This is a genomic window from Paenibacillus sp. J22FR83 (genome assembly GCF_059691955.1).
Genome location: NZ_JCAUAM010000003.1, coordinates 519,041 through 575,269, shown reverse-complemented (window position 1 = coordinate 575,269; position 56,229 = coordinate 519,041). Strand labels below are relative to the sequence as shown.

Annotated in this window: 71 protein-coding genes (1 of these 71 running past the window's edge); 12 read left to right on the top strand and 59 right to left on the bottom strand. The window is 44.9% G+C overall.

Annotated features, from left to right (window positions below):
- Positions 1–439, top strand: a 439-nt coding sequence (locus AC58PV_RS08395; RefSeq protein WP_497431799.1) for a transposase, incomplete at its 5' end; no start/stop codon positions are given.
- 378 nt (positions 440–817) lie between these two features.
- Here the strand turns inward: AC58PV_RS08395 and AC58PV_RS08390 are convergent.
- From AC58PV_RS08390 to AC58PV_RS08380, 3 genes are read right to left on the bottom strand one after another with little or no spacing between them, the layout of a single operon-like run.
- Complete coding sequence (locus tag AC58PV_RS08390) at positions 818–2,461, bottom strand: spore germination protein (RefSeq protein ID WP_497431798.1); 1,644 nt, start codon at positions 2,459–2,461, stop codon at positions 818–820.
- Positions 2,462–2,485: 24 nt separating this feature from the next.
- Positions 2,486–2,908, bottom strand: coding sequence for a stage V sporulation protein AB (locus tag AC58PV_RS08385; RefSeq protein ID WP_497431797.1), 423 nt, complete (start codon positions 2,906–2,908; stop codon positions 2,486–2,488).
- A complete protein-coding gene (locus AC58PV_RS08380; protein WP_497431796.1) occupies positions 2,905–3,537 on the bottom strand; it encodes a stage V sporulation protein AA in 633 nt (210 codons plus the stop codon). The genes AC58PV_RS08385 and AC58PV_RS08380 overlap by 4 nt, the downstream gene beginning before the upstream one ends.
- A 191-nt stretch (positions 3,538–3,728) precedes the next feature.
- Here AC58PV_RS08380 and AC58PV_RS08375 point away from each other — a divergent pair, with 191 nt between their 5' ends.
- Positions 3,729–3,938 (top strand): DUF378 domain-containing protein, encoded by a 210-nt coding sequence (locus AC58PV_RS08375; protein ID WP_497431795.1) that lies wholly within the window; start codon positions 3,729–3,731, stop codon positions 3,936–3,938.
- Between the two features lie 140 nt (positions 3,939–4,078).
- Here AC58PV_RS08375 and sigF read toward each other — a convergent pair whose 3' ends face one another.
- From sigF to AC58PV_RS08290, 17 genes are all read right to left on the bottom strand, one after another.
- A complete protein-coding gene (gene sigF, locus AC58PV_RS08370) occupies positions 4,079–4,834 on the bottom strand; it encodes an RNA polymerase sporulation sigma factor SigF (protein ID WP_028554229.1) in 756 nt (251 codons plus the stop codon).
- An 11-nt stretch (positions 4,835–4,845) separates the two neighbouring features.
- Positions 4,846–5,292: an anti-sigma F factor gene (spoIIAB, locus tag AC58PV_RS08365; RefSeq protein ID WP_068661952.1), complete on the bottom strand. Its 447-nt coding sequence runs from the start codon at positions 5,290–5,292 to the stop codon at positions 4,846–4,848.
- Positions 5,289–5,642 carry an anti-sigma F factor antagonist gene (gene spoIIAA / locus AC58PV_RS08360; protein ID WP_068661953.1) on the bottom strand — a complete coding sequence of 118 codons (354 nt, stop codon included), beginning with the start codon at positions 5,640–5,642 and terminating at the stop codon, positions 5,289–5,291. Before spoIIAA ends, spoIIAB begins: the two co-directional genes overlap by 4 nt.
- 139 nt (positions 5,643–5,781) lie before the next feature.
- Positions 5,782–6,957 carry a D-alanyl-D-alanine carboxypeptidase family protein gene (locus tag AC58PV_RS08355; protein ID WP_497431794.1) on the bottom strand — a complete coding sequence of 392 codons (1,176 nt, stop codon included), beginning with the start codon at positions 6,955–6,957 and terminating at the stop codon, positions 5,782–5,784.
- A gap of 185 nt (positions 6,958–7,142) precedes the next feature.
- The gene (locus tag AC58PV_RS08350; protein WP_497431793.1) at positions 7,143–8,444 is read right to left on the bottom strand and encodes a pyrimidine-nucleoside phosphorylase; all 1,302 of its coding nucleotides are present in this window, start codon (positions 8,442–8,444) and stop codon (positions 7,143–7,145) included.
- 132 nt (positions 8,445–8,576) lie between these two features.
- Complete coding sequence (locus AC58PV_RS08345; RefSeq protein ID WP_497431792.1) at positions 8,577–8,960, bottom strand: cupredoxin domain-containing protein; 384 nt, start codon at positions 8,958–8,960, stop codon at positions 8,577–8,579.
- Positions 8,961–9,107: 147 nt separating this feature from the next.
- Positions 9,108–9,560, bottom strand: coding sequence for a flagellar protein (locus tag AC58PV_RS08340; RefSeq protein ID WP_497431791.1), 453 nt, complete (start codon positions 9,558–9,560; stop codon positions 9,108–9,110).
- Positions 9,561–9,717: 157 nt separating this feature from the next.
- Complete coding sequence (locus AC58PV_RS08335) at positions 9,718–10,572, bottom strand: purine-nucleoside phosphorylase (protein ID WP_497431790.1); 855 nt, start codon at positions 10,570–10,572, stop codon at positions 9,718–9,720.
- A gap of 18 nt (positions 10,573–10,590) precedes the next feature.
- A complete protein-coding gene (locus tag AC58PV_RS08330; protein WP_497431789.1) occupies positions 10,591–11,418 on the bottom strand; it encodes a purine-nucleoside phosphorylase in 828 nt (275 codons plus the stop codon).
- A gap of 35 nt (positions 11,419–11,453) precedes the next feature.
- Positions 11,454–12,629, bottom strand: coding sequence for a phosphopentomutase (deoB, locus tag AC58PV_RS08325; RefSeq protein WP_497431788.1), 1,176 nt, complete (start codon positions 12,627–12,629; stop codon positions 11,454–11,456).
- A 123-nt stretch (positions 12,630–12,752) separates the two neighbouring features.
- On the bottom strand, positions 12,753–13,649 hold the full coding sequence (gene xerD, locus AC58PV_RS08320) for a site-specific tyrosine recombinase XerD (protein ID WP_497431787.1): 897 nt from the start codon (positions 13,647–13,649) through the stop codon (positions 12,753–12,755).
- 86 nt (positions 13,650–13,735) lie between these two features.
- On the bottom strand, positions 13,736–13,972 hold the full coding sequence (locus AC58PV_RS08315) for a DUF4227 family protein (RefSeq protein WP_497431786.1): 237 nt from the start codon (positions 13,970–13,972) through the stop codon (positions 13,736–13,738).
- A 57-nt stretch (positions 13,973–14,029) separates the two neighbouring features.
- Positions 14,030–15,160: an alanine dehydrogenase gene (gene ald / locus AC58PV_RS08310; protein ID WP_497431785.1), complete on the bottom strand. Its 1,131-nt coding sequence runs from the start codon at positions 15,158–15,160 to the stop codon at positions 14,030–14,032.
- A gap of 182 nt (positions 15,161–15,342) precedes the next feature.
- Positions 15,343–15,813 (bottom strand): ferric iron uptake transcriptional regulator, encoded by a 471-nt coding sequence (gene fur / locus AC58PV_RS08305; protein ID WP_497431784.1) that lies wholly within the window; start codon positions 15,811–15,813, stop codon positions 15,343–15,345.
- Positions 15,814–15,907: 94 nt separating this feature from the next.
- The gene (gene spoIIM, locus AC58PV_RS08300) at positions 15,908–16,549 is read right to left on the bottom strand and encodes a stage II sporulation protein M (protein WP_497431783.1); all 642 of its coding nucleotides are present in this window, start codon (positions 16,547–16,549) and stop codon (positions 15,908–15,910) included.
- A gap of 221 nt (positions 16,550–16,770) precedes the next feature.
- The gene (locus AC58PV_RS08295) at positions 16,771–17,970 is read right to left on the bottom strand and encodes an endonuclease Q family protein (RefSeq protein ID WP_497431782.1); all 1,200 of its coding nucleotides are present in this window, start codon (positions 17,968–17,970) and stop codon (positions 16,771–16,773) included.
- Complete coding sequence (locus tag AC58PV_RS08290; RefSeq protein ID WP_497431781.1) at positions 17,971–18,525, bottom strand: NUDIX hydrolase; 555 nt, start codon at positions 18,523–18,525, stop codon at positions 17,971–17,973. It lies immediately after the preceding gene.
- Positions 18,526–18,619: 94 nt separating this feature from the next.
- On the opposite strand from AC58PV_RS08290, the gene mciZ reads away from it, so the two are divergent.
- Positions 18,620–18,811: a Z-ring formation inhibitor MciZ gene (mciZ, locus tag AC58PV_RS08285; protein WP_497431780.1), complete on the top strand. Its 192-nt coding sequence runs from the start codon at positions 18,620–18,622 to the stop codon at positions 18,809–18,811.
- Between the two features lie 66 nt (positions 18,812–18,877).
- On the opposite strand, the gene AC58PV_RS08280 is transcribed toward mciZ, so the two are convergent.
- Positions 18,878–20,008, bottom strand: a complete 1,131-nt coding sequence (locus AC58PV_RS08280) for a M20/M25/M40 family metallo-hydrolase (protein ID WP_497431779.1) — start codon at positions 20,006–20,008, stop codon at positions 18,878–18,880.
- A 72-nt stretch (positions 20,009–20,080) separates the two neighbouring features.
- Here AC58PV_RS08280 and prli42 point away from each other — a divergent pair, with 72 nt between their 5' ends.
- On the top strand, positions 20,081–20,185 hold the full coding sequence (gene prli42 / locus AC58PV_RS08275) for a stressosome-associated protein Prli42 (RefSeq protein ID WP_157256922.1): 105 nt from the start codon (positions 20,081–20,083) through the stop codon (positions 20,183–20,185).
- Positions 20,186–20,189: 4 nt separating this feature from the next.
- Here the strand turns inward: prli42 and AC58PV_RS08270 are convergent, their stop codons facing one another.
- From AC58PV_RS08270 to lpdA, 4 genes are all read right to left on the bottom strand, one after another.
- Entirely contained in the window at positions 20,190–21,518 is a 1,329-nt protein-coding gene (locus tag AC58PV_RS08270; protein WP_497431778.1) for a dihydrolipoamide acetyltransferase family protein, read from the bottom strand.
- A 52-nt stretch (positions 21,519–21,570) separates the two neighbouring features.
- Positions 21,571–22,551, bottom strand: a complete 981-nt coding sequence (locus AC58PV_RS08265; RefSeq protein WP_068661969.1) for an alpha-ketoacid dehydrogenase subunit beta — start codon at positions 22,549–22,551, stop codon at positions 21,571–21,573.
- A gap of 2 nt (positions 22,552–22,553) precedes the next feature.
- Positions 22,554–23,564 (bottom strand): thiamine pyrophosphate-dependent dehydrogenase E1 component subunit alpha, encoded by a 1,011-nt coding sequence (locus AC58PV_RS08260; protein WP_497431777.1) that lies wholly within the window; start codon positions 23,562–23,564, stop codon positions 22,554–22,556.
- Between the two features lie 109 nt (positions 23,565–23,673).
- The gene (gene lpdA / locus AC58PV_RS08255) at positions 23,674–25,098 is read right to left on the bottom strand and encodes a dihydrolipoyl dehydrogenase (protein WP_497431776.1); all 1,425 of its coding nucleotides are present in this window, start codon (positions 25,096–25,098) and stop codon (positions 23,674–23,676) included.
- Positions 25,099–25,273: 175 nt separating this feature from the next.
- Between lpdA and AC58PV_RS08250 the strand changes: the two genes are divergently transcribed.
- A complete protein-coding gene (locus tag AC58PV_RS08250) occupies positions 25,274–25,537 on the top strand; it encodes a DUF2627 domain-containing protein (RefSeq protein ID WP_068661972.1) in 264 nt (87 codons plus the stop codon).
- A 38-nt stretch (positions 25,538–25,575) separates the two neighbouring features.
- Here the strand turns inward: AC58PV_RS08250 and steA are convergent, their stop codons facing one another.
- Positions 25,576–26,733 (bottom strand): putative cytokinetic ring protein SteA, encoded by a 1,158-nt coding sequence (gene steA, locus AC58PV_RS08245; protein WP_497431775.1) that lies wholly within the window; start codon positions 26,731–26,733, stop codon positions 25,576–25,578.
- A gap of 134 nt (positions 26,734–26,867) precedes the next feature.
- Between steA and AC58PV_RS08240 the strand changes: the two genes are divergently transcribed.
- Entirely contained in the window at positions 26,868–27,053 is a 186-nt protein-coding gene (locus AC58PV_RS08240) for a hypothetical protein (RefSeq protein ID WP_497431774.1), read from the top strand.
- A gap of 60 nt (positions 27,054–27,113) precedes the next feature.
- On the opposite strand, the gene AC58PV_RS08235 is transcribed toward AC58PV_RS08240, so the two are convergent.
- Entirely contained in the window at positions 27,114–27,293 is a 180-nt protein-coding gene (locus AC58PV_RS08235; RefSeq protein ID WP_497431773.1) for a hypothetical protein, read from the bottom strand.
- A 105-nt stretch (positions 27,294–27,398) separates the two neighbouring features.
- On the opposite strand from AC58PV_RS08235, the gene brfA reads away from it, so the two are divergent.
- Positions 27,399–27,656: a ribosome rescue factor BrfA gene (gene brfA / locus AC58PV_RS08230; protein ID WP_497431772.1), complete on the top strand. Its 258-nt coding sequence runs from the start codon at positions 27,399–27,401 to the stop codon at positions 27,654–27,656.
- Here the strand turns inward: brfA and AC58PV_RS08225 are convergent.
- Positions 27,605–27,862, bottom strand: a complete 258-nt coding sequence (locus tag AC58PV_RS08225) for a hypothetical protein (RefSeq protein WP_497431771.1) — start codon at positions 27,860–27,862, stop codon at positions 27,605–27,607. The genes brfA and AC58PV_RS08225 overlap by 52 nt on opposite strands.
- Positions 27,863–28,006: 144 nt before the next feature.
- On the opposite strand from AC58PV_RS08225, the gene AC58PV_RS08220 reads away from it, so the two are divergent.
- Entirely contained in the window at positions 28,007–28,273 is a 267-nt protein-coding gene (locus tag AC58PV_RS08220) for a hypothetical protein (protein ID WP_068661976.1), read from the top strand.
- Positions 28,274–28,329: 56 nt separating this feature from the next.
- Here the strand turns inward: AC58PV_RS08220 and AC58PV_RS08215 are convergent, their stop codons facing one another.
- From AC58PV_RS08215 to AC58PV_RS08205, 3 genes are all read right to left on the bottom strand, one after another.
- Positions 28,330–28,560 carry a hypothetical protein gene (locus AC58PV_RS08215; protein WP_497431770.1) on the bottom strand — a complete coding sequence of 77 codons (231 nt, stop codon included), beginning with the start codon at positions 28,558–28,560 and terminating at the stop codon, positions 28,330–28,332.
- A gap of 41 nt (positions 28,561–28,601) precedes the next feature.
- Positions 28,602–29,027 (bottom strand): hypothetical protein, encoded by a 426-nt coding sequence (locus tag AC58PV_RS08210; RefSeq protein WP_497431769.1) that lies wholly within the window; start codon positions 29,025–29,027, stop codon positions 28,602–28,604.
- A gap of 90 nt (positions 29,028–29,117) precedes the next feature.
- Complete coding sequence (locus tag AC58PV_RS08205) at positions 29,118–30,218, bottom strand: MBL fold metallo-hydrolase (RefSeq protein WP_497431768.1); 1,101 nt, start codon at positions 30,216–30,218, stop codon at positions 29,118–29,120.
- Between the two features lie 245 nt (positions 30,219–30,463).
- Here AC58PV_RS08205 and AC58PV_RS08200 point away from each other — a divergent pair, with 245 nt between their 5' ends.
- Positions 30,464–30,556, top strand: a complete 93-nt coding sequence (locus AC58PV_RS08200; RefSeq protein WP_082595420.1) for a YjcZ family sporulation protein — start codon at positions 30,464–30,466, stop codon at positions 30,554–30,556.
- Positions 30,557–30,707: 151 nt separating this feature from the next.
- On the opposite strand, the gene spo0A is transcribed toward AC58PV_RS08200, so the two are convergent.
- The 26 genes from spo0A to AC58PV_RS08070 all read right to left on the bottom strand — a co-directional run bounded on the left by spo0A (position 30,708) and on the right by AC58PV_RS08070 (position 52,300).
- Positions 30,708–31,505, bottom strand: a complete 798-nt coding sequence (spo0A, locus tag AC58PV_RS08195; RefSeq protein ID WP_497431767.1) for a sporulation transcription factor Spo0A — start codon at positions 31,503–31,505, stop codon at positions 30,708–30,710.
- 234 nt (positions 31,506–31,739) lie between these two features.
- Positions 31,740–33,080, bottom strand: a complete 1,341-nt coding sequence (gene spoIVB / locus AC58PV_RS08190; protein WP_497431766.1) for a SpoIVB peptidase — start codon at positions 33,078–33,080, stop codon at positions 31,740–31,742.
- A gap of 118 nt (positions 33,081–33,198) precedes the next feature.
- Positions 33,199–34,926 carry a DNA repair protein RecN gene (recN, locus tag AC58PV_RS08185; RefSeq protein WP_497431765.1) on the bottom strand — a complete coding sequence of 576 codons (1,728 nt, stop codon included), beginning with the start codon at positions 34,924–34,926 and terminating at the stop codon, positions 33,199–33,201.
- 15 nt (positions 34,927–34,941) lie between these two features.
- Complete coding sequence (gene ahrC, locus AC58PV_RS08180; RefSeq protein WP_057312193.1) at positions 34,942–35,391, bottom strand: transcriptional regulator AhrC/ArgR; 450 nt, start codon at positions 35,389–35,391, stop codon at positions 34,942–34,944.
- Between the two features lie 2 nt (positions 35,392–35,393).
- Entirely contained in the window at positions 35,394–35,846 is a 453-nt protein-coding gene (locus tag AC58PV_RS08175; protein ID WP_497431764.1) for a hypothetical protein, read from the bottom strand.
- A 103-nt stretch (positions 35,847–35,949) separates the two neighbouring features.
- Positions 35,950–36,780, bottom strand: coding sequence for a TlyA family RNA methyltransferase (locus tag AC58PV_RS08170; protein WP_497431763.1), 831 nt, complete (start codon positions 36,778–36,780; stop codon positions 35,950–35,952).
- A 33-nt stretch (positions 36,781–36,813) separates the two neighbouring features.
- On the bottom strand, positions 36,814–38,706 hold the full coding sequence (gene dxs, locus AC58PV_RS08165; protein WP_497431762.1) for a 1-deoxy-D-xylulose-5-phosphate synthase: 1,893 nt from the start codon (positions 38,704–38,706) through the stop codon (positions 36,814–36,816).
- 114 nt (positions 38,707–38,820) lie between these two features.
- Positions 38,821–39,735, bottom strand: coding sequence for a polyprenyl synthetase family protein (locus tag AC58PV_RS08160; RefSeq protein WP_497431822.1), 915 nt, complete (start codon positions 39,733–39,735; stop codon positions 38,821–38,823).
- On the bottom strand, positions 39,731–39,982 hold the full coding sequence (xseB, locus tag AC58PV_RS08155) for an exodeoxyribonuclease VII small subunit (RefSeq protein WP_068661987.1): 252 nt from the start codon (positions 39,980–39,982) through the stop codon (positions 39,731–39,733). Before xseB ends, AC58PV_RS08160 begins: the two co-directional genes overlap by 5 nt.
- Complete coding sequence (gene xseA, locus AC58PV_RS08150) at positions 39,969–41,339, bottom strand: exodeoxyribonuclease VII large subunit (RefSeq protein ID WP_497431761.1); 1,371 nt, start codon at positions 41,337–41,339, stop codon at positions 39,969–39,971. The genes xseB and xseA overlap by 14 nt, the downstream gene beginning before the upstream one ends.
- Positions 41,340–41,346: 7 nt before the next feature.
- Positions 41,347–42,213, bottom strand: a complete 867-nt coding sequence (folD, locus tag AC58PV_RS08145) for a bifunctional methylenetetrahydrofolate dehydrogenase/methenyltetrahydrofolate cyclohydrolase FolD (protein ID WP_497431760.1) — start codon at positions 42,211–42,213, stop codon at positions 41,347–41,349.
- Between the two features lie 68 nt (positions 42,214–42,281).
- Entirely contained in the window at positions 42,282–42,743 is a 462-nt protein-coding gene (gene nusB, locus AC58PV_RS08140; RefSeq protein WP_497431759.1) for a transcription antitermination factor NusB, read from the bottom strand.
- Positions 42,744–42,862: 119 nt separating this feature from the next.
- On the bottom strand, positions 42,863–43,090 hold the full coding sequence (locus AC58PV_RS08135; protein ID WP_497431758.1) for a DUF2273 domain-containing protein: 228 nt from the start codon (positions 43,088–43,090) through the stop codon (positions 42,863–42,865).
- A gap of 14 nt (positions 43,091–43,104) precedes the next feature.
- Positions 43,105–43,665, bottom strand: coding sequence for an alkaline shock response membrane anchor protein AmaP (gene amaP / locus AC58PV_RS08130; protein ID WP_497431757.1), 561 nt, complete (start codon positions 43,663–43,665; stop codon positions 43,105–43,107).
- Between the two features lie 85 nt (positions 43,666–43,750).
- Complete coding sequence (locus tag AC58PV_RS08125; RefSeq protein WP_497431756.1) at positions 43,751–44,164, bottom strand: Asp23/Gls24 family envelope stress response protein; 414 nt, start codon at positions 44,162–44,164, stop codon at positions 43,751–43,753.
- Between the two features lie 152 nt (positions 44,165–44,316).
- Positions 44,317–45,675, bottom strand: a complete 1,359-nt coding sequence (accC, locus tag AC58PV_RS08120) for an acetyl-CoA carboxylase biotin carboxylase subunit (RefSeq protein WP_497431755.1) — start codon at positions 45,673–45,675, stop codon at positions 44,317–44,319.
- A gap of 66 nt (positions 45,676–45,741) precedes the next feature.
- Entirely contained in the window at positions 45,742–46,236 is a 495-nt protein-coding gene (accB, locus tag AC58PV_RS08115) for an acetyl-CoA carboxylase biotin carboxyl carrier protein (RefSeq protein ID WP_497431754.1), read from the bottom strand.
- 157 nt (positions 46,237–46,393) lie between these two features.
- Entirely contained in the window at positions 46,394–47,131 is a 738-nt protein-coding gene (locus AC58PV_RS08110; RefSeq protein ID WP_497431753.1) for a SpoIIIAH-like family protein, read from the bottom strand.
- Positions 47,132–47,170: 39 nt separating this feature from the next.
- Positions 47,171–47,812, bottom strand: coding sequence for a stage III sporulation protein AG (gene spoIIIAG, locus AC58PV_RS08105; protein WP_497431752.1), 642 nt, complete (start codon positions 47,810–47,812; stop codon positions 47,171–47,173).
- A 4-nt stretch (positions 47,813–47,816) separates the two neighbouring features.
- Entirely contained in the window at positions 47,817–48,557 is a 741-nt protein-coding gene (gene spoIIIAF, locus AC58PV_RS08100; RefSeq protein ID WP_497431751.1) for a stage III sporulation protein AF, read from the bottom strand.
- 13 nt (positions 48,558–48,570) lie between these two features.
- Positions 48,571–49,770, bottom strand: coding sequence for a stage III sporulation protein AE (spoIIIAE, locus tag AC58PV_RS08095; protein WP_497431750.1), 1,200 nt, complete (start codon positions 49,768–49,770; stop codon positions 48,571–48,573).
- 25 nt (positions 49,771–49,795) lie between these two features.
- Entirely contained in the window at positions 49,796–50,185 is a 390-nt protein-coding gene (gene spoIIIAD, locus AC58PV_RS08090; protein ID WP_057312229.1) for a stage III sporulation protein AD, read from the bottom strand.
- A 9-nt stretch (positions 50,186–50,194) separates the two neighbouring features.
- Positions 50,195–50,398 (bottom strand): stage III sporulation protein AC, encoded by a 204-nt coding sequence (spoIIIAC, locus tag AC58PV_RS08085; protein ID WP_056614718.1) that lies wholly within the window; start codon positions 50,396–50,398, stop codon positions 50,195–50,197.
- 57 nt (positions 50,399–50,455) lie between these two features.
- Positions 50,456–50,974 (bottom strand): stage III sporulation protein SpoIIIAB, encoded by a 519-nt coding sequence (gene spoIIIAB, locus AC58PV_RS08080; RefSeq protein WP_497431749.1) that lies wholly within the window; start codon positions 50,972–50,974, stop codon positions 50,456–50,458.
- Positions 50,975–50,995: 21 nt separating this feature from the next.
- Positions 50,996–51,964, bottom strand: a complete 969-nt coding sequence (gene spoIIIAA / locus AC58PV_RS08075) for a stage III sporulation protein AA (RefSeq protein ID WP_497431748.1) — start codon at positions 51,962–51,964, stop codon at positions 50,996–50,998.
- A 72-nt stretch (positions 51,965–52,036) separates the two neighbouring features.
- On the bottom strand, positions 52,037–52,300 hold the full coding sequence (locus AC58PV_RS08070; protein WP_420848521.1) for a YqhV family protein: 264 nt from the start codon (positions 52,298–52,300) through the stop codon (positions 52,037–52,039).
- Between the two features lie 204 nt (positions 52,301–52,504).
- Here AC58PV_RS08070 and comA point away from each other — a divergent pair, with 204 nt between their 5' ends.
- From comA to AC58PV_RS08055, 3 genes are all read left to right on the top strand, one after another.
- Positions 52,505–53,302 (top strand): phosphosulfolactate synthase, encoded by a 798-nt coding sequence (comA, locus tag AC58PV_RS08065; protein ID WP_497431747.1) that lies wholly within the window; start codon positions 52,505–52,507, stop codon positions 53,300–53,302.
- A 103-nt stretch (positions 53,303–53,405) separates the two neighbouring features.
- Positions 53,406–54,125 (top strand): 2-phosphosulfolactate phosphatase, encoded by a 720-nt coding sequence (locus AC58PV_RS08060; protein WP_497431746.1) that lies wholly within the window; start codon positions 53,406–53,408, stop codon positions 54,123–54,125.
- A 78-nt stretch (positions 54,126–54,203) separates the two neighbouring features.
- Positions 54,204–54,668, top strand: a complete 465-nt coding sequence (locus AC58PV_RS08055; RefSeq protein ID WP_497431745.1) for a DUF441 domain-containing protein — start codon at positions 54,204–54,206, stop codon at positions 54,666–54,668.
- An 11-nt stretch (positions 54,669–54,679) separates the two neighbouring features.
- Here the strand turns inward: AC58PV_RS08055 and AC58PV_RS08050 are convergent, their stop codons facing one another.
- Complete coding sequence (locus AC58PV_RS08050) at positions 54,680–55,936, bottom strand: aspartate kinase (RefSeq protein WP_497431744.1); 1,257 nt, start codon at positions 55,934–55,936, stop codon at positions 54,680–54,682.
- Between the two features lie 125 nt (positions 55,937–56,061).
- Positions 56,062–56,229, bottom strand: partial view of an elongation factor P gene (gene efp / locus AC58PV_RS08045; RefSeq protein WP_068662005.1) — the end only. Its footprint extends 396 nt past the window's final position; only the last 168 of its 564 coding nucleotides appear in the window; the start codon falls outside the window, past its right edge — the gene reads right to left on this strand; it ends in the stop codon at positions 56,062–56,064.

Sequence of the window (56,229 nt, the reverse complement as noted above, 5' to 3'; positions counted from 1 at the left end):
CAACTCATTTGATAAAGAAGTTCATCTGACACTCACAAAAAAACAAACCAAAGAGGTAAAGGCGCATCCCGAAATTTACAAGTTCGTCCCTTCCACGTCCACCTTTGATTTTTTGGATTTGCAGGAGAACTTGTTTTACCCGATTTCTTTTCGGGTTGTTCGATTCATACTGCCTAATGGCACGTATGAAACTGTCATTACGAATCTTCCTGCCGACAATTTTCCACCCGATGAACTTAAATCCATATATAACATGCGATGGGGGATTGAAACCTCGTTCAGGGCATTAAAATACACCGTCGGTCTGACGAATTTTCACGCAAAAAGACGAGAGTCCGTCATACAAGAGATTTTCGCAAGAATGATCATGTACAACTTCGCTGAAATGATGACCTCGCACGTCGTCATTTCCCAAATGCATAAACGGCACCAATACTAAGTCAACTTTACGGTTGCCGTTCACGTTTGTAGACATTTCCTGCGCTCAAGTGACAATGAACCCCCGTCCGATGTTGAAGCATTGATTCGCAGAAACGTTTTGCCGATTCGTCCCATTCGCCCAGGGCAGCAGAATACGCGCAAAACCCGCTATAAATCATCGGTTAGCTTCGTCTACAGAGTAGCATAATTCGGCTCATATGAACATTTTTTTAGCGGATTGTCCATCCGCTTGTTTGCTATGCACTTTTTTTATGCTTGCATAAAAAAACAAACGGCACAGGTGTTTTTCCCATGCCGTTTCGATTTCATAATTGTTCTTGGTCTTGTCATTGAATTTATCTTAATGACATTGGGAAAGATTCCTGTCCTTTTCACACTAGGTTTTGGGCTGACGGGTACCATCAATCGGCTTCGTAATACTAAGCCTAGTTTTACTTGCGAGTACAGGACGACGAAGCAATATGGCGAAGAAGCTTTTGGCATTGAACGGGATAAACGGCCACATATAGGGGGCATCGTAGGATTTTTTTGAAGCCAACATGATGAGCCACAACGTTGAACCTATCACGAATCCAGGAACGCCAAATATAGATACTGTGATTAATAACGCTAACCTCACGATGCGATTCGCCAAACCTAATTCGTAGCTTGGCGTAGCGAACATCCCGATCGACGCTAGCGCAAGATAAAGGATGACTTCGTTAATGAAGAGGCCAGTCTTAACGGCTATATCTCCGACCAAGATCGCGGCCACCAACCCCATCGCAGTAGCAAGAGGTGAAGGGGTATGTACCGCTGCCATCCGCATCAGGTCGATCCCTATATCCGCTATCAGGAATTGAATAAGGAGCGGTAACGTCCCCTCTTTCTGCGGACCAAGGAATTCAAGCCCTGCTGGCTTTAAGGAAGGCTCCATCACCATGAGATACCAAAGCGGCAGCAAGAATATCGACATCATAATACCTGCGAAACGTACCCATCTCAAATAGGTTCCGATAAAAGGTGTATTCCGATATTCCTCCGCATGCTGTACATGGTGGAAAAAGGTCGTCGGCAAAATCATAACACTTGGAGATGTATCCACAAACACGCAGACATGCCCTTCGAGTAGATGTGCTGAGACTACGTCTGGACGCTCTGAATAACGCACCATGGGATATGGATTCCAACCCTTATTTACAATCATTTCCTCTAATTGTTTCTCACCTAGGGGCAACCCATCGATCTCTACTGATTTCATTTTATCTTTCACATCTTGGATAAGTGAAGCATCGGCAATATCGTTAATATATCCGATACATACATCAGTCTTCGTACGCTTACCAATTTGCATAATTTCTAATTTAAACCGCTCATCACGAATGCGGCGTCTAACGAGCGTAACGTTCGTTAACAGCGTTTCTACGAAACCATCACGTGAACCCCTGACCACACGCTCTAGATCTGGTTCAGCAATTGAGCGAATAGGAAAGGTTTTGGCATCTACCGCGATAGCTGTCGTAACTCCCTCAATAAAGAAGGCAGTACCGCCCATTAACACTTGTCCAACAATCTCAGACATTTTCGTATAATGCTTCACTTGAATATGTGGAATTAGTTTCTCTATAAACGTCTCCAACGTATGGTGAGCAACTTCTTCACTGTCTGCATAAGTCAATCGTGTAATGATATCCGTCAGTACGGTATCTTTCGCGAAGCCGTTGCAATAGAAGATGCCTACCCGCTTGTCCCCAAACACCATCTCACGCATCACAAGGTCAAAACTTCGATTCAATCCAACCCGTTCTTCCAATACACGCTGTACGTCTCGCAGGCTTTTCGGAATATCCTCTTGAATCTTAAGTGCCTTCTCTTGAGGTGTCATATTCGTAATGGGATTATAGGGTGATAAATTCCCTTCCTCATCGATAGCCAGCTTCTCTTCATGTTTATGGTCATTATTCCCTTGATTCTCATCTGCGTGCAATTCTTGCAAATTTTCTTTTTCATCTTGTTGATCATTTCTAACTAAAAATTTCATGGGTGCGCCACCTTCCTCCGCCCTTTAATAAAATATCCATTCAAACAAGGAACCGATAACTTTTCCGAAAATCATAGCCATTAAGAGCACAATCCGATAGGAATCCATCCCTACTCTTTTAGCCAAAATGGGCAGTACGTTGACGATTTCAGTCAGCGCTGCAGCTAGTAAACCAACGAAGCAACCTGCAAATAAGCCAAAAAGTGCCGCACCCATCGGGAATAAGTGCAGATGCAAATCACTGAAATCAACCCAAGTAAACAGGAGTGAACCTAATACAACCGCTGCTTCATATGCGTGAATTTTGGAAAATGAACGTGTGATTTGCGCTAACCTAGGGATGATATCTAGAACGACTAGGAAGGCGACCATACCACTCCCGACTGCAATACCCCCAGCTAATCCGATGAACGCGGCTAGGAAAGATTCCCCGAACAGCGTAATCACTTCGCATCCTCTTCTTCGTTAATTTTGGAGTATTCTTCTGTAATCACATAATGATTAATGTTTTCTTGATACATGAACATCTCAACTTCCAATGGACTCGGTTCTTCATTGAATTTCTTTTTAAACAGATGGTTGAAGAAGAGGACCATGCCTGCTCCGATGCCAATCGAATAAGGGATTTGCAAGATGAGTGGATGATCCACCTTTTTACCTGTCATCAATTCATATATTCGCTGATGTACGGCTAGCATGGACACGTCTGCGTGGAAATTCATAATCGCCAGCCCTGAGCCAATAAATAAAAGCAGCCAAACGACCCCAATGAGAAGCGGATTAGCCTTCTTATTATCGGTATATATCTCCAACAGCACATGTGGTTCACCAAAATGTTCAACTTGCAGTTCAGGGAACTGCTTCTTTACTTTACGAATGATTAATAGCATGTCGATGAGTACGCGATTCCCATCCTCTTGCTGAGGTTGATGAATAATCATTTCGTTCAGTGCTTGTTCATATTCAGGATCGACAAATAGCTGTGCAATATGGTGCAGTCTTACGATCTGACCCTTGCGAACGCGCGCTTTGCGGCGCAGACGTATGTATAAATATTTATTCACGATCTGGACCATGGTTCACCCCTCTCAGAGCTTAACACTGTCAATTCTGCCTGCAGTCATCCATGTCTAGAAATAGTATGCAAATTCCTACCTTTGTGTAATCCATTCACGATCTGGTAAATTCTCCATGCATAAAGTCGGTTATAGCAAGGCATGTTAAATAGGGAATACGAATACTTATTCCATATAAAGAAGGTGATAACATGGCAAAATTCGCGTTGACACTTGTCATCATTGGTGCGCTGAATTGGCTTCTAGTTGGGCTTTTCGAATGGGATTTAGTTTCTGCTCTGCTCGGGGGAGATTCACACCGTGAATCCTCAGGGATAAGTCGTATCGTATACACCCTCGTAGGTTTATGCGGGATATATTGCGTCAGATTTTATGCTGTAGACCGTTATTCCGCAAGGTAAAAAGAGTTCGGTGTATATCATACAAGCCGCTTATCATCCCTGATAACTATCATCATGGGAAATTAGCGGCTATATGTATATACACAGAAAAACCGTACTCCCATAGGGAGCACGGTTTATTCACTACATAGACCGAACCATTATTGAGCAATCTGATCTTTGATCGATTGCAGAATCTTCTTTTCCAAACGCGATACCTGCACTTGCGATATGCCTAGCCGGCTAGCCACTTCCGATTGCGTCTGATCTCGGAAATAACGGAGATAGACAATAAGCCTTTCACGCTCTGAGAGCGTCCCAATTGCCTCATTCAAGGCTAACTTCTCGAACCATTTCTCTCCTGATTCGTCTGAAATTTGGTCCATGAGCGTGATGGGATCTCCATCATTCTCAAATACCGTCTCATGAATCGATGAGAGAGGTTTATTCGCCTCTTGCGCGAACACGACCTCCTCCGGTGTAATCATCAGCTCTTCGGCAACCTCTTTGATCGTTGGGAGCCTTCCCAAGCGTTTCGAAAGCTCATCCTTCGTCTTGCGAATTTTATTCGCAAGCTCCTTCAGAGAGCGACTTACCTTTAAGGTGCCGTCATCCCGCAGAAACCGCTGTATTTCCCCGATAATCATCGGTACGGCATAGGTCGAGAATTTGACATCATACGATAGATCGAATTTGTCCACGGACTTCAATAGTCCAATGCACCCGATCTGGAACAAGTCTTCGGCTTCGTAACCACGGTTCAAAAAGCGCTGAACCACGGACCACACCAAACGGATATTGCAGCTGACAAGTGTTTCTCTAGCGAGTCCATCTCCGGATTGGCTGAGGGCGATTAACCGTTTGACTTCCGAATCGTCTAAATAACTATGAGAAGCATGCTTCAGATCAACATCCATAGATCCTACCCCTAATTGTATAAAGCTTTTTTAGATTCAATTCGCTTCAACATGTTTATTTTCGTTCCGATTCCGACGGCCGTCACAACTTCCACTTCGTCCATGAAATTTTCCATAATTGTAAAACCCATTCCAGAGCGCTCAAGCTCTGGTTTCGACGTGTACAAGGGCTCTTTCGCTTGCTCTAAATCAGCAATACCTTCACCCTTGTCCTCAATTGTTAAACGAATCGTGTCATCATCAATTTCAGCTGAAATGGTAATGACACCATCCGTATTATTGTTATAACCATGTATAATCGAATTCGTTACGGCTTCAGATACAACCGTTTTGATATCCGTCAATTCATCTAATGTTGGATCTAACTGCGAAACGAATGCAGCGACTGCTACACGCGCAAATGCTTCATTCTCAGATCGGCTGGCAAATTGCAGGGTCATAAAGTTACGTTCACTCATAAGGCAACCTCCAAACTGGACATTGCATTACGCTCATTATCTTGAATCGTCACAATTTTAAACATCCCTGAAAGCTCGAACAATCGATAAACGGCCGGTGACACGTCACAGACGACCATTTTGCCGCCTTTGCTCGTGATTTGCTTGTAACGACCAAGAATAACACCAAGCCCTGAGCTATCCATGAAGGAGAGATCTTTCAAACTAAGAATCAAGTGGTGCGTCTGCTCTTTCGCAATCGCATCCTCCATCCTCGCCTTCACACTATCTGCCGCATGATGATCCAGCTCGCCTTTCAATCTAACAATCAGCGCTCTTCTGCCTTGCTCAAACTCAATTTGCAGGCCCAATATGTTCACTCCCTTCGGTCATGAACAGTAGTTTCTACACCTGAGCGGGCAATTCCTGCCCCCCGACAAAACTAGAAGAAAACCGCTAAAAGTAGGCAAATTACTCGATCACATCATCTTCGATTCGCCGTTTTCCGCATTAATCCGTGGTAAACAATTGCGATGTTGTGCGCTTGAACAGTTTCCACCAAGAGGCTTTGTCAACAGCTTGTGGAGATGCCAAAGGGTACTCAGCTAAGACATTATCCCCATTGTAGACCATGATTTTACCAATCGGTTGACCTTCTGTTACGGGCGCTCTCAAGCTTGGATCAAGTTGCAATTCATGTCGGATATTTGCCGTGTCCGTTCCTTTTTTCATTAAAATGCTATAATTTTGACGCGCAACTAAAGGTACCGTTGATACTTGGCCTTTATTGATCGTGAAGCTTCCTAAGCTATCTCCCGTTTTGAACAATGGATAATTCGTATATTGCGCGAAAGCATAATCAAACAACTTCGTTACTTCCGCATTTCGTGTTTTGGTATTAGGCTCACCTAGTACCACAGCAACAACACGTAAATTATCTCTTTTCGCTGTGGCTGACAAACAGAATTTGGCTTCACTGGTGTAGCCTGTTTTCAATCCATCGGCTCCGCTATAGAAACGTACTAATTTATTCGTATTTACAAGCCAGAACGGCTTAGGTGAGTCTTTGCGTAAATAATCTTGGTAGGCACCTGTAAAATTCGTAATCCCTTCATGCTTCAGAAGCTCACGTGACATAATCGCAATATCATTCGCGGTTGTGTAGTGATTCGCCACAGGAAGTCCATTACAGTTAGAGAAATGGGTGTTCTTCATCCCGAGTTGCCCTGCTCGCTCATTCATCATGGCAACAAAATTTTCTTCCGATCCGGCAATTTTCTCTGCCATAGCAACAGAGGCATCATTTCCTGAAGCCATTGCAATGCCCTTCAGCATTTCTTGAACAGACATTTGTTCACCTGGCTCTAAGAAAATCTGTGAGCCCCCCATGGAAGCCGCATATTCACTAACGCTGACTTTCTCATCCATTTTGAGGGTGCCTTTGTCAACGGCTTCCATAATCAATAACATCGTCATGATTTTGGTAATACTCGCTGGCGGAAGTTTGGCATCCTTATTCTTCTCCGCAATTACCGTGCCCGTATCCGCATCCATGAGAACAGCAGACAGCGCATTCGGTGTAAGATCCACTGGCTCTACTTTCGTTTCGGCCGCATAAGCCGCTGGCAGGGCCAGCATCATACTTAGCCCCAAACAAATTAAACTGATTAGCCCTTTTTTTCGCATAGCAATTGTACCCCTCCTGTGATGTATGAAGTGAAAGTTTTGGCATTTTGCAGCATGAATGACTGCTAATCAGTGTTGACGAATTTCCTGTAAATTATTCCATGCCCGTGAAAATAAGCCACAACGAGAAAAAGCACCTTCCGTTAGAAAAGTGCTTTCTCCGTGCGACTTACTCGTAACTATTATTATTCGATGACATCATAAATTAATTGTTTCGGTGCTGGCTGCGTTGACGTAATTTTATAGGCATCACGAATCATGCCTTCAACCTCAGCCACATCTTGGCGATTCGCATGGATGGTACATATGGATTCCCCTACTTGTACCGCATCCCCTATCTTTTTATTTAACGTCAGTCCTACCGCATAATCAATAGCGTCTTCCTTCTTCGCTCGCCCCGCACCAAGGACCATAGCTGCAATTCCGATATGTTCTGCTTGAATCTCATTAATGAAACCAGCTTGCTGGGCCAGAACCTCGCTATGATATGCGGCCGTTGGCAATAACTCAGGTTGATCAACAACGCGCGAGTCGCCACCTTGGTTGGCTATAAAACGTTTAAACGTATCCAAAGCCTTTCCATTGATAATGATGTCACGAACAGCTTCCTGCGCCTCCTCAAAGGAGGTAAACACCTTACCTAGGACTGCCATATAAGCGGCAACTGAAATCGCAACTTCCGTTAGCTCTCTGTCTCCTGTTCCGCGCAGCACCTCGATAGATTCTCGAATTTCATTCGCGTTGCCGATCTCTCTGCCAAGTGGCTGATCCATATCGGTTATCATCGCGATCGTTTTCCGATTCAGGCGCGTTCCGATATCGACCATTGTACGTGCGAGCACTCTGGCATCCTCGACCGTTTTCATAAAAGCACCGGAACCAATTTTCACATCCAAGACAATCGCTTCCGCGCCAGACGCAATCTTCTTACTCATGATAGAACTTGCGATCAATGGGATTGAATCCACCGTAGCCGTCACATCACGCAAAGCATAGATTTTCTTATCCGCAGGAGCCAAATTACCACTTTGTCCAACAATAGCAATTTTGTTCGTGTTCACTGCTTCAATAAAGGCTTCTTTCGACAACTCAATCTGAAATCCTGGAATGGATTCTAACTTATCTATCGTTCCGCCTGTGTGCCCCAAGCCTCTTCCTGACATCTTCGCAACAGGTATACCAAGGGAAGCAACCACAGGCCCAACAATAAGGCTTACTTTATCCCCCACGCCACCCGTGGAATGTTTATCTACTTTCACCCCGGCAATTGCAGATAAATCAATCATTTCACCTGATCCCGCCATCGCTAACGTAAGAAACGAGGTTTCTTCATCCGTCATGCCATTTAAGAAAGTCGCCATCAAGAAGGCGGACATTTGATAATCAGGTATTGTCCCCGCGGTATATTCATTAATGATAAACGTAATTTCCTGTTCATTTAGTGCTTCACTAACACGTTTCTTATGTATTAAATCAACCATTCTCATGATATTGCCTCCTTAACGTTTTCGCCAGAAAACTGACATCGTAAGCATCCGCTTTACATCCATCTTACATCACAATCAGAATAATAGAAAAAAGGGAGCTAGTAGCCCCCTCTCATCTGTCATCTATGAAGATTATTGTACAATTAATTTAGACTTCATTTTGGCATGTCCTTCGCCGCAAGGAAGAACACAATCAATTTCATATGTACCTGGTTTGTCAAACGTAATTTCTTTCGAAGGGTTTTCTTTATCAAGCTTAATATCCAACCCAACAATTTCAATCGCGTGTACGCCTTCTTTTAAAGATAAAGATACTTTCGTAGGCTCACCTTTTTTGATTGTGTACTCTGGCGTATCGAACTGCCAGTTTGAAGCAACTAGTTTCAGCTGTTGCATTTTACCAGCGGCAGCCTCGGCTTCCTGTGCCTCTTGGCGATCAGAAATATCTTGAAAGAGGACTCCCAGCCCCAATGCGCCCGCAAGTATAAATAGTACAAAGAAAATCCACTTTTGCATGCATATCCCCCTCATCGTGTGTTCACTTCATCTATTCTACCTAACATCAGAGAATAATCCCATATCTAGTCCGTGGCAAAACTTTGACTATTTCGTGACAGAATTGTGAACTGAACTCTATCTTACTATTGCCCATTCCAGAACAAATTACACGCGATTCCAACGATCACTGATTTTGAAGCCTCCTGGATTACTCTGAGGTTTCCAGTCAGATTGCTTTATTGGCTGCGACGCCGCTGCGCTTCCACTCTCTGAGAGCTTTCTAATATCACGAGTGAGACGCGTGCTGCAACTTACACACAGCTTATGCACACGAATTGGTTCTGCACATGAAGCACATTGGTAACTTAAATTAGGATAATCAGAAAGCTGTAACTTGCCTTCTTTCATCCACACTTGTAATTGAATATTGGAAACGCCTGTAGCAGCACAAACCTGCTCATTGGATGAACGGTAATTTCTACGGAGATAATTCACACAATCCATTAATTGGTCGTTGATGCTGGTGCTGCAATCCATGCATTGGTTGCGTAGATTTCTTTGAAATACTTTCCCGCAGCGCGGGCAATTGGCCACCATGAGTTGCCCAGGAACTGCCATGCTCCAACACATCCTTCTATGGAATAGGTAATCTCTCTCTGAGAAATTATCATCGAATATAGTTCTAATTAACTACATTCTATCATGAGTCCCATACGAAGGATAGGTCTTAAGGAGCTAATATCCACAATAAATCATGATTATTTCCCAATCCCTTTTATCCCAATTGAACTTCGCGCACGAAAGCTTTCACCAACGCAATAAATTTGGGCTTCGTTCGATTGGCCACAGCTACAACCTGCTCATGTGTCAAAGGTTCAAGCTCTTCACCAATAGCCATATCTGTAATACAAGATATGCCTAGAACTTTAAGACCGGCGTGTCGAGCTGCAATTACTTCGCCTACAGTAGACATACCGATTGCATCACCACCGATACGCGCAAGCATCGTCAACTCTGCAGGCGTGCAGTAGGTAGGACCTGTAATGCCCGCATATACACCTTCTTGCAGCTGGAGTGGGCAACCATCCTCTCCGATCACAGTTGTTGCCAACTTACGAGCAAGATGGCGATAGTCACGATTATAGGCTTCAGACATATCAGGAAAACGAACGCCAAGTTCAGCATGATTCGGCCCAATCAGCGGGTTAGCACCTGTCATATTGAGGTGATCACTAATCAACATCAAATCACCAGCTTGGAAGGAGCGATTCATGCCTCCCGCGGCGTTCGTCATAACAACGGTCTGCACCCCGATCGCTTTCATCACATAAACAGGGAATACCACTTTTTGCATATCGTAGCCTTCATAATAATGAAAACGTCCTTGCATCACGATAACTTGTTTGCCTTCCAACGTACCTATCACAAAACGGCCTTCATGCCCCTCTACCGTCGATACTGGGAAATGAGGAACCTCACTATAGTCAATTGCGATTGGCTGCTCAACCTGATTGGCCATATCACCAAGACCTGAACCTAGAACGAGTCCAATGGATGGTGACACACCACCTAAACGCGATTGGATGAAGCTAGCAGCCTCTTTGATTTGTTGCAAGTAAGTCAATGTCATGTTGTTCTCCTTTTCTGCTTATAGCGCTTCAATAATCCCGAGGACCAGCTTCAAGAACTTAGGTTTAACCTTCTCCGTCGTTTCCATAACTTCTGCATGCGATAGCGGTTGATCTAATATACCCGATGCCATATTGGAAATACAAGAAAAGCCTAATACTTCAATGCCCGCATGGCGAGCGACGATAACCTCAGGAACAGTAGACATTCCAACCGAGTCTCCACCCAATGTACGGAACATGCGAATTTCAGCCGGTGTTTCATAGTTAGGACCGAGCAATCCCACGTATACACCTTCTTGTAGTTTAAAATCCTGGGTTGCCGCAACATCATGCGCTAACTTGCGCAGACGTTTACTGTATGCTTCCGACATATCTGGGAAACGAACGCCTAGAGCGGAATCGTTCGGTCCAATTAACGGATTGCGGAACGTCATATTCAGATGGTCGCTGATCACCATAAGATCGCCAACTTGATAGGACTCATTGATCCCGCCTGCAGCGTTGGTAACAATTAAAGTTTGTACACCGAGTTCTTTCATTACACGGACAGGAAAAGATACCGTCTCAGCGCCATACCCTTCATAAGCATGGAAGCGCCCTTTCATTATGAGAACTTGTTTACCCTTGATGGAGCCCACAACAAGCTCTCCAGCATGTCCTTCCACAGTTGAGACAGGGAAGTGCGGAATACGTGAATAGTCGATAACGATGGGTTGTTCAATCAAATCTGCTAGAACACCTAGACCTGAACCGAGAATAAGACCAATTTGTGGCGTGATATTTGTTTCGCTTTTAATAAATGCTGCTGCTTCTTTAATTTCTTGCATCATGGATGTTCCTGACATGTTTGCATGCCTCCTCAAATTTATGTATTCCGGCTTTATTTCAAGAGATGTAGAAAACTCTCACCATACTTAGTTGGTTCTACGCCAAAGTTGTCAGCGATTGTCGCACCTAAATCTGCGAAGGTACTCCGAATTCCCAAGGAAACGGGTGATTGGAAACAAGGGCTATATAGCAAAACCGGTACATACTCGCGTGTATGATCAGTCCCTGCATGAACAGGATCGTTCCCATGGTCCGCAGTTAAGATAAGCAGATCATTTGGCCCAAGGCCCGCTTTCAATTGTGGTACATAGGCATCAAACTCTTCTAATGCCCTACCGTATCCCTCAGGATCACGTCGATGGCCATATAAGGAATCGAAATCAACCAAATTGGTAAAAGCTAGACCTTTAAATGACGTTCCAAGCACATCAATCGTTTTTTGAATGCCATCCAAATTGCTCCTCGTCGAGGTCGCTTTCGTGACCCCTTCACCGTCAAAGATATCATTAATTTTGCCAATAGCGATAACATCCCAACCAGCATCCTTCAGTTTATTCATGACAGTAGGCTCTGGTGGTTTGACTGCGTAATCATGACGGTTAGGTGTTCGTTTAAACGCTCCTGGCGTACCTAGATAAGGCCTTGCAATAACACGCCCCACGGCAAAATCATCTTGCATCGTTAGTCTGCGAGCAATCTCGCAAGCGCGGTACAGCTCATCTAAAGGAATGATGTCTTCATGGGCCGCCAATTGAAAAACACTATCAGCAGACGTGTAGACAATCCAAGCGCCTGTTTTCATTTGTTCTTCACCGAGCTCATCCAGAATCTCAGTCCCCGAAGCTGGTTTATTGCCAATCACCTTCCGCCCTGTCTCTTGCTCAAACTGTGAGATTAAGGCCTCAGGAAAACCGTCTGGGAATACTTTGAATGGTGTAGAGATACGAAGCCCCATTAATTCCCAGTGACCTGTCATCGTATCTTTGCCAACGGACACTTCTGCCATTTTGCCATAATAACTTTCTGGAGACGATACAGGTGGAATCCCCTGAATATGTGCAATATTGCCTAGTCCCATTTGCTGCAAGTGTGGCAGCGCAAAGCCGCTTACTTTCTCTGCTATATGACCAAGTGTGTGTGCTCCTAAATCACCAAACTGATCAGCATCCGGCAATTCTCCGATGCCTACGCTATCTAATACGATCAAACTAATTCGTTCAAAGCGCACCGATGTCCCTCCAAATCAATTCCTAATTGTAATGATATCCACCCTTCATTATCCCACTTCCAACCCACGAATGCAAAACAGCAGCAATTCCGGTTGGAAGTGCCGCTGTCGATCTTTATACCATCATAAATGGGCTCTCGGGTGTGCGCGATTATAAACATCCTTCATTTTGATCTTCGTAACCTGCACATACAACTGAGTCGAGGAAATGTCGGAATGTCCAAGCATTTCTTGTACAGAACGCAAATCCGCACCATTCTCAATTAAATGAGCAGCGAAGGAATGTCGAAGCGTATGAGGCGTAATTTCGTTCGTAATTTTCGTTTCTAACGCATACCGCTTCATTATTTTCCAGAAACCCTGCCGCGTCATCCGAGTACCTAAGTGTCCGATAAAGAGCGCTTCCTCGTCTACCGATCTTTTGAGCAGTTTGATACGATGGACATGAATATAGCTATCGATCATACGAATGGCAATGCCACTAATCGGAATGATCCGTTCTTTCTCTGCTTTGCCAATACATCGAATGAAGCCCATCTCTAAATTCACATCGGTCATATTAAGTGCGACGAGTTCAGAAACACGAATGCCTGTAGCGTAAAGTAATTCAAGCATAGCTTTATCTCGTGCACCGTTGACCTGCTGGGTTTGAGGCGCCTCTAACAACTTTTCAACCTCATGAATGCTGAGAACCTTAGGTATCCTCTTCTCCAACTTAGGAACCTCGATGAATACAGAAGGATCAGAATCAAGGAGTCGTTCTTTCACCATATATTGAAAAAAAGAGCGTAATGAAACGCGTATTCGTGATAACGTTGCTGAAGCTCGTCCGAGCGTTTTCAACTGTAATAGATAACTCCCAATATGCACTTTACCTGTTTCCCGCCAGCTTGTAATACCTTGCATCTCAAGATAGGTAACTAGTTGAAAGAGATCTCTTTCGTAGGATTCAAGAGTACTCCGTGAAAGTCCCCGTTCAGTCTTCAGAAATTGGATGAAGGATTGCAGTTCACTCGTCATTATGTCAGTCTCTCCCTCGCTTACCTGCTATTCATTCCTTATAATAGCATTCCACGATGAGGGCAGATATTCCTTTATTTTGCGACTTACTCACCATACCAATAAAACAAACGCAATCGCTCGCTCATTGAGCTCGAATCAAAGGAAACATGCTCGCTTTGACCGAACACCTTAACGGATTTCCCCGTCGGGGCTTTGTATTTGTTCACAGGCTGAATCCAGCTGGATACAGCTAACAGCACTTGATACAAGACGACCGTCAGCGCTACAAACACCAGAATATACTGCAAGCGAACAATTAATTTTCGATAGGAAAATATCATAGCTCGGCCTCATTTCCATTCCATTCTTAGGAACAGAATATGAGGCTCGGCCCACGATTATGACAGATCATTCAACTTGGTGTAGGGCATCCCAAGCGCTTCAGCTACCGCTGGGTGGGTAACACTCCCTTTGTACGTATTAACACCTAGCTGAAGTGTGTAGTTCTCTGCTAGGGCTTGTGTGAACCCTTTGTTCGCCAACTCCAATGCGTAAGGCAAGGTGACATTCGTCAATGCAAGCGTTGATGTACGCGGAACGGCCCCTGGCATGTTCGCAACCGCGTAATGCAGGACGCCGAACTTCTCATAGGTTGGATCACTATGAGTCGTTACACGATCAATCGTTTCGATCGAACCCCCTTGATCGACAGCGACATCCACAATGACAGCTCCAGGCTTCATGCTTTGAACCATAGCCGCTGTCACTAATCGGGGAGCTCTAGCTCCGGGGATCAGAACTGCGCCTATGAGCAGATCTGCCTTTTGGACTGCGCTTGCAATATTATATGGATTGGACATCAAGGTACGAAGATGTCCTCCGAAAATGTCATCCAATGCTCGCATCCGATCTGCACTTCGTTCAATAATAACGACATTAGCACCAAGTCCTAATGCCATCTTAGCTGCATTCGTGCCAACAATCCCACCACCTAGAATAATTACGTCCGCAGGTGGAACACCAGGAACTCCGCCAAGCAGAATGCCGCGGCCGCCATAAAATTTCTCGAGATAATGAGCTCCTATTTGTACAGACATCCGTCCTGCTACTTCGCTCATCGGGGTTAACAAGGGCAGAGAGCCATTCGGAAGTTGAATCGTCTCGTAGGCGATACCTATTACTTTCTTCTCTAACAACTGAGTTGCGAGATCATTAGCTGCTGCTAAGTGCAAGTACGTAAATAAAATCTGACCTTCTTTGAAGTAGCCATATTCCGTAGGCAATGGCTCTTTCACTTTCATAATCATATCGCTTTGCGCCCACACATCAACGGCATGGGCTATTATTGCGGCGCCTTCTTGCTTGTAATCCTCATCCGAGAATCCACTGCCAATACCTGCTCCCGCCTCGACCAACACACGATGACCAGACATTTGCAGCATTCCTGCGCCACCCGGGGTCAGTGCAACCCGATTTTCATTATTCTTAATTTCTTTAGGAACGCCAACGACTAGGCTTGGTTTCGACATACTCGCCACCTTCTTCCTTCGGTTGATTCGTCTATAATGTACCCCGACTCCCTTACCAATTATGTGACAGTAAGCTAACTCTCAGCTACTAATTAGCATATGATGCAAACACAAAAATGCCTGTATGCATTTGACTGCAGACAGGCATTTTCATAAATTGAACAGCAGCCTTACGGCAACTGTTAGTGGGATTTCTCCAATGAGTCCGGTTTCCCTCGTTCATTACAACGGTAGCAAATGCCTTGGAAATCAAGACGATGATCTAAGACTTGAAAATGAAATTCAGCTTCTAACCGTTCTTCGAAAGGTCCGAGCCAGTCTTCCATAATTTCGTCTACGGCTCCGCATTGCACACAAATTAAGTGATGATGATGATGTCGCGAATTATCGTCACGCAGATCATAACGTGCAACACCGTCGCCAAAATTCATTTTCTCCAAGACATGCAGTTCACTCAGAAGTTCTAACGTACGGTACACGGTTGCAAGTCCGATCTCTGGCGCTTTATCTTTCACAAGCATGAACACATCTTCTGCACTTAGATGATCTTGTTCATTCTCCAGCAGAACGCGAACGGTAGCTTCCCGTTGAGGCGTAAGCTTGTACCCCTGGGATTGTAATTGTTGTTTGATTTTCTCGATCCTTGCTTCCATATGCCTCCCCCTCAGAAAGGTGGGCATCCTAGCCCATTTTTAGCCACTCTTTTCATTATAGGGGGAGCGAACTTACAAAGTCAAACACAATTCATTACCCATAAACCCCCACCAGCATTGGGGTTACCCATTTCATCATGTATTGGGAGAAGTATCCTTCTAATAAAGCGGCTGCTAAAAGGAACCCTCCCATCACTAACGTGATGGTTGTATATCTCATGAAGGGCTGGTAAATGTTACCACTCCGACTCATAAACCTATGTTTTATAATATAGATCGAGAACGACATCGCGGCCACACTGCAGAAAAGAATCGCTGGTATGACTATTAAATTTTGTGGAACAACAGCCACAAGCGCGAAAAGCATTCCTTTCCACGACATTTGACCCACAAGGTATCCGACTGTGAAACCAATCAGCACACCTTTTAGAAAATCCAACACTAAGATCAGCGGCAAACCAATAATCGATAAGCCAAACAACCAGATTAATAAGATCCACTTCATATGCATACCGAATGCTTGACTAAAAGATTGCCTGCTGTCAATTTCGATGCCTTCATTAATTTCATGGAAAAAACTGCCCAAATGGCGGGTCATTTCGGTCCTTTGTTCCAAGGAAAGCGCATTAACCATGACAGCCCCGAAAACAACGCCAATCACAAAGAGCACAGAGACGAATATAAATAACGGCAAATTATCCTTCATATATTGTTTCATCGTAATGTTCCTATTCACACTCGCCACTCCCTCCTTGTACAACCTCTACAAAGACAAGCTTATGAGCGAAAAGATGAAACTATGAATGATTTTTCTCCACATAAGAATTTATAAGTTTCCGATATACGGAAGATCAAATTCTTATTGGCGATAAAAACAACATCTCTCGGGGTCCCCACAAAGTAATCGGAATTAACTACGAAGCTTGTCATCACTTTGTGGGGTGGAATAGCGGTCGCTTATCCTCGAATGACTTCGATAAAAGTTTTTTTCACTTTGCCGTACTTTCCTCCACCACCAACTTCCAGATGTAAGGTTCCTTCCCGGGCCTTCACAATATAAGCAGCAATCTCGTCCCCAACAATGTCACCTAACTCCTCCGGAGTCGCATGGTGCAGAACCTGCATTTCCGTTCCAAAATAGCTAAGCAATTGTTCTAACTTCTTCGGGCCTAATCCCGGAATGTATTCTAAGGGGACTTGAAAATGGTAAGGCGGACGATGTGCAGGAAGATAAGACATCTCCCGATCCGCAATCGCCATGATGCGATCCATGACGCCGCGCACAATCTTGGTACTGCCACAATCCAAGCAGCGTTCCACAATGGTTTCGCCATCGATCAGCACAGCATCACAAACACTGCAATAGGTTCGATGATACTTTCCTAATCGTGAATTCAAGCCATAATTGGCTGTGACGCCTCTTCCATCCTGACGCTGAAGAGCCTTAACTAACTCCTCAAAGGTTGGTGCAGCCAGTTTCATTTGATTATATTCTCGGCCTATTTTGGCTAAGGAATGCGCGTCCGAATTCGTTAGAAATGTAAAATCATCCAACTCTGAAATGTAACCTGCCATGTCCGAATCGGCACTTAGCCCAAGTTCAACGGCTGGAATTTGCTTCACATCCAGCAAATCGTTCATGCATTTCGTAGCGCTGCCATACACGCTTTTGTGGGGCGTGAAGATGTGCGCAGGGACCAGAATGCCTCCTCTACCCAACACCTCTTCCTGAAGCACACGAGCAGGCACATAGATGCGTTGTGAACTGAGCTCCGCATTTTTCATATGCCGGCTCATCCATTTCGTAAACTCCTGCATTACTTGAAGATTGGGTAGGTAGGCTAGCACATGGGCTGGCCCCATCCCAGGGTCTCTCACTTCAATTTCACTTCCAAGGATGATGGACGTGTTCCGATACCCAATCCCCCCTCCATCGAGCTCCACCATATCTCCTTTATCCAAATACATCATGATCTCATCTTGAACGGTCGGAGAATGCGTGTCGATAATGGAGATCATCTCCATCCCCTTACGGTTCGCGGCTTCATGGGCAATATTGAAAAAGGTTAGATTATTTGCTGCACTAATTTTGACAGCTTGACCTTTCTCTGTCCGGCCAATATGGATATGCAGATCCACATAATAATCCTTCAACATTTAAATCTGTCCCGTTAACTTGTACAGCTGCCAAGCGTAAACTGCCATAATCGTTTTGGCGTCACTGATACGCCCCTCACGCATATACTGCTGTGCTTGTTCCAAGGAAATTGCTTCACAATCAAGGAACTCGTCCTCGTCTGGATTCGCTGTCCCTTTAACTAAATCTTCCGCTATGAATAAATGGATAATCTCATCCGCAAACCCAGGTGACGTCGAAAATGAACTTACCAAACGAATGTTATCTGTCCGATACCCTGTCTCTTCCTCAAGCTCCCGCAAGGCCGCTCTCAGAGGCTCCTCACCGCTATCTAGCTTCCCTGCAGGGATTTCTACCTGGCTCTTCTCTAGCGGCTTACGGTACTGTTCTACGACGATCATTTTATCTCCCAGAAGCGGGATTACGGCTACTGCACCTGGATGCTTGACAATCTCACGGGAAGCTGTTCCACCATTGGGCAACTTCACCTGGTCTACTTGCAGTGAAATAATCTTACCTTTGAAAATCAATTCACTGCTTATCGTTACTTCTTCAAATTTCTTATGGTCTGTCATTTTAGCACCTCATCTTGGTTATTTGGTCTAACTTGTCCACTTCCTGCATATCGTTCATTATAACAAATATTTTCCTGAAAAGAGGGTCAATGATATGAAGAGCTATGTGGATGCCAAGCAAATTCGACTTGTAGGTAAAGCCTGGGAAATTAAATACCAATTGCAACAGATGCTTCAACAAGGAGATCCGAACAAACCACTGGTTGAATATTTAGCCCACTTGTACATATCACAGAAGACTTCTTCATATACCCATATCCCTCAACTTCGTATCGTTTCCTCCTAAAATAAAACGAAAACCGATTAGCCGCGCCAGTTGGCGGACGAATCGGTTTTTATTTTGCAAGGAATCCTAAACCTTAGCCGCTTCTTTCACGAGTGCCACGACGAGCTCAGCTGTTTTGACAAGGTCACGGATCGCAATGCGCTCTTTGACCGTATGGATGTCTAAATAACCAACGGCCAAATTTACAGTGGGAATTCCCATCCCGTTGAAAACATTCGCATCACTACCGCCACCTGAGTGGAAGGTACTCGCAGTTAAACCAATCGTGTTCATCGCACGAGAGGTTAATTGTACAATCGGTGCCGAATCGTCATGCATATAGGAGGCATACACGATATCCGCATGAAATTCACAGGTCGTGCCCGCTTCCGCCGCAGCGGCTTCGCACGCCTGTTTCATGGCAGCGATTTGTGCTTCCAATTTGTGCTGCACAATACTGCGTGCTTCAGCTTCCATCTTCACTTTATCGCATACCACGTTCAATGGGCCTACGCCCGAAAAGCTGCCAATGTTCGCAGTTGTTTCATTATCGATCCTACCCAATGACATGCGGGAGACTGCTTTACTTGCCACTTGAATGGCTGAGATGCCATCTTCGGGATTCACGCCTGCATGTGCGGTTTTGCCATGGAAAATGATTTCAATTTCTGCACGTCCCGGTGCAGCAGTCGCAATCGCACCAAGGTTCCCGTTGGAATCTAGTGCGAAGCCATACTGAGCTTCCATGGAGCTGCGCTCCATGGCGCGAGCACCTTTCAAGCCGCTCTCTTCGCCAGCTGTAATAACGAACTGGATACGACCATGCGGTATGTTCTGTTCTTTCAGAACTTGAATACCTTCGAGCATAGCGGCAATTCCAGCTTTATCATCACTGCCAAGAATCGTAGTTCCATCAGAACGAATATAGCCATCTTCGCCAATTTGTGGTTTAATCCCATTCCCTGGGGCAACTGTGTCCATATGCGAGGTGAAGAAAATGGTAGGAATCGCCGGATTGCTGTCTGTTGCTTCCAATGTACAGATCAAGTTGCCAGCACCGTGTCCGCTCTTAGACATCGATGCATCCTCGACGACATGCAAGCCATACTTCCCGAATTTCTCTTTGAGCACTACGCAGATTTCTTGCTCAAATCTAGTTTCACTATCCACTTGAATGAGGGAAATGAATTCTTGAACTAAGCGATCTTGCTTAATCATATACTTTCCTCCGATACACACTTTGAGTTACAATAAAACGGTACAAGCTTGGACGAAAAGGAGTGAATCCCGTTGCTACAGAATAAGAAATGGTTTAAAGTCGTTATTTACATTATGCTCTTCGTTATGCTGTTATCCAGTTTATTGTTTACAGCCGGATTATTTTTCACATCATAATCCATTAGTAAATTTTGGTATCCGCGTTGTAGCTTTCAAGATTTTCTTTCACTCGTTGTAGGAACCTGCCACAGATCACACCATCTAGAATCCTGTGATCGAGCGACAAACAAAGGTTAACCATGGAACGCACCGCTATCATATCTTGAATCACGACAGGCTTCTTCACGATCGATTCGAATGTCACAATCGCCGCTTGCGGGTAGTTAATGATTGGATACGACAGAATCGAACCGAAGGAGCCTGTATTATTAACGGTAAATGTACCGCCAACCATATCCGTGAGTGCTAGTTTCCCCGCACGCGTTTTCTTCGTCAACTCATCAATTTCCCTAGCGAGGCCTGCAATATTCTTCTGATCTGCTTTCTTGATCACTGGCGTCATAACGGAATCTTCTGTACCCACGGACAAGGAAATATTAATATCGCGTTTCACGATAATTTTATCTACAGCCCACACGGAATTAATAATCGGATAATCTTTGATCGCGTTGACAACGGCTTTCAGCATAAATGCAAGATACGTTAAGTTGATGCCCTCGCGGCGCATGAACTCATCCTTTACTTTGTTACGCAAGACGACTAAGTTCGTTACATCCACTTCAATCATAGTCCAAGCGTGTGGAATTTCAGTAACGCTCTGACGCATCTTCGTAGCAATCGCATTACGCATTGGCGTTACATCAATGAAATGCTCATTCCGAGCATCCTGATTATGACCTTCAGCTTCGATCAGCGGCGTTTGTGGACTTGCTGATAAATGAATCCCAGAGCTGCGAACAGGCTGACTTGCTGGTTCTTCTGGAGCAACAGGTGCAAGAGTTGCTGCTGGCACAGCCTGAACAGCCACAGGTGCCGTACTAGCCCCGCCTGAAGCAATGTAGGTCTCTACATCCTTACGTGTTATACGTCCGCCAAGGCCGGTCCCTGCAACTCGTGACAAATCGACACGGTTATCTTGGGCAAGTCTGTGGACGGCTGGCGAGAAGCGGCCACGCATGCTTTGATCCGCGTCTTCGGAAGCAACAGCTGTGTCTGTGACAGCGTTAGGCGCTGCCGAAGACGTCGCTGAGGAGCCAGCAGGCTCCTCAATGACACAGATCGCTTCGCCAACTGCCGCCGTTTCACCATCACCGACAATAATTTTAATGAGTTTGCCTTCAATGGGACTAGGCATTTCTGTATTTACTTTCTCCGTGAATAGCTCACAAAGAACGTCATATTGTTCAATATAATCGCCTGGCTTCTTAAGCCATTTGCCGATTGTAGCCGAAACGAGACTTTCCGCCAAATGCGGAACAGTTACCTCGGTGAGGCGGCCGGTTTGGTTCATACGAGTACCTCCTAATTTCGGAAAAGATCAACGAATAAGAACAGGGTCCTATCTAGAATAAAGCAAGCTGACGCATAGCATCCTTCAACTTATCCGCATTGAGAAGGAAAAACTTCTCCATCGGAGGATTACTAGCAACGGCTGGTACATCAGGACCGCATAATCTTGCGATTGGCGCGTCTAGCTCAAATAGCAGTTCTTCCGCGATAATCGCAGATACCTCTGCGCCGACACCACCTGTTTTGTTATCCTCATGAGTGATGAGCACTTTACCTGTTTTTCTAGCGGCTTCTAGGATGGCATTGCGATCGAGTGGCTGCAAGGTACGTAAGTCTAGGACATGAGCCGAGATTCCCTCCTTAGCCAGCTCCTCAGCAGCTTGAAGCACATAATTAACAACCATACCATAGGCGATGACCGTAATATCCGTACCTTGTCGCTTCACATCAGCTTGGCCAATCGGTACGATATAGTCTTCTTCTGGGACGTCGGCTGATAAGGCTAAGTAACATTTCTTATGTTCAAAATACAGCACAGGATCGCCATCGCGGATCGCTGCTTTAAGCAGGCCCTTCGCATCATAAGGATTCGATGGTGCGACGATTTTGAGTCCTGGCGTGCCGAAGAACACCGATTCTGGACATTGTGAATGGTACAGGGCACCCGCGCCAGTTGCACCATAAGGAGCGCGAATAACGATTGGGCAGCTCCAGTCATTGTTCGAACGATAGCGAATTTTCGCCGCTTCGCTTAAGATTTGATTCGTTGCCGGGAAAATAAAATCGGCAAATTGAATTTCAGCGATCGGCTTCATCCCGTACATCGCTGCGCCGATGGCCACACCAACGATCGCCGATTCTGCAAGTGGCGTATCCATGACGCGTTCTTCGCCAAAGAGATCGCGAAGTCCTTTGGTCGTGTTAAGAACGCCGCCTTTCCCTACGTCCTCACCTAGGACGAATACGTTATCGTCCTGTTGCATTTCCTCCTGCATCGCAGAACGGATTGCTTCCAAATATGTTATAACAGCCATCTCTATTTGCCATCTCCTTCCGCGTAAACATGAAGAAGCGTATCTTCCGGCTTCGGATAAGGGGCAAGATCAGCATACTTCGTTGCTTCATTGACTTCTTGCTTTTGGCGTTCTTGAAGCGCAAGGTCTTGCTCTTCGCTCCACAGTTCACAAGCAATGAGATACTCCTTGAATTTCAAAATGCCATCCTTCTTGCGATTCTCTTCAACTTCTTCCTTCGTACGGTACAACATATCGTCATCGGACGTGGAGTGCGGCATAATGCGATAGCACATCATTTCGATCAAAGTTGGACCTTCCCCACGAAGAGCTCTTTCTCTTGCTTCTTTCGTTACGCGATACATTTCCAAGACATCGGTGCCATCAACTTGAACACCAGGGAAACCATAGCCTATGGCACGATCTGCGATTTTGCCTGCCACCTGCTTATGAATAGGGACCGAAATCGCATACTGATTATTTTCACAAACAAAGATAACCGGAAGTTTATGTACACCCGCAAAATTGCAACCCTCATGGAAGTCGCCTTGGTTACTGGAGCCTTCACCGAAGGAAACGAAGGTAACGAAATCTTGTTTCTTCATCTTAGCCGCCAAAGCAATCCCCGCTGCGTGCGGAACTTGCGTTGTAACCGGGGAGGATGCCGTTACGATATGATTTTTACGATCACCGAAGTGACCTGCCATCTGTCTGCCTCCGCTATTCACATCTTCCGCTTTACAGAAAATAGCGAGCATGAGATCCTTCACTGTCATTCCAACTGATAATACGAAAGCATAATCACGGTAATATGGCAAGAAATAGTCCTTCTGACTCTGCATCGCGAACGCCATACCAACTTGTCCGGCATATTGTCCCATGCCTGATACGTGAAACGGAATTTTACCTGCGCGTTGCAGCATGAATGCTCTCTCATCGAATTTCGTTGCAAGGCTCATAACCGTATACATACGTACGGCATCATCATCGGATAATCCTAAACTTCTGTGCTTATATAGCTGACCAATGGACATGGAGTTTGCCTCCTTAGTGAGATGTAATGGCTACTAAAAACTTAATACCTGGTCCTAGTACTTGACTCTATAAGCATATTATAAACGCAAACGTTTATGATTACAATTTTTATCCGCTAATTGCAATGCCATCCACAGCAAGCATCGCTTCCCCCAAGGCTTCCGAAAGAGTTGGATGAGGATGAATGGTTTGTCCTACTTCCCAAGGGGTTGCATTCAACACCTGGGCTAGCGCGGCTTCAGTAATGCTGTTAGTTACTTGAGGGCCAATCATGTGAACCCCGAGAATGTCATTCGTCGCTTTATCTGCAATGACTTTCACAAAGCCATCCGAATCTCCATAAACTAGAGCTTTCCCTATTCCCTTGAAACTAAATTTGCCAACTTTCACTTGTCGACCTTGGTCAATCGCCTGCTGCTGGGTCCAACCAACACTCGCAATCTCAGGTCTTGTGTAGGTACATTTGGAAACGAGGTGTGTCTGAAGTTCATCGGGCTGATGTCCGGCAATATGTTCCGCTGCCAGAATTCCCTCATGGCCTGCCATATGCGCCAGCATCAGTCCGCCGATGACATCACCAACTGCATAGATATGAGATTCTGTTGTCTGCATATAGCGATTCACACGTATGACGCCTTTATCAATTTTGACATCGGTATTCTCTAAACCCATCGCTTCGACATTCGCCACGCGACCAACCGAGACTAACACGCGTTCAGCAGAAAGTTCATGCAGCTCCCCCTGCTTGTCCACTTGCATTGTCACCTTGCCATCTGCCACTTTCACTGAATCCTTAATCAACTTCGTGCCCGTTTCTAATTTAATCCCACGTTTCTTGAATAAACGCTCTAACTCTTTCGACACATCTTCGTCTTCTAGGTTAACTAATCGTTTATCGACTTCTACAATCGTTACCTCTACACCAAAATCATTTAACATCGAAGCCCATTCAACCCCGATGACACCGCCGCCAACGATGATGATCGATTTCGGCAAGTTCTCCATCCGTAAAGCATCTTCGCTCGTGATAATGTGGGTTCCGTCAATCTCCAAACCTGGCAAACTGCGTGGTCTAGAGCCCGTTGCAATAATTAAATTACTCGATAGAAGCGTTTCAATATCGCCATCCTCCTTCTCAACCGAAACAGCACCGCTGCGTGGTGAGAAAATGGAAGGTCCAATAATCCGGCCATTTCCGTGGTGAATGGTAATTTTATTCTTTTTCATCAGAAATTGAAGTCCTTGATGCAGTTGATCGACAATTCGTTGCTTGCGACCTAGAACTCCATCAAAATTCAACGAGACCTCTTGCGCCGTGATGCCATAATCCTCACTATGCTTCATCGCGGCATACACTTCCGCACTCCTAAGCAAGGCTTTACTCGGGATACACCCCTGATGCAAGCAGGTCCCCCCCATTTTGTCACGTTCAACAATTGCCACTGTCTTCCCAAGTTGAGCAGCTCGAATTGCAGCTGTATAACCGCCAATTCCTCCACCTAAAACTACTACATCATATCTATGTTCACTCATGTATGATTAGCCTCCTATGAAACATTTCCTTGTTATATGTATATGTGCGTCTCTCTTATATTACCCTTTTTTGGGATCGAAGTCATAGTCTTATTTCTGAATTAGACACGCTAGCGGTTTCGGGTTATGATGGTAGAAAACATGTTTCATGTCTTATGAGGAGTTACTAATTACTATGAAAGCACCCTTTTATCGTTTTGTTGCTATTCTCCTTCTCGTTATTCCTGGTGTAACTGCAACTTATGGTTTTCTAGCCATGAAAGATGCCTTCTTTGCTCAGTTTGATACAGTTGCGAATAGCGGTATGTTATGGGGAAAATTCTTTTTGGGCTTAGTCCTATTCCTGATCGGGGTCGCTTTTATTGGCGGATGGACGTTCTTTCGGGATCGCAAACGGAATTATTTGGCCCCACGATTCAAACCCAAACGCAACAAATAGACCGGACAATGTGTCCGGTCTTTTATTTTGAACACCTTTCATTCAACACCAACAAGCTTCCATACAACATGACTCGCTCGTTTAAGGATCCAGTGCAGCTGGAACAGACTTAACCCAATAAAAACACAGGATAGACCGATCGTGGAGAGCGCTTCTCTTCGCCAATTCGCCGGTTGCTGAGTTAGCGCTTGTAAGCATTTGATATCAACGAGGCGAGCACCGATTTTCATTCGAACTAGCAAAGCACTGCCCATATTAGCTAACCCTTTGGTCACAAAATCACTCATATACGATCGTACACCCACCGTAACCAGCCATTCGCCCCCCTTTTCATAGGCTAACAATAACGCGGCATCCTCACTGTTTCCAATACAAGGTAAGTAATGATGAGGGCTGCTAAAGCTAGCAGACGACTCCTTGTCACCAACTCCCAGTGGATCGGGGTAGGTGTGGACAATAATTTCGGCACCACTGTTCCACATGCGATTCGAAATTTGAGCTGCATCACTCACAATAACATCCGGATGATAACCGCCTAACAACAGTGCATCTGCACCTGCACCTACCCCAAGTAATACCGGCTTAAACGCCGTGATAAAACCACTAGCAGCTTGCAAATCCTTCTTATACCCTTTTCCATCAGAGACGATTAAGATATGTCGACCCGTGAATAGCGTACGCAGCGGCAAGTTAGGCAAAGACTCTCGAACTGCTTGCTTCTCGCGCATAGCAAATGCCAACGTACCTTCAATAAAAGGCTCCCACCGCTCATTGGCATGGTCATTCGCCATCCGTTGGGCAAGCAGCCAATCTTCTCGCGTAAACGGTTTGAACGGGATAGATTGACCGCCTACATGAATCCTATCTTGATAAATCAGTATTTCGGATTCGTTCAGAAAGATATCAGCATGAGCTGCATCCACTTCCATAATAGGGATATGTTGCTGTAGAAGTAATAATGGACCTTCCGTCGGAAACCTGCCGCTCATGACTTGCCCACAATGTACGATCGCTTTCACTCTGCGATTCAACAGATCTTGCGCTTGTTCTTCCTCGATATCACTCTGCGACAACACGAGAATTCGAGCACTCGAAAGCTTCTCATTTATTTCAACGGAAGGAGCTATTTTAGCTATTTTCCCTTTGCACACTAGATTAGGTTTCGCAGTAAATAAAGATAAAGATGACCAATTCATGGTTAGACACCTAGCTTTCCTAACGTAAGTCTCATGGCCTATCTAATTTACCCGAACCCACAAAATTCTATGTATATTTTAAGCTTGGGATGGCAAGCATTGGTTTATATTCGTAGGGAAGGAGAGGGACATCTATGGAGCTAAACATGAGCGCAGACGAAGTGTTAGGCCAAATTGTACAGCTTCACAGCACAGGAGAATCGCTAGCCAAAAAAAACGTGAAGAAGCTGCATCCTGATCTTATGAAAAACGCCTTGTATTACTACCCAAGCTGGGAACATGCATTACAGAAGACTGGAGTAGACACCATTGTTCACTAATCATACATAGGTTGTATTCTGATGCTCCGTGAGGTTGATCCTTACGGAGCCGTTTTATACTTACTCCTCAAGAACTTCCCATTCCACTTGAACCATCCGATCAACCCATGTTCGGATTTTCACTTCAATTGCTTGCTCGATCTCATCGTCCGTCATTTCACCAAGCTTATGCTCAGCAATTTCGAGAACGTCGGTTTTCTTCGTTTCACCATCTATCGCTAACTGAATTTGAATACGCATCTTGTTCACCCTTTTTCATTATCAACTAAACTTTCCATTGCCTCTTCTGCATCATCTGTTACAATAGAACTATGAACATACTTCATCTAGAAAAGGGGAATTGCCATGTCTCGATCCCATGCGCAGAAATTGCGTCAACGCCAAATACGTGAAGGAAAGCTGGACCCTGTGATGCAGCGGTTGCACTGGCACGGTACGAACCCCGTAACCAGAACCACACCAACACGAGCAGAGCTTCAAAACAAACAACAGAATAAACACAAATCAAGGAATTTGAACCATACTGTTGAATATGGGGATAATTCCTTTTGTTATTCTTGGCCGCCTACTTCTCGAATTGTAATCCCTTGTAGAGCCGCATAATGAATCATTTCTTCTTTCTCTGACGGTCGAAACTGATATTTGCAATCGAACCCATTGAAGAATAATTGCCAGTGTTTAACGACACCTTGTTCATCAACTTCAAGCGCTGCCACGTATAAAGAATCAGGCTCATCCTCGAACTGTAAACCGATATGAATGTAGGTCTGACCTTCCGAAATTTCCTGTTCACAATAGTCCATGATCACGTCTAGATGACCTCCTATTGAATAAAATCTTTTTTATTTATATAATATACTAATGCAACTGAGCAAACAAAGAGAAAAGCATGTTAATTTATGAATTTGCGATGTAGAATGTCTAGCTGAGCAAACTCTTAGGAGGAAATACATATGGCCTACGATCCGCAGGTAGTTGATGCAACAATAGTGAGTGATAATAAAAAGAACGGACTTTTCGAGGTTGTCGTTTCTTTGAAAGACCGTAACAAATGCCGTCTATTCTTTGAAAGAGATGCTGAAACTGGCATCGGCCGCGTAACGGATCTCAACCGTTTAATGAAAGAGCCTTGCCCAATTTGCCGCAAAGATTACCTATGCAATTGTCTTGATCGTTATAAGTACTCCATCGCTGATCAAGCTTTGACGTTCATTAAGTAATCACGTAGAAAACCCCTTAGCCACATCGGCTAAGGGGTTTCTTGTTTAATACACACTTATTCGTAGAGAACTCGGTAGAGACCTTCTAGCAAGCTCTGGTAATTTCTCGGATCATAGGTGATCTCCGCAAAGGAAACATGAATGACCTTATTGCTGGTTTTCACAATGAAAAAACTATCCTCGCTATGCTCTGCATCAATATAGGTGTAGCATACCAACTGACTGCTACCTGTTTGTTTGCGTAGAAATTCAGACGCTTCCTCACTCTCATTCGCAAACTTAGGCATACGCCCACCTCCTAAGCACAATTCTCTGTAGCATCACGCTATTAGGATTGCGATGTCTTTTTCCTCTTCAATGCCAAATATCCGCCTAGAAGCGATACCGGTACGATTGCTACTAATCCTATCAGTTCATACCATAGAGGGATGATATCTTGCGTTAAAATTGAGTCAAATCCAATCCCTGCGCCTATGACCCCAATGATCGCTGCATTGAATAGTTCTCCTCGCTTGGCAACCTTCGCGGTGAAGTAACTACCGAGGAACGTCCAAAATAAACCAACGATCAGAAAAAATAGCAATAGACCCCCATTTGAATAAATCGCATTGATATCTTGATCTTCCAACGGGGTATTAGCAAAATATAGACTACCAATAACCCCTGACGACAACATCGTCCCGATATTATCAATAGCTATTCCCAGCACAACGGCTAGGAAATGAAATTTACGTACACTTTTTTCTTCCGACATAGACTCTTCTTCTCTCCTGCTCACATCTGACTATTCTCTCAACTTAACCATAATACCATGTCAATTGGCTACTAGCTAGTTCAGTTAGAACTATGACAATGCCCACCAATTCGCATTGGGATTGGATTGCACTTCGGAATTCTTTAAGATAAGGGTCTGTCCGATCAGTGGCGTGACAATCTTAACTCCTTTGGCATCCGCGGCTTTCGCGGCACGTGTCACTGGATCATTCCAGTCATGAATAGCTAATGTAAAGGCACCCCAGTGGATCGGAAGCATCACCTTTCCTCTCACATCCAAATGTGCTTGAACCGTTTCTTCCGGCATTAAGTGAATATCCGCCCAACGTTCATCATATTGCCCGCATTCCATCAAGGTCAGATCGAAGGGTCCGTATTTATCGCCAATTTCCTTAAAATGAGGTGTGTACCCACTGTCGCCACTGAAAAATAGGCTATCGTTCTTTCCTTTAATGACCCAAGAACACCATAAGGTTGCCCCGCGATCATTCGTACTACGTCCAGAGAAATGATTAGCTGGTGTACATGCCAGCTCAAGACCTTCGAATGATACGTCCTCCCACCAATCATGCTCCTCAATCGTAGCTGCTGGAACTCCCCAGCGGATTAAATGAGCGCCTACGCCTAGCGGAACAATAAACCGTTTCACTTTATGTTTGATTTTCATAATCGAACCATAGTCCAAATGGTCATAATGATCATGCGATATAATAACTGCATCAATCTGCGGCAGCTCTGCAATCTCAAATGGAATTCCACCGCTGTATCTGTTTTTACCTACCCATGGAAATGGGGAAGGCGTTCTTCCGAACATCGGATCGAGAAGTAAAGCTTTCCCATCGATAGTAATCAAGCTAGCTGAGTGACCGAACCATGTAACAGTCGTATCCCCATTCACGTTAAACTGAGGCTTCTCCATGGGTAAAGGGGCCTTAGGCCGCCGGTAGGGGCTTCCCTTGATCATATCGCGCAAAATCCCTAGCGTCGTGCCGAAATTCATGTTCATCATGGCTGGGACTGGATTTTCGAACTTGTTATGCGCATATTGGGGAGATTTGCTAAACCTTCGAATATCAACTTCGGATGGTTTGCGACCGAATACTGGATACATGTTCATAAAGAGGACATACACACCTATCAAAATTACAATAATCACTAGCGCCACTAACATTCGCATTGCCTCCATGCTTCTAATTCCGCTTACACGTTTCTCCTGTACTAACGAATAAGCTAGGATGTAATAACGTAACAACTTTACCTTTGGTTCCATTTTTCATATCGCATGCTCCCCAACCTCATATTTATTTCAGGGGACAGGGACAGGAGCACAATCAGTCGGTTCGCCCAAACATTCCGCTGAAAAAGTCATAAGCTATCTCGAAACACAAACCAAATATCCATTGGAGGTTGATTCGAATGAGTTGTGGAACTGGGTATGGTACTTCTGCTGCAGCTGTTTTGGTACTTTTCATCTTGTTGGTTATTATCACTAGCGCATTTGTTTGGTAATGCAAAACTAATACAGAAGGACTACCTAGATTGTCTAGGTAGTTTTTCTGCTTCTCATCTCCGTCATGCAAAATAATATAAAACGAAAAAGAACGCCCCATAAGAGCGTCCTTAATCTTAACGATATATTTTTATAAAGCTCCTAACTGTCTCAAGAAACTTTATGTTCGATTCTGAGCTTATCCGCCACCATCGCAATGAATTCGGAGTTAGTTGGCTTAGATTTCGAAATATTAATCGTATAGCCGAAAATAAAGGAAATGCTGTCGATGTTGCCGCGCGTCCAAGCGACTTCAATCGCGTGACGGATCGCACGTTCGACGCGGCTTGGCGTCGTTTTGTATTTTTCAGCAATAGCTGGGTAAAGCGTCTTGGTGATCGCTCCTAGAATTTCAATATTATTGTAGACCATCGTAATGGCTTCACGTAAATATTGATACCCTTTAATATGCGCAGGTACGCCAATTTCATGAATAATGCTCGTAATATTGGCATCCAAATTCTTACCTTTCGGCATATGTACGACATTCGCACGTGGCGTTGAGGAAGTCGTAGTCGTTGTTGTAGGATTACCTGCAAGCTGACGAATACGGTTCGTAAGGGTTTCCATATCAAATGGTTTTAAAATGTAATAAGAAGCGCCAAGTTGCACGGCTTTCTGTGTAATGTTTTCTTGTCCGAATGCCGTCAGCATAATAATTTTGGGCTGAGAAGGAAGATTCATTTCTCGCATTTTTTCCAGAACACCTAGTCCATCCAGATGAGGCATAATGATATCTAGAATGAGAACATCGGGCAGCTCTCGCTGTTGCTCTAGAAAACGAAGAACCTCGTTACCATTGTAGGCAACACCCATAATTTCCATATCCTCTTGCTCACCTATGAACTCTGATAATAAATGGGTGAATTCTCGGTTATCGTCTGCAAGTAATACCTGAATTTTTTGCAACTGAATTTCCTCCTTTAGCTTCTAAACAAGTTAGTATTTATCTCTCTTATGTAAAGCTATTCGACAGCTCTTTTTAAAATCCTTCTGTCGAATATTATTTTTCTTTTCTTTTGTATGACTTTCTTATATAATAAAATATTTATCTTCGATATCCAACATTTTTCGACATATAGACACTAAACTCGCTATTTTTCCATAAAATGAGATTAAAATGAAACAAAGAACGAAAGGCAATTAACTCACCTTTAGTTCTTTGTCTGTGTTCCCTGAAGTCGGCCGAAGGATAATGCCAGAGTCCTGAAGCATCCACTCGATAAAGCAACCATAACCGCTGGTCGGATCATTCACGAATACGTGCGTGACGGCTCCGATCAATTTACCGTTCTGAATAATGGGAGAACCACTCATACCTTGTACAATGCCACCCGTTTTGTCTAACAAGCGGGGATCTGTAATCTTGATAACCATGCCTTTCGTACCCGGTACATCTTGTTTGGATACATGAACCACTTGGATTTCAAACTTCTCAACCTTCTGACCTTCTAGCACGGTATAGATTTGGGCAGGTCCTTCTTTCACTTCTTCAGCAAAAGCAACAGGAATAGCTTCTTTATCTAAGCTGTGGTCTGGTGCTCCATACATTTTCCCGAAAATGCCGAAAGCCGTATTCCGTTCAATATTTCCAATCACCTTGCTGTCCTTGTAAAGCGTTGCGTGCTTTTCACCAGGATCTCCATTATGGCTTTTGGATATCGACGTCACATTGGAATAGACAATGTCACCATCGCCTACAATAATGGGTGTCTGGGTATCCATATCTGTTATGACATGTCCCAGAGCTCCGTAGACGCCTTGATCAGGTGCATAGAAGGTTAGTGTCCCTACACCTGCCGCGGAGTCACGAATGTACAGACCCAGGCGATAAGACTTATCTACGACGTCATACACGGGTTGCAGCTTCACAACAAGTTCTTGATTGTTTCTTAAAATTTGCAGAACAAGAGGATTCTTACTTTCGCCTGATTTCGCCACCAATTCTGCGACCTTGCTAACATCCTTAGAATCCTTGCCATTAATTTTGGTAATCAAATCGCCAACTTGAATTTTCGCTTCTTCCCCAGGTGAAACTTTTTGCTCTGAGGCAACAGTCACCAGATGGTGACCTACGACCAGAATACCGGCGGACTTAATTTTCACACCGATCGTTTGGCCCCCTGGGATCACTTTTAAATCAGGTACGACATTCACTTTGACAGTCTTGATTGGAATGGCTCCGAACAGCTTGAGCTTCATTTCCGTTTGTCCAGAATGATCGGATTGCAGAGAGATAGGTTCATTCAAATTAACTTGAAATGAGTGCTTGGCGTTGCCATTTACCTTCACAATATCCGTATCCTTGACCGTGACCTGGGCACTGACCGGCATCGTTAACTGAAGCTGCTTCCCTTGGCCGCTAAACAAGCGGAGTTCTTGTGGAAAGGAGGCGAAGCTCTGAAAAGGCGGGGACATACTGACCAAGCAAACGAAGAAGACGAGCAAGAGTCCGAACAATCTTTTTCTTTTGTTGGATTGCACTATCAACACGCTCCTTCATAATTCCTTGAGCCCTGACGAATCTCCTCGTCAATTGCGTACCTATAAGTTAACCCCAGTCCCCTTCTTTTATAACAGCAAATGATGACTATCTATACTTTCATACCCTTGCTTTCTTATTTTTTGCCATGGTAAGCATTTCTCCCGCATGGTGAAGCGTTGTTTCTGTCACTTCGACACCACCAAGCATCCTCGCTAACTCTTCGATGCGGCCTGCATCTGGCATATCTTGAACACGCGTGAACGTCCGCTCCTGATCCACTTCTTTTCGAATATAGAAATGAACATCTGCGAAGCTTGCAACCTGCGGTAAATGTGTAATGGAGAAGACTTGACAACTTTGCGAAAGTACGGACATTTTCTCAGCAATCGCTTGTGCCGCTCGTCCACTAACCCCCGTATCCACCTCATCAAATACAAGCACCGGAATTTGGTCTATTCGCGCAAAAATTGCTTTCATTGCAAGCATAATACGTGAGAGCTCTCCACCCGAAGCAATTTTACTTAATCCACGCAGTGGTTCCCCTGGGTTAGGTGCCATGAGGAACTCAACCTGATCAATCCCTTGTCTGGAGAAGCGAACCTTGTTACCGTCCACCTCGACGCCGCGGTCATCGATAATATGAGCAATCTGAACTCGGAACTGTGTTCGTTCCATTTGGAGATCACGTAATTCATGTTCGATTTGAGCAGAAAGATCACTGGCAATGCCTTTACGCAGATTTGACAAGTCTAGTGCATGCACACCGATTTGTTTCTCTGCAAGTACCAGCTTTTCTTCTAATTTACGAATAATTTCATCTTTATTTTCAATTGTATCGACTTCATTCTTGATCTTCTCTAAGTAAGCAAGAATCTCTTTTATATTCTCTCCATATTTTCGGCGCAGAGACGTGATGGTGTCTAATCTTTGTTCAATAAAATCTAGACGTGAAGAATTGAACTCAATACTGTCGCGATAATCTCTAATTTGGTATGCGGCATCTTCTAATTGATAAAACGCGGATTGCGCCTGCTCAAGAATCGGCGTCAAATTCGTAGGATCGAGTTGCACGATATCCTGAAGTCGGGATACGGCCTTGCCAGCAGCATCGAGTCCACGATTGGTAGCATAGAGGAAATCATAAGCTTCAGAGGAGCTTTGATACAGTTTCTCCGCATTAGCTAATTTGCGCTTCTCCTCCGCTAAGGACTCATCTTCGCCTAATTTCAGCTTAGCAGACGATATCTCTTCAATCTGGAACCGATATAGATCTAACATTTGCAGCGCCTGCTTGCTCGTTTCTTGAAGATCATTCAGCTCTTTCTGGAGCTTCATGTAGTGGTCGTAGCTAGCTTGATATGTCTTCTTCGCCGACGCGATTTCGGCATCCCCGAACAAATCCAATGAATGAATATGCTCGTCCACATGAAGCAGAGATTGATGCTCATGCTGACCATGAATATTAACGAGCCACTCACCCGTCTTACGCAGCATCGTCATATTCACAAGCTGACCGTTAATTCGACTTGAACTTTTGCCTGTCGCCGTAATTTCACGACGTATGATCAGATGCTCGGAAGCATCCGATTCAATCCCGAACTCTGTAAGCGTATGCCAAACCGGATGAGAAGCAGGTAAGTCGAACATGGCTTCAATCTCGGCTTTATCTGCACCATATCGAACTAATTCCGAAGAGCCTCTGCCCCCGACAATCAACGTTAACGCATCTATGATAATCGATTTCCCAGCGCCAGTTTCCCCTGTAAGGACATGAAAACCTGCTTTAAACCGAATATGTACATGTTCAATGACAGCTAAATTGCGAATTGAAAGTTCTGTAAGCATGAACGCCTCCTGATTTTAAGATAATAAGGACATGACTTCATTTACAAAAGTTACACTATTCTCTTTCCCGCGGCAAATCACAAGTATCGTATCATCGCCACAGATTGTTCCCATAACGCCATTCCACTCCAAATTATCAACTAACGCACAAATCGTATTCGCTGTGCCTGGCAAGCATTTCATCACAACCAAATTATCCGTGTAATCTATGGAGACAAAATGGTCACTTAAAGCCCGGCGAAGTCGTTGCATGGGATTGAATCGTTGATCTGCCGGCATGGAATATTTGTACCTGCCATCATCAAGCGGAACTTTAATAAGATGGAGTTCCTTGATATCTCTAGATACGGTTGCTTGTGTGACATGGAATCCAGCCGCGCGAAGCGCCTCAACGAGTTCATCCTGTGTTTCAATCTCATGATTGGTAATAATTTCTCTGATTTTTACATGCCTTTGACCTTTCATCCTTACACCTCTATGTGAAAAGTGATTTTTTTGATTTTGCTAACGGCCATATCAACATAAAGTATACCTTGGGCCTCAGGATAAATGAGGGTGTAGGGCAGCAGCATATCACGCACAGCGCTACCTGTCATCTCTAGGGGCTTACGATCTCTCGCCACCTTCACCAGATACACATCATCTTCCTTTTGCACAAAATAATCAATAAATAAGCGGCTTTCCAGGTGGTCTCTCTCGCTAATGGTCATCGTAATTGGGATTTTGGTCTTACCTGCAAGCACTTCGAATCCTGCCCCTTCAAGCAGTTCAACAACATCATCCTCGGGGATATTCGCATGCCTTGGAATACGTCCTCTTCTACGACTTGCCCCTGTAGACCATTTCTGAAATCGCCAAAAGATGAAACAAACTACAACGATTAGGATTAAGAAAATGACTCTTACATCGCCTTGTTCCATGTCCTTCACCTCGCCATAGTATTCGAGAATCCGGAAGGGAAATCCTTTCTTCTAAGTGAAAAAACCCATCTCAGGGCCGCAAAAGGCGTTCTCAAAGATGAGTTTATTTTCCATGCAATTTCTGAGACTCTTTAACCGTCCCGGCAATAAGGGCTTTGATCGTATCTGGCGTTGCAAGCGACTCTTCCTTCTCATTACTGGACCAATACGCCAGAAATTCAATGTTCCCTTCTCCACCAGTGATTGGGGAATAAGTAAGTCCCTTCAAGCGAAAGCCGAGCTCCTCTGCAAAAGAAAGAACCGTTGTCAGCACATCAATATGCACATCCGTATCCCGGACGACGCCTGACTTCCCAACCTTCTCTCGACCTGCTTCGAATTGCGGCTTAATCAGCGCAACAACATGCCCCTGATCTCCTAAGATTTCTTTCAGTGGTGGCAAGATGATACGAAGTGAAATAAACGAAACATCGATACTTGCAAAAGTGGGTCTTGGACCGCCAAGATCCTCCAACTTCGTGTATCGGAAATTGGTTCGCTCCATGACGTGAACCCGCTCATCATTGCGCAGCGACCAATCCAATTGGTTGTAGCCCACATCAACGGCGTAGACGGAAGCCGCTCCATTTTGCAGCGCACAATCGGTGAACCCGCCCGTGGAAGCTCCAATATCCAACATGACTGCATCAAGCAAGTCGATTTCGAAATGCTTTAACGCTTTCTCTAGCTTTAGTCCGCCACGACTGACATAAGGATGCAGCGCACCCTTAACTTTCAGCACAGCTTTCCGACTGATCTTCATCCCAGCTTTATCAACTGGCTCTTCATCCGCAAAAACAAGGCCTGCCATAATGGCGGCCTTTGCCTTTTCTCTACTTTCAAAATACCCTTGCTCAAGTAGCAATAAGTCTAATCGTTCTTTATCCGAGGACATATCTAATGTGTTGCTCCTATTCAAAATCGGTTACTAGGCCTTCGCACGCAGGACCTTGCGAGGAACCAGCTTCTTCACTTCGGTAATCAAGTGGTGGGCAGTTAACCCAACTTCTTCGCGTTGTTCAGTCACACTGCCATGCTCCACGAAGTAGTCTTGAATTCCCATTACCTCAACTTGCAAACCAACAATTCGTTTCTCTGCGTAGAATTCCAATACCGCGCTTCCGAAACCACCTTGGATTGAACCCTCTTCCATGGTGATGACGGGTATCGATTCCTTAGCTAACTGAAGCAAATACGCTTCGTCCAATGGTTTAATGAATCTTGCATTCACGACTCGAAGTTCGATACCCTCTTGGGCAAGCTGAGCGGCCGCTTCCTCAGCCACTTGAACCATAGGTCCAACAGCGAGAACTGCGGCATATTGACCTTCACGTACAGTTTCCCAAGTACCGAGCGGAATCGCCTTAGGAGCCTCATCAATCGAAGCACCTGTGCCATTGATTCGCGGATACCGATACGCAATCGGGCCATCATTGTATTCAAGCGCCGTTTGCATCATATCGCGCAATTCCTTCTCATCCTTCGGCATCATCAAAACCATGTTAGGAATTGTTCGGAGGAATGAAATATCATACACCCCTTGATGTGTTTCGCCATCAGGACCAACGAAGCCAGCACGATCAATTGCAAAGGTGACATTCAATTTAGGACGACAAATATCATGTACAACTTGATCATACGCACGCTGCAAGAACGTTGAATATACCGCGAATACAGGCTTCAATCCTTCACTCGCTAGTCCAGCACATAGCGTAGCCGCATGCTGCTCTGCAATACCAACATCAATCATTCGATTCGGGAATTGCTTCGCAAACTTCATTAACCCGGAACCACCTGGCATTGCAGGCGTCACGGCAACTAGGCGAGAATCCTTCTCGGCAAGCTCAATTAATGTATCGCCAAACACTTGTGTATACATAGGCGGACCTGCGGACTTTAGCACTTGACCTGATTCCATTTTGTAAGGCCCTAAGCCATGCCAAGTATGCGAGTCGTTCTCTGCAGGTTTATACCCTTTCCCCTTCGTCGTTACGACATGAATCAGTACAGGGCCTTGAACCTTCTCAGCCTGTTTCAACGTATCCATGAGCACTTGTAAATTATGGCCATCTACAGGACCAATATAAGTAAAACCTAGTTCTTCAAACCACACGCCATTCAAAACAAAATATTTAAGACTATCCTTCAGCTTCTCCGCTGTCTTCGCCAGCGTTCCGCCGATGGCAGGAATTTTCTTCAGTAAAAATTCGACTTCCTCTTTCGCTTTCAAATAATGACGATCCGAACGAATCTTGCTTAGATAATTATGAAGAGCCCCTACGTTGGGCGCAATCGACATTTCATTGTCATTCAGAATGACTGTAATATTCTTCTTCTCATGGCCAATATGATTCATGGCTTCTAATGCCATGCCACCTGTAAGTGCACCATCACCAATAATGGCAACAACTTTATTATGTTCGCCCTTAAGATCACGAGCCATTGCCATACCCATAGCTGCAGACAGAGATGTACTGCTATGTCCCGCTTCCCAGACATCATGTTCGCTTTCGGAACGCTTAATAAACCCGCAAAGCCCTTTGTACTTGCGTAAAGTATCAAACTTCTCTTTACGTCCTGTCAAAATTTTGTGTACATACGCTTGATGACCTACATCAAAAATCAATTTATCATACGGGCTGTGAAACATGGTGTGTAAAGCTATCGTGAGTTCAACCACGCCTAAGTTCGGGGCTAGATGTCCACCAGTAACGGAAAGCTTCTCAATAAGAAACTGACGGATTTCTCCTGCCAATTCTTCGAGTTCCGTTAAGGATAACCGCTTCAAATCTGCAGGCCGATTGATTTGTTCGAGCAGCACGCTTGTTTCCTCACTTTCAATGTGAAAATACTAAGATTTCACTATTATATCATATAATTGGGTAAATCGTGTGAAACTACCTCGTGATCAGGCATATTAATTGTATACGTATGTCTAATGATCCCGTTTCATCAGGTAATCTGCAATCTGCAGCAAACGCTCCGGGTTCGGAATGTTGGAACGAATTAAGGCTTCTTTGGCTTGATTCGTCAGCTCTTGTACTCTTTGCTCAGAAGCTTCCATGCCGATAAAATAAGGGAATGTTACCTTCTGTTGTTTCTCATCACTTTTCACAGGCTTGCCTAGTTTCGCTTCGTCTCCGATAATATCCAAAATATCATCTTGAATCTGAAAAGCAAGTCCAAGTGCATGGCCAAATTCACTGAGTGCTTCCAATTGTGCTTCAGAAGCCCCCGCAACATGTCCACCCGCACGCAACGAAAACACAATAAGATCACTTGTTTTGTGCGTATGAATATACGTAAGCTCTTCCAGCTTGGTTATGCCTTGCTCCCCTAACATATCCGCTGCTTGGCCGCCAACCATCCCACGTGCACCTGCAAACACGGCAAGTTCTTCGGAAATAGCGAGTACGCGCTCAGCAGGAACACCGAACTTTTTGTGGGATTGCGCAACGCAGAAGAAGGCGTGCGTCAGTAGCGCATCGCCAGCAAGGATAGCCATTGCTTCACCATAAACTTTGTGATTCGTTAACTTGCCTCTCCGATAATCATCATTATCCATCGCTGGCAGATCATCATGAACTAATGAATAAGTATGCACCAATTCAATGGCCATCGCAACAGGCATAGCAGATTCCATGGAGCCCCCGAGCGATTCTGCAGCAGCTAGCACCATGATTGGACGCAGTCGTTTACCGCCTGCCATTAAAGAGTAGTCCATGGACTCACGTAGCGAAGCAGGTACTTCCCAGGCGGCTGGTAATGATTGACGCAGTGCGGCTTCGACCAGCTCAGCATGGGAAGCGATGTATGTATGAATAGTAGACGTCGTGTTATTCAAACTAATTCCCCTTATCTTCCAAGACAGGCTGGAAAGGCTTCCTTGTTACCCCAGCTTCACCTTCAACCAGCATCTCAATTTTCTTCTCCACTTGCTCCAGCTTCACGCCGCAAATATGGGAGAGCCTTACACCTTCCTGATACAGTTCAATTGCTTTCTCTAAAGGAACGTCGCCGCTCTCCAGCTGACTAACGATACGCTCTAGCTGTTCGATTGCCACTTCAAAACTTACTTCTGCTTCACTTGTTGACATCCATGTTCGCCTCCATCCCCGAAACTTGACATTGTATTTTGCCGTCTTTAAGACGTATGGATAATCGATCACCGATGTTTACTTGCGCTATCGATCTTACGAGTTGCGTTTCTTGTTCGTCATACGCAAGGCTGTACCCCCGCTGCATGACTTTCAGCGGGCTCAGTGCGTCCAGATGACGGACGCTCGACTGCCACTCCTGCTTCTTCGAGCGCAGGAGGGTCTGCATGGCCGTGAGCATCTGACGTTTGGACGTGTCCAAACGTCGTCTCGCCATCACGGCCTGCTCGGTTGGATTAAAGCTGGATAAGCGACGCTCCAGCTTCAATCGGCGCTGCGCGAGCTCCGTGAGGCGCTGACGCATGCGGTAACCGAGCTGCTCCGCCAGCCGGTCGAGCCGCTCCGCAGGCTGCATCAGCAGCTGCCTGCGAGGGTTCGTCAGGAACGGCGAGCGCTTCGCGCGCTCGAGCCGTTCCTGCTTGCGACGCAGGAGCTGCAGCAGCCCGTTATGCAGGCGCAGCGCCTGCTGCGAGAGCTGCTGCTTCAGCTCGAGGTGGTGCGGCACCGCGAGCTCGGCCGCCGCCGTAGGCGTCGGCGCTCTTAGATCGGCGACGAAGTCGGCGATCGTGAAGTCCGTCTCGTGGCCGACGGCCGAGATGATCGGGATCGCGGAGGCTGCGATAGCCCGCGCAACGACTTCCTCGTTGAAGGCCCACAGCTCTTCCAATGAGCCGCCGCCGCGGCCCACGATGAGCACGTCGGCTTCACCGAGCCGGTTCATGGCTTCGATCGCCTTTACGATCGAAGGCGCCGCTTGTGTACCCTGTACGAGGACAGGGTACAGCAAGATCGGAATCGACGGGAAGCGCCGCTGCAACGTGATGATGACATCACGAATGGCGGCACCCGTCGGAGAGGTGATCACGCCAATGGCACGCGGAAACCGAGGAATCGGTTTCTTGCGCTCTGGCGCGAATAGACCTTCGATTTCGAGCTTCTTCTTCAGCTGCTCGAAAGCCAAATACAAGCTGCCGATGCCATCAGGCTGCATCGCCGTTACATAAAACTGATAGGCACCGTCACGCTCATACACGGAAATATTTCCGCGTGCAATGACTTTCGTGCCCTCTTTCGGAATAAATCCCAGCTTCTGATTATGTGATGCAAACATGATGCTTTTGAGCCGACCGTCCGCATCCTTCAATGTAAAATACATATGTCCACTAGAGTGATGTGTGAAGTTTGAAATTTCGCCTCGCACCCACACATCTTGGAGACGTCCGTCTCCTTCTAGCAATAGCTTAATGTAACGGTTTAAATCTTTGACGGATAAAATCTTGGTCTCATTTCTAGCCATAGGGCAATTATACGCTCACATTCGCTTTAGCTGCACGGCTAGCCGCATCAACTGTGTTGCGAAGAAGCATCGTAATCGTCATCGGGCCAACACAACCTGGAACCGGTGTAATCGCACTAGCAATCTCTTTCACTGCTTCAAAATCTACATCACCCGTTAATTTGCCGTCTGCAGGACGATTCATCCCAACGTCAATTACAACTGCACCTGGTTTCACGTGATTCGCTTTGATTAAATGCGCTTTCCCAACAGCTACTACAAGAATGTCCGCTTGTTTAGTAATCTCTTCCATGTTAGGTGTGCGGGAATGTACGATAGAAACCGTTGCGTGCTCACGCAGCAATAGCATAGCCATCGGTTTACCAACGATGTTACTTCTACCGACAACAACTGCGTGTTTCCCTGCAATTTCTACGCCAGTCCGCTTAAGAATTTCAATAACGCCATGAGGCGTACAAGGCTTCATGCCGTCTTTCCCAATCATTAGGTTACCTACATTTATCGGGTGGAAGCAATCTACATCTTTCGCTGGATCAATTTCATCAACAACAGCTTCTTCGTTGATATGCTTAGGCAGTGGTGATTGAACAAGAATCCCGTTAATTCGATTATTCGCATTAAAACCATGAATGAGTGCAATTAATTCTGCTTGCGTCGTTTCTTCAGGAAGTCGGTGTACTTCGGAATAGATACCAACATCATCGCAAGCTTTCGCTTTATTTCTTACGTAGACTTGAGAAGCTGCATCTTCACCTACAATTACAACGACAAGACCTGGCTGGTTTCCCTGTGCTGTAAGAGCAGCTGCGTCAGATCTGATTTCCTCACGAATAGAGCTCACGAGTTCTTTCCCATTAATTACTTGTGCTGACATGTTATTTCCTCCTTAGCCGTTTAAGCCTTACCTATATGCAAAGTTAACTGTTCATGATTTTGATGAACTTAATGCGTACGTACTACTTTCTCTTTCAGTTCGTCGATTTCTTTGATCATTTTCCCCAATACGCCATTCACGAACTTCCCTGATTCATCTGTCCCATAATGCTTGGCCAAATCAATCGCTTCATTGACAACAACTTTTGGCGGAACATCATCACGATACAACATCTCATAGGCACCAAGACGTAGAATTTCCCGATCGATGCGAGACAGCCTGTCCATTGCCCACCCTTTCAGATACTCTTCCAACAGCTCGTCGATGCTTACTTTGTTCGTGTAAGTTCCTTCAACAAGTTCAACAATGTAGACAGGATCTATCTTATCTCCGGAGAAATCCAACTGCGTTTCATTATCATGCTCAGCTTCATGAATCGCAACTTGAACAGCCTCCTGAGGAGTAGCCTCATTCATTTGGATTTGGTATAAGCTTTGTATAGCAATTTCACGTGCAATTCTGCGTTTCATTCTGTTCCTCCTAAGCGCTTTGCTCCTGCAAAGCGACCTTCTCCTAAAAACTCTTTCTCCTAGTATACGTCAAATTGGATCCAATCCAAACAAAAAAATCCATGGATGAACCAGGGATTTTAGCGAAACATTCTCCATTTTTGTGTGAGATAGCGCCAAATGTCTTCCAGCATGACGAAACTTTCTTTGCGATCCAGCTTATTTCCAACATAAAAACCTACAAGAACGATAAATCCAAAGATCAACATATCCCAAAAACCAAAGAATAAATAAATAAAACCGAAGAATATTCCCGCTGACACTCCGATTACTTTGCCCCTATGGAACTCCCATAGTTCATTCCACATATGTGGATTCACCTCTATTCGACCCGGCTTTTAAACGTTGGGGCAGATTGCACGATGTTCGCTACGAATACGGTTACGGAAGCTACTGGAATACCGGTAATATCTTCTATGTAACTTTTCACTGTGCCTTGCATGTCTTCAGTCAGTTCTGGAATCGAGCTTTCCCCATCTACAATCGTTCTAATGGTAATTTCTAACCCGGATTGATTCACTCTAACACGTGCACGTAGATCTTTGGCACCTTTCGTGCGACCCGCTGCTTTCAGCGAAAGATTCTCGACCGTCTCGATAGATATGCGAATATCCCCAAAATCGGTACGTTGATCAATGGATGGCGCTTGGGAACGACCGCGACGAAGTGTTACGACAAGGAATCTTACAGAGATCAGTCCCATAATCAAGCTAACGATAATACCCGGATACGCATAACTCTTTTCGTAATAGAAATGGCTAAGCGTTGTACTTGCTTGATCGAGTGGGATCCAGCTTGATGCTGTGAACAATACTAAGATCGATGCGACGAATATGATTAGGCTATAGAAAAGTAGCAAGAGCCTGTCCACAATTTTACCCACTACGCTTGTCCCCTTCCTAAGTTAGAGGAAACCCCCTGCAACCTGTAGGGGGTTTCAATTGAAACATATAGCTCAGCTTTACCGCCTATTTCACACGATGGGCAGTTGCTGGTTCTTCTTCAACCGGTTTATCCGCCTGTTTAAAGTGAACATCATGAATGTGTACATTAACCTCAACAACATTCAATCCTGTCATGGATTCAATCGCTGTCTTCACATTGTTCTGAATATCACTTGCAACTTCTGGAATACGATTTCCATACTCGATGATGATGGAGACGTCAATGGCAGCTTCACGTTGTCCGACCTCTACCTTTACGCCTTTGGACAAGTTCTTGCGTCCAAGTAATTCAGCAATGCCGCCAGCTAATCCGCCACTCATCCCCGCTACTCCTTGCACTTCCACCGTTGCCAAACCGGCAATGATTTCGATAACTTCGGGGGCAATCTGGATGCTGCCCATGTCTGTCTTGACGTAATCCGGAGCGATTGTGCTCATTGTGGCACCTCCTAAAAGTTTTGCGCCAGCAACACTGGCTTGAAAAGATTTCACTTAAAATTGTGAGGCAAATTCGCCCTTTAACATATAAATGGGATAAGCCATCTTAATTTATTAGTATAACATTTCGGTAAAAATATGACAATTGATTACTACGATTCTGGATCGTTCACATCGTGCTCTTCCAAGAACTTAATATCGTGATCACCACTGATAAATTTCTTATGTTCAAGCAGCTTCAAATGAAAAGGAATCGTCGTATTTACACCATCCACAGCGAACTCATTGAGCGCTCTTTTCATCCGATTAATCGCTTCTTCACGCGTACTTCCCCAAACGATAAGCTTCGCGATCATGGAATCATAGTGTGGCGGAATCGAATACCCCGGATACACAGCACTATCCACACGAACACCGAATCCACCTGGTGGCAAATAAAACTTCACTTGACCTGGCGAAGGCATGAAGTTCCGGTTCGGATCTTCCGCGTTCACGCGGCACTCGATCGCCCATCCATTGATGCGGACATCATCTTGGCTGAAAGATAGTGGATTCCCCTCAGCAACACGAATCATCTCTTGGATAATATCAACGCCTGTGATCATTTCTGTCACAGGATGCTCAACTTGAATGCGCGTATTCATTTCCATGAAGTAAAAATTACCATCCGGACCTAGCAAGAACTCCAACGTTCCTGCTCCCGAGTAATTCACTGCTTTCGCGGCACGCACAGCCGCCTGCCCCATTGCCTTACGTGTTTCTTCCGTAAGAATTGGACAAGGTGCTTCTTCAACAAGCTTTTGTCTACGGCGCTGTACAGAGCAATCACGTTCACCTAAGTGAACGACATTGCCGTGTTTATCAGCAAGGATTTGAATCTCAACGTGCTTCATACCAGTTAAATACTTCTCCAAGTAGATCCCTGCATTACCGAAGGCATTCTGCGCTTCTTGTTGAGCTGCCGTAATCTGTTGAACAAGTGTTTCTTCGTTTTCCGCAATACGGATCCCTTTACCGCCGCCGCCTGCTGTTGCTTTAATAATAATCGGATACCCGATATCACGTGCAATACTTACAGCATCATCAATATCCTCAACTAACCCATCTGAACCCGGGATAATGGGAACTCTTGCTTCTTTCATCGTTTGCTTCGCAACTGCCTTATCACCCATGCGGGAGATAGCGTCAGGTGAAGGACCGATGAATGTGATATTGCAGCTCTCGCAAATTTCTGCGAAGTCAGCATTTTCAGCAAGGAATCCGTAGCCTGGATGAATGGCGTCGCATTCTGTTAGCGTTGCGACACTCATCAAGTTAGTGAAGTTCAAATAGCTGTCTTTGGACGCTGTTGGCCCGATGCAATAAGCTTCATCCGCCAAACGAACGTGCAGTGCTTCACGGTCTGCTTCCGAGTACACAGCAACGGTATAGATGCCAAGTTCACGGCATGCACGGATAATACGAACTGCAATTTCTCCACGGTTCGCAATAAGTATTTTATGAAATTTCATGATTTGCCCTCCTAAGAGCTCTTCCTGCGAAAAGCTTGCGTTGTCAGCATAAGCTTGCAAACGCAACTATTCCGGTCTAACCAAAAATAAAGGTTGTCCATATTCAACGAGTTGACCATTCTCAACGAGAACTTCAACAATCTCGCCTTTTACTTCAGCTTCTATTTCATTCATTAGTTTCATAGCTTCCACAATGCAAACAACAGTTTTATCTGTTACTTTAGAACCAACGCTTACGAATGGCGCAGATCCTGGAGAAGCAGATTGATAGAAAGTCCCTACCATCGGAGATACGATCTTATGTAAAGATGAATCCTCTTGCTTGGCTTGTCCGCTAGCAGTTACGGGCACTTCAAGTGCAGCTGCTGGCGCTGTATTTGTGTAGTTGGGTTGAGCAATCGGTGCGTATGTGTGTTGAACTGGAGCGGATACATAAAGAGGCTCCGCTTTATTCGGTTTACGAATGGAAAGGCGTGCACCTTCATTTTCAATTTCAAGTTCTTGTAAAGAGGATTGATCGACGAGTTTAATTAACTCTTTGATTTCACTCAATTTAAACATTCAAGTCACTCCTTTAGACGTTGGTGAATCCTTAAAAAATGCGTTTTCATATCCGCAACGTATGTATTATACCCATAAACGAACGAAATGGAAAGAGTCCAGTTTATTCGGACCCTTTCCATTACCCATTTGTGAAGCACAAACTTCACTAGAATCCCTACGGACGCACGTATTGAATCTTGATATTTTCTGGCATTGCACCCAATTCTTTCACAACCATGTCAACGATGGAAACGCCTTGGCTTTTCTCTAGTTTATCAGCTTGAACCGTCACTTTCCATTTGTTTCCATCTTGATTAATGACTGCTTGCGGGAAGTCTTGAATCAGAAGATCTTGTAGATTTTCAATTTTATCTTGCAGATCGGATAAGGCTGACAAATCATTCGTTGCCTTGGCCACTGCTTCAGGCGTTTTCTTCGTATCCAAAATGATCGTCATCAGATCTGTGGAAACTTTGCTGAAGTAATTGTTTTGTTTCACTTGTTCGTTCGTGAAGTAGTCATTTGCACTCGTCGTTTTGGCTTGCTCTTCTACTTGTTTCAACACTTGATCATCTGTTTTGGACGTTGTAGGTTTGCTTGCATCTTTTGTCGTAGTTTTGGAGTTGTCTTGTGTAGTTGTTGCTTTAGCGTCTGATTTTGTAGAAGTTTGCGGTGTTGTTGCTTTCGTGTCGGATTGTGTACTTGTGCCAGATGTTGCTTTCACATCTGTTTTCGCACCTGTAACTGGATCCACTTGCGTCATATCAATCTTTACTTCCTGCGACTGTGTGATAGCATCTGAAGATGCCAGATCGAGCTTATTGACGTCCTCAGTAAACAGATAATACGCGGAGAGCACCACCATCAAGCTGAGCATCGAAACGAGCCAAATTGTTTGTCTTTTTGCATTCATTGTTTATTCCTCCTTAGAATAGTTAGCTAATTTAAATGATTAATTCCCTGTTTTTCGCGGCAAAATAGAAATTTTACCGGCTTGAACATCCATGCCTCGCTCAACGGCTTCCATAATCATTTTCTTCACCGTGAGATTCTCTGCGCCTTTCGCTACAACAATGACACCTCTAATTTTGGGCTTAATGTATTTGAGCACAAGCGGTTTCTGGTCACCTGATACTTGATAAATAACGACTTCACCACTTCGCGTTACCTGGGATATGTTGCGTGTTGCTCCACCATTGTCGCGTTCTGTCGTCATGGTCTGATTATCGTTATAATTTTTGTCGACGGTCATTTCTTCCGTTGATTCAATGGTAACGAGCACTTCCACTTCGCCAACACCGACAATTTGCTGCAGGATGCCCTTCAGTTGGTCACTATAAGCTTGTTCATAATCATGAAAGCTTGCGTTTTCCTTCGATGTGCTTCCTGCAAAGGTTTCCTTACTTTCCGCTGGAGGAGACGCTCTGCCTGTGCCAATGGGATCCAGATCTTTGACATTTATAAATGTGTTGATAATCATTAGCGCAGCTCCTAAAAGCCCAACCATGATGACCCAAAGCAACGTATTCTTACGCTTAGGTCCACCTGGTCCGCCGCCGAATTTGTGCTCCATCCATTGCAGCAATGTTCCCATCGATTCACCTCGCCATCCGTCCTTTGCTTTGTACTGTTTCAATCTCAATTTTGGCAAGATCTACAGACCAATTCTTCGAAATATCTCGTTTGAGTCGATCCTTTTCTTGCTCATTAGGCTGCGATTTAAGATTTGTCTGCAGGTTATCTTGAGCAGGACGATCTTGCACTGCCACAGCAGCCCCAATCTTGATGGGATCTACTGGTTTGACTGGCTCCATTGCAGCAATACTCTTACTCTTGACTATCTCTTGTTGCTTCGCCTCTATATCATCAAGGGTCACCTTTACATTGGTAATGCTGGGTTTCCCATTATTGTCTACCTGCACCTGAACTTGTACTTCCTGAACTGACCATTCTGTTTGTTTCTGCAAGTCCTCTTGTATCAATCCAGCTAATTGGGTTTGTACGATTTGTTGCGTTTTCTTCCGTTCTCCTTCTTGAATCGTATTGGCATCCTTCGTAATGGCTGCCAATGACTTCATTTGCGTCTGATTGCCGCCATATCCACCTGCTAGCATCACTTTCTCATTCTGCTCCTTCTCTGCTCGACTGAGCAGCTGATCCAAATCCCAATCCTTTTGGAACAGCTGAAGCACAGGGGTGAGCAGTGTGAGTAGAATGAATAAACTCAAAACTGTCTTCACATACCGTTGCATGGTATTGCTTGGAAGCAGTAGATCAACAAACGTTGCAAGCATAATGACCATAATGACCGTTTTCAGCCATCCTGCTAACCAATCCATCGCGGAGCTCCTTTCACCTCATCATGACGGAGACATTGCTAATTGTGATCATGATGGTTAGGGCAAGAAAAAACATTAAGCTGACTGCCGCTAGTGCTGCAAACACATAGATTAAACTTTTGCCTATCGTTTGTAGACAAGCAATGATCGGGCTATCTCCTAGTGGCTGCATCAATGCTGCTGATAAGTTGTAAATAAAAGCTAGCGTTAAGATTTTGATCGCTGGAAACGCGCACAAGAGAACGAGGATGACTACGCCAACAAGTCCTATGGCATTTTTGACAAGTAAAGAGGCTCCTATTACCGTTTCCGTTGCGTCTGAGAACAAGCGACCTACAACAGGTACGAAATTCCCGGTTATGTACTTAGCTGTTCGAATCGCTACACCATCTCTCACCGCACCAGCTGTCCCTTGAATGGAAATCACGCCAAGAAAGACCGTTACGAAAACACCTAGCATACTTAAACTGACAGTGCGCAGCAGGTTAGCTAACTGGGTAACCTTAAACTTATCGCTGAGAGAGCTAACGATGTGCAGCACGGCTGAGAAAAACAAGAGCGGGAAAACAAACACATATATCGCCGTTCCCACGGAGTGAATCATAAACACGATGAGAGGATGCAGGATGGCCACGGATGTCACATTGCCCATCGATGCTAATAACGTTAGTAACAATGGCATGATGGCGAACATGAATTGAATCATGGATGATATGGCTGTCTTGGCGTACCCGATTGCAACACTGAAGCTGTTAATGGCAATGATAATCAATACCATATACGTGATCGTGTAACCTAGTTTGCTTACGGTATTTCGTTCAAACGAGCTCTGAAGGGTTTCCAAAATCATGCTAAAAACCGTCAACACAACAATGGAAGCCAGCAGCTTGCCGTTGATGATAATTTCATGAAATACATAGCTCAGAAGCCCTTTAAAAATACTCTTCATACTAATGCCCTTGGTCCCAAGAAGAAGTTCCATGAAGGTTGGAGGTTTGCTCTCCGGGAAATACCCGCCATATTCCTTCATCAACTTATCCCAATACTGCTCGACTGGCTCTGTATCCAAACGGTTCGCTTGCTCCTGGATAATCATATCTGTAGGCGATTCAGCCGTTAAGGAACCCGATAAACCAAGCCACAGACCCATCGTTACAATAAATAATAAGATCCACCGATTGTTCAGCTTCTGGTGCGAATAAAGTAGGTTCATGCGTGTCACTCCTTAGGTGAATCTTCTAAGCAGGGAGCAGTTTAACCACGGTTTCGATGATGACCGTAATTATTGGAATTGCCATTACCATAATGAGCACCTTGCCTGACAGCTCGATTTTGGAAGCAATGGAATCTTGTCCTGCATCCCGAACGATCTGTGCGCCAAATTCAGCGATGTAAGCAACGCCGATAATTTTCAGAATCGTTTTGAGGAACACGAGGTTCACATTCGACTTCACTGCTAAGTCCTCAAGGACTCCGATAACCGAAGAAATTTTGCCTATTAAGAACAAGAAAATAACGATCCCTGTAAAAGCGGCTAATAAAAAGGCGAACATCGGCTTCTGTTCCTTGATAATGAGCGTCAAGATTGTGACGATGAGTCCTAAACCTACGATTTGGATGATTTCCATCAGACCACCTCATTGGAATAGGAAAATAGTTTTAATTTCTTTAAACAAGTTATCGAGCATACTGACGACCATAAAAAGCACGACCACGAAGCCAATGACCGTGACCCAGTGTGCCATATCCTCTTTTCCCATCTGCTTCAGCACCGAATGGATCATCGCGATAATGATTCCAATGCCGGCAATTTGGAAAATGGCGTTCACATCTACATTCATTCCTGGCACCTCACTCCGACTTCAAGGAACTTGTCATGCAGGGATTCATATACCCCGCTAGTACATTAAAATCACGACTAACGCTCCGATTAGGACACCGAGGCTCTTCCACATTTTCTCGTAGCGCTGCTGTTCATCTCTGGCATCGGTTTCTTCTGATTGCAGTTGACTAATCGCGAGTCGCAAATGCTTGATTTGATCACTACGATCCGAAAGTCCCAACACAGGTCCTAGACCAAGCATTACTTCTTGTTCGGCTTGCCTCATCGAGGTTCTCGCCCAAACTTCTTTGACTGTCTTCTGCCATAGATCCTTGGTCGACTCTCCGTTACTTCCCAGTAAACGTTCAGACATTAATCGAAATAAGGTAGAAAGAGGATCAGCAACTTGCTTACTTAGCGAAGCGAACGCTTCAGGAAGCGGCGTCAGCGCATACGCAATTTCAGTTTCCATTCTTCCTAGCGCGCTAATGAGTCCTCGAATTTGCTTAGGTCGCCTTACATAGTGAGCAGCCTGCATAAAACCGTACATGGAAGCTGCACCGAAGATTAGAACTCCTCCAACAAATTTCAGCATGCGCAACATCCTTTGCTTTCGTCATCCATCTCCCATTGGCTTTCCTTCATGATCCAAGATTCGAAAGGAAGCAGAGGCTCCTTTTCTTCGCTGCAGAATCACAAACTTCGTAAACACACCTGCTCCCAGCAATTCCCTGAGTACCGGTCGTCTACGGACATCTTCGTAGCTTGCTCCATGTGCTGTCGCTAACACCCGAATCCCGGTGTGAATGGCTTCATGAATGGCATCAGCGTCCTCACTTCGGCCAATCTCATCTACGATGAGCACCTCGGGTGATAAGGAACGAATCATCATCATCATCCCTTCGGCCTTGGGACAACCATCTAACACGTCTGTACGAGGTCCCAAGTCGAATCTCGGTACGCCTTTGACACAAGCAGCAAGTTCGGAGCGTTCATCGACGATACCTACTTTTTTACCGTTAAGCGTGCTATTCCTAGCCCCCCACTCTCCTCGACTAATCAGTCTAGCCAAATCACGAATTAAGGTCGTCTTTCCTTGCTGCGGCGGTGAAATGATTAGGGTGTGGTGAATGTTTCCCATGTTCTGATCCATTAGATAGGGCAGTATCCCCTGTCCCACACCTTGCATTTCGCGTGCAATTCGAATATTAAAGGAACTCACATCGCGTATTTGTTTCACTTGACCTTGATCGAGAATCGTACGCCCAGCAAGTCCCACTCGATGACCGCCTGAAACGGTGATATAGCCTCTCCGCAGTTCCTCTTCAAAGGTGTATAACGAATGATTCGTAAGGATCTCAAGGAGTGTCATACAATCTTGCCTAGACGGTTTGTACGCCAAAGCTTCTTGGGTGATCATTTCCCCACGTTCACTAATAAAGGCATATCGGTCAGCCCAACTAATTTCAAGGGGACGCGACTCTCTCACCCTAATCTCTTCCACACTAGCTTGTACGTTCGGAGGAAGTTCGCTCAGCATGAATCGGATGTTCTGCGGCAACAAATGTGAAATACTTGCTAACATTGGGAGACAGCCCTCCAAGTTGTCCAGTCTTCTATATTTATTTCTATGCTTACTAGAAAGAAATATGACCGATTACTTTTTAATAATCCCAATGAACAAACAACTGACGCCAGCTATGATCCACAGCATCTTTCCATAGGAAAGCTTATCGGCAACGCCTACTAATCCGATTGTCGTCGTAGTTAATAGTACTAGAGGACCTACTAGTGCTAGAGCTGAATTCACCAACAGCGCCTTCTCGATCGTCGCCAGCCTAAGCATGAGAATAGCGGCAATGATTTCGATACTCCCAGACATCAACCGCAAGGAAGCCATCGTGACTACGATTTTGTTCATCAATTCCTACACCTCCCGAATGAATGTATAGCACTTGCAAACGAAGCTGCATAATTCAGCGTCATAATCGCTTCGAAAAGCACACGCTTTTCCCTACCTTATGCGAGCTCGTCTCATTTTAGGCATGCTGGGCACCTCCATTTGTGCTCATGCATATGCTGTACACATAATTGATCCTTCGAAGGACAGTGAGGAGAATTACCGATGGAAGTGACCTCTCAATTAAAATGGAACCCGGTTCTAGCCGACCCTACAGGAAAAAGGCAGCTCAAACCAAGAACGTTGGGGAAAACGATGGTGATGGATAAGGGACTTGGCATGCTTGCCTTTCAGGATTTGCTCCAAACCTCCAGTAACCATGTGGATATGATCAAACTTGGATTCGGCACTTCACCGCTTTATCCACAATCCGTGCTGCGAAGCAAAATAAACCTGGCCAAAGAGAACAACATTCTCATTTACCCGGGAGGTACTTTTCTAGAAGTTGCAATATCACAGAATGCAGTAGATTCATTTTTTGATATGATACTTGCACTTGGCTTTAATGGCATTGAAGTGTCCGATGGCACCATTCAAATGGATCGTAGACAACGGAATATGTTAATAGCCAGAGGGATAGATGAAGGATTAGAAGTCGTTACGGAGTATGGCAAAAAAGGTTGGGGCTCCTCTATCGAGTTAGCAGAATTAATTGATACCGTCTTAATTGATACGGAATTAGGCGCTACCCTTGTTACGATTGAAGCGCGTGAATCCGGTATGGGTGTTGGTATTTTCGATGGGGAAGGGAAATGCAAAGATGAGGAATTGCATAGCGTGATGACTTCTGTATCAGGTTATAAGCTCTTATGGGAAGCACCGCTCAAAACTCAACAAGTGCACCTCATTAACTCCCTCGGTCCTGATATTCACTTGGGCAATATTTCCCCAGATGAAGTCATTGCATTAGAAGCTTTGAGGCGTGGACTGCGTTCTGACACGTTGTCTTTAGGGAAGAAATAAACGGCTGCATAGTCCTATTAGGACTCATGCATGTATCCAAAAATATAGCTGATTAATTTAGGTAAAACCTAATAGCGTCTATATTTGCAGAAAGGATTAGCACATGCATATCGAGGTGATCGCCAACATCGGCGAAGCAAGAAGTGATGAGTTTCTTAATAAAACCGTCATTGTCATTGATGTTTTACGTGCAACTAGTACAATCATCACCGCTTTGATGAATGGAAGCCGGGGTGTAGTCCCTGTTGATACGGTTATCAAGGCAAAGGAATTGGCGAGAGAAGACGATTTACTGGGCGGGGAGCGCTATTGCAAAAAAATTCCTGGTTTTGATTTCGGCAATTCGCCACTTGAGTACACGCGTGAAGCCGTACAAGGCAAACGTATCATCTTAACGACGACCAATGGCACAAGAGGCATTCAAAAAGCAATAAAAGCTGACCGTGTCCTTGCAGGAGCTATAATTAATGGCAGAGCCTCTGCTGCGGCTGCTATCGACCTTAAACGGGACACGGTGATCGTATGCGCGGGAACACAAGATGTGTTCTCTTTGGAAGACGGAATTTGTGCTGGCCTCATCCTAGATGAAATCGCAGGTTTACTTGGTGAGCCGCATATGATGACGAACGACTTTGGTCTAGCTATGCGAGGTTGCTATCTTGAAGCGAAATCTCACTTATTCGAGACGATACTGGCTTGCAGCAATGGTAAGAAAATGAAAAAGTCCGGCTTCCTCGCGGATGTCGAACTTTGTTCGAAGACGAATCTAACGGATTGTGTCCCTGTTCTGGAACACGATCAAATGGTTCCTTTTGGGCGTTAGTCCCCCTTCCCCAGCGTTCTAAATACAAGCCCCCCTCATACACTTAAATGACGATGATGAGGACAAGGGGTTATGTATATGAATGGGGATATGCTCTTAGTTATTTTAATCATAATAGGACTCATTGGCCGTTCGCCGATCATTACAACTGCGGCATGTCTTTTACTTGCCATTAAGCTAATTGGGTTAGATCGTTATTTCCCTACCATGGAGCGAAGAGGTCTCGAGCTAGGTTTACTGTTTCTGACCATCGGTGTTTTGATTCCATTTGCAAGTGATCGCATTTCGATGAAGGATATCCTCTCCGTCTTCACAACATGGCCTGGCATCATTGCCCTCATAGGCGGAGCGATAGCTACCTATATGAATGGAAAAGGTTTGGAGCTACTAAAAGTAGACCCACAATTAATTGTGGGTCTTGTGCTTGGTTCTATATTCGGCATCTTATTTATGCGCGGTATTCCGGTAGGTCCACTAATGGCTGCCGGAATAACGGCATTTCTATTGAAGCTTGCCTATTTCATTGCAGAGAAATTCCACTAAAATATTCCCGATTATCTGCGATCTTCTGGTCCACCAACGAAAGCTTGCTCCGCTGTATCTAAACCGTATGCCGTGTGAAGTGCACGGATTACATCTGTCAAGTTCGTATTGTCAATGACACAAGACATTTTAATCTCTGATGTACTTACCAACGAGATCGTAATGCCAAGATCAGAAATAACTTTGAACATAGTAGCTGCCACACCTGGTGAGCTAACCATACCAGCTCCAACGATGGAAACTTTAACAAGATCAACTTCGGAGGTTACTTCACGGAAACCAACTTCAGCACGAATTTGTTCAATAACATCTAACGCTTTTTCACGATCCGCCAATGTCGTTGTGAAAGAGAAATCCGCAGATCCGTTAATTACACCGCTCTGAACGATAATGTCCACGTCAATTTGCACTTCAGCAAGCGCTAAGAAAACTTTCGCAAGCTGGCCTGGTTTCTCAGGAACACCCAGAATACTAATTCTTGCTACATTTTTGTCATATGCGATGCCACGAACGACGATCCCTTGCTCCATCACTGCTTCCTCCTTCACATTGGTGCCTTCATTGTAATTAAAGCTTGAACGTACCACGAGGGTCACGTTGTAATTTTTCGCGTACTCCACAGCACGAGGATGAAGGACTGCAGCCCCAAGATTGGCAAGCTCCAACATTTCATCATAGGAAATCTCGGCAAGCTTTCTAGCTACTTTCACAATCCGAGGATCCGTTGAGTAGATACCATCCACATCGGTGTAAATTTCGCAAAGATCCGCTTTAATTGCTGCAGCCAGCGCAACAGCTGTTGTATCGGAACCGCCGCGGCCGAGCGTTGTAATCTCACCAGCTTCCGTCATCCCTTGGAAACCAGCTACGATAACAACATTTCCTTGCTCAATCGCATTGAGAACACGATGTGGTTGAATATCAGAAATTCTTGCCTTTCCGTGTACGGGCTCTGTATAAATGCCACTTTGCCACCCGGTGTACGAAACCGCTTGCTCACCAAGATTATGTATGGCCATCGATAAAAGCGCTACGGAAACTTGCTCGCCAGTCGACAATAACATATCCATTTCACGAGCCGGAGGGGCTCCATCGTAAATTTGCTTGGACAAGTCGATTAAATCATCCGTTGTATCACCCATCGCAGAAACGACAACAACACAGCTGTGACCAGCTTGTTTACGCTCTACGATTCTTTTTGCTACTCGTTTCATTCGCTCCGCATCACCGACAGAGCTACCGCCAAATTTCATCACTATAAGAGACAAAGCTGACCCACTCCTAACGCATACTAGTGCATAACAATTCAATATTATAGCATACAAAAGCTTGCCTGTGGCAAGAAATGAAAAAAAGCCTTTCAGACCCCAGTGAGTCAGAAAGGCTTATCCCATTAGTTGCTTGCGCGTGAAAGGTATTTGCCATCATCCGTATCAACGGAAAGAACATCGCCTTCATTAATGAACAGCGGCACCATGACATTAAGACCTGTTTCCACTTTTGCATTTTTCAAAGCACCTTGTGCTGTGTTTCCTTTAACGCTTGCATCTGTTTCAACAAC

Coding starts and splice junctions, on each gene's coding strand:
- AC58PV_RS08390 (WP_497431798.1), bottom strand. CDS start 2,461: ATGAAATTTTTAGTTAGAAATGATCAACAAGATGAAAAAGAAAATTTG.
- AC58PV_RS08380 (WP_497431796.1), bottom strand. CDS start 3,537: ATGGTCCAGATCGTGAATAAATATTTATACATACGTCTGCGCCGCAAA.
- AC58PV_RS08375 (WP_497431795.1), top strand. CDS start 3,729: ATGGCAAAATTCGCGTTGACACTTGTCATCATTGGTGCGCTGAATTGG.
- sigF (WP_028554229.1), bottom strand. CDS start 4,834: ATGGATGTTGATCTGAAGCATGCTTCTCATAGTTATTTAGACGATTCG.
- spoIIAB (WP_068661952.1), bottom strand. CDS start 5,292: ATGAGTGAACGTAACTTTATGACCCTGCAATTTGCCAGCCGATCTGAG.
- AC58PV_RS08355 (WP_497431794.1), bottom strand. CDS start 6,957: ATGCGAAAAAAAGGGCTAATCAGTTTAATTTGTTTGGGGCTAAGTATG.
- AC58PV_RS08350 (WP_497431793.1), bottom strand. CDS start 8,444: ATGAGAATGGTTGATTTAATACATAAGAAACGTGTTAGTGAAGCACTA.
- AC58PV_RS08345 (WP_497431792.1), bottom strand. CDS start 8,960: ATGCAAAAGTGGATTTTCTTTGTACTATTTATACTTGCGGGCGCATTG.
- AC58PV_RS08340 (WP_497431791.1), bottom strand. CDS start 9,560: ATGGCAGTTCCTGGGCAACTCATGGTGGCCAATTGCCCGCGCTGCGGG.
- AC58PV_RS08335 (WP_497431790.1), bottom strand. CDS start 10,572: ATGACATTGACTTACTTGCAACAAATCAAAGAGGCTGCTAGCTTCATC.
- AC58PV_RS08330 (WP_497431789.1), bottom strand. CDS start 11,418: ATGTCAGGAACATCCATGATGCAAGAAATTAAAGAAGCAGCAGCATTT.
- xerD (WP_497431787.1), bottom strand. CDS start 13,649: ATGACGAGTGAACTGCAATCCTTCATCCAATTTCTGAAGACTGAACGG.
- AC58PV_RS08315 (WP_497431786.1), bottom strand. CDS start 13,972: ATGATATTTTCCTATCGAAAATTAATTGTTCGCTTGCAGTATATTCTG.
- ald (WP_497431785.1), bottom strand. CDS start 15,160: ATGTCGAAACCAAGCCTAGTCGTTGGCGTTCCTAAAGAAATTAAGAAT.
- fur (WP_497431784.1), bottom strand. CDS start 15,813: ATGGAAGCAAGGATCGAGAAAATCAAACAACAATTACAATCCCAGGGG.
- AC58PV_RS08295 (WP_497431782.1), bottom strand. CDS start 17,970: ATGTTGAAGGATTATTATGTGGATCTGCATATCCATATTGGCCGGACA.
- AC58PV_RS08290 (WP_497431781.1), bottom strand. CDS start 18,525: ATGACAGACCATAAGAAATTTGAAGAAGTAACGATAAGCAGTGAATTG.
- mciZ (WP_497431780.1), top strand. CDS start 18,620: ATGAAGAGCTATGTGGATGCCAAGCAAATTCGACTTGTAGGTAAAGCC.
- AC58PV_RS08280 (WP_497431779.1), bottom strand. CDS start 20,008: ATGATTAAGCAAGATCGCTTAGTTCAAGAATTCATTTCCCTCATTCAA.
- AC58PV_RS08270 (WP_497431778.1), bottom strand. CDS start 21,518: ATGAACCAAACCGGCCGCCTCACCGAGGTAACTGTTCCGCATTTGGCG.
- AC58PV_RS08265 (WP_068661969.1), bottom strand. CDS start 22,551: ATGGCTGTTATAACATATTTGGAAGCAATCCGTTCTGCGATGCAGGAG.
- AC58PV_RS08260 (WP_497431777.1), bottom strand. CDS start 23,564: ATGTCCATTGGTCAGCTATATAAGCACAGAAGTTTAGGATTATCCGAT.
- lpdA (WP_497431776.1), bottom strand. CDS start 25,098: ATGAGTGAACATAGATATGATGTAGTAGTTTTAGGTGGAGGAATTGGC.
- AC58PV_RS08250 (WP_068661972.1), top strand. CDS start 25,274: ATGAAAGCACCCTTTTATCGTTTTGTTGCTATTCTCCTTCTCGTTATT.
- steA (WP_497431775.1), bottom strand. CDS start 26,733: ATGAATTGGTCATCTTTATCTTTATTTACTGCGAAACCTAATCTAGTG.
- AC58PV_RS08240 (WP_497431774.1), top strand. CDS start 26,868: ATGGAGCTAAACATGAGCGCAGACGAAGTGTTAGGCCAAATTGTACAG.
- AC58PV_RS08235 (WP_497431773.1), bottom strand. CDS start 27,293: ATGCGTATTCAAATTCAGTTAGCGATAGATGGTGAAACGAAGAAAACC.
- brfA (WP_497431772.1), top strand. CDS start 27,399: ATGTCTCGATCCCATGCGCAGAAATTGCGTCAACGCCAAATACGTGAA.
- AC58PV_RS08220 (WP_068661976.1), top strand. CDS start 28,007: ATGGCCTACGATCCGCAGGTAGTTGATGCAACAATAGTGAGTGATAAT.
- AC58PV_RS08215 (WP_497431770.1), bottom strand. CDS start 28,560: ATGCCTAAGTTTGCGAATGAGAGTGAGGAAGCGTCTGAATTTCTACGC.
- AC58PV_RS08210 (WP_497431769.1), bottom strand. CDS start 29,027: ATGTCGGAAGAAAAAAGTGTACGTAAATTTCATTTCCTAGCCGTTGTG.
- AC58PV_RS08205 (WP_497431768.1), bottom strand. CDS start 30,218: ATGTTAGTGGCGCTAGTGATTATTGTAATTTTGATAGGTGTGTATGTC.
- AC58PV_RS08200 (WP_082595420.1), top strand. CDS start 30,464: ATGAGTTGTGGAACTGGGTATGGTACTTCTGCTGCAGCTGTTTTGGTA.
- recN (WP_497431765.1), bottom strand. CDS start 34,926: ATGCTTACAGAACTTTCAATTCGCAATTTAGCTGTCATTGAACATGTA.
- ahrC (WP_057312193.1), bottom strand. CDS start 35,391: ATGAAAGGTCAAAGGCATGTAAAAATCAGAGAAATTATTACCAATCAT.
- AC58PV_RS08175 (WP_497431764.1), bottom strand. CDS start 35,846: ATGGAACAAGGCGATGTAAGAGTCATTTTCTTAATCCTAATCGTTGTA.
- AC58PV_RS08170 (WP_497431763.1), bottom strand. CDS start 36,780: ATGTCCTCGGATAAAGAACGATTAGACTTATTGCTACTTGAGCAAGGG.
- xseB (WP_068661987.1), bottom strand. CDS start 39,982: ATGTCAACAAGTGAAGCAGAAGTAAGTTTTGAAGTGGCAATCGAACAG.
- xseA (WP_497431761.1), bottom strand. CDS start 41,339: ATGGCTAGAAATGAGACCAAGATTTTATCCGTCAAAGATTTAAACCGT.
- folD (WP_497431760.1), bottom strand. CDS start 42,213: ATGTCAGCACAAGTAATTAATGGGAAAGAACTCGTGAGCTCTATTCGT.
- nusB (WP_497431759.1), bottom strand. CDS start 42,743: ATGAAACGCAGAATTGCACGTGAAATTGCTATACAAAGCTTATACCAA.
- AC58PV_RS08135 (WP_497431758.1), bottom strand. CDS start 43,090: ATGTGGAATGAACTATGGGAGTTCCATAGGGGCAAAGTAATCGGAGTG.
- AC58PV_RS08125 (WP_497431756.1), bottom strand. CDS start 44,164: ATGAGCACAATCGCTCCGGATTACGTCAAGACAGACATGGGCAGCATC.
- accC (WP_497431755.1), bottom strand. CDS start 45,675: ATGAAATTTCATAAAATACTTATTGCGAACCGTGGAGAAATTGCAGTT.
- accB (WP_497431754.1), bottom strand. CDS start 46,236: ATGTTTAAATTGAGTGAAATCAAAGAGTTAATTAAACTCGTCGATCAA.
- AC58PV_RS08110 (WP_497431753.1), bottom strand. CDS start 47,131: ATGAATGCAAAAAGACAAACAATTTGGCTCGTTTCGATGCTCAGCTTG.
- spoIIIAG (WP_497431752.1), bottom strand. CDS start 47,812: ATGGGAACATTGCTGCAATGGATGGAGCACAAATTCGGCGGCGGACCA.
- spoIIIAF (WP_497431751.1), bottom strand. CDS start 48,557: ATGGATTGGTTAGCAGGATGGCTGAAAACGGTCATTATGGTCATTATG.
- spoIIIAE (WP_497431750.1), bottom strand. CDS start 49,770: ATGAACCTACTTTATTCGCACCAGAAGCTGAACAATCGGTGGATCTTA.
- spoIIIAD (WP_057312229.1), bottom strand. CDS start 50,185: ATGGAAATCATCCAAATCGTAGGTTTAGGACTCATCGTCACAATCTTG.
- spoIIIAC (WP_056614718.1), bottom strand. CDS start 50,398: ATGAATGTAGATGTGAACGCCATTTTCCAAATTGCCGGCATTGGAATC.
- spoIIIAB (WP_497431749.1), bottom strand. CDS start 50,974: ATGCTGAAATTTGTTGGAGGAGTTCTAATCTTCGGTGCAGCTTCCATG.
- spoIIIAA (WP_497431748.1), bottom strand. CDS start 51,964: ATGTTAGCAAGTATTTCACATTTGTTGCCGCAGAACATCCGATTCATG.
- AC58PV_RS08070 (WP_420848521.1), bottom strand. CDS start 52,300: ATGAACAAAATCGTAGTCACGATGGCTTCCTTGCGGTTGATGTCTGGG.
- comA (WP_497431747.1), top strand. CDS start 52,505: ATGGAAGTGACCTCTCAATTAAAATGGAACCCGGTTCTAGCCGACCCT.
- AC58PV_RS08060 (WP_497431746.1), top strand. CDS start 53,406: ATGCATATCGAGGTGATCGCCAACATCGGCGAAGCAAGAAGTGATGAG.
- AC58PV_RS08055 (WP_497431745.1), top strand. CDS start 54,204: ATGAATGGGGATATGCTCTTAGTTATTTTAATCATAATAGGACTCATT.